At 42.6% G+C, this 57,671-nt stretch carries 47 protein-coding genes (1 of these 47 running past the window's edge); 20 read left to right on the forward strand and 27 right to left on the reverse strand.

What is annotated here, in order from left to right; all coding sequences use genetic code 11:
* Positions 1 to 85: 85 nt before the first annotated feature.
* From OSCI_RS20185 to OSCI_RS20210, 6 genes are all read right to left on the reverse strand, one after another.
* The gene (locus OSCI_RS20185; protein ID WP_007356973.1) at positions 86 to 517 is read right to left on the reverse strand and encodes a hypothetical protein; all 432 of its coding nucleotides are present in this window, start codon (positions 515 to 517) and stop codon (positions 86 to 88) included.
* Positions 518 to 704: 187 nt separating this feature from the next.
* Positions 705 to 1,346, reverse strand: a complete 642-nt coding sequence (locus tag OSCI_RS20190) for an LON peptidase substrate-binding domain-containing protein (protein WP_007356974.1) — start codon at positions 1,344 to 1,346, stop codon at positions 705 to 707.
* Positions 1,347 to 1,446: 100 nt separating this feature from the next.
* Positions 1,447 to 1,917, reverse strand: a complete 471-nt coding sequence (locus OSCI_RS20195) for a response regulator (RefSeq protein WP_007356975.1) — start codon at positions 1,915 to 1,917, stop codon at positions 1,447 to 1,449.
* A gap of 26 nt (positions 1,918 to 1,943) precedes the next feature.
* Positions 1,944 to 5,252: a response regulator gene (locus OSCI_RS20200; RefSeq protein WP_007356976.1), complete on the reverse strand. Its 3,309-nt coding sequence runs from the start codon at positions 5,250 to 5,252 to the stop codon at positions 1,944 to 1,946.
* Between the two features lie 147 nt (positions 5,253 to 5,399).
* On the reverse strand, positions 5,400 to 7,190 hold the full coding sequence (locus tag OSCI_RS20205) for a two-component system response regulator (protein WP_007356977.1): 1,791 nt from the start codon (positions 7,188 to 7,190) through the stop codon (positions 5,400 to 5,402).
* A gap of 500 nt (positions 7,191 to 7,690) precedes the next feature.
* A complete protein-coding gene (locus OSCI_RS20210) occupies positions 7,691 to 11,344 on the reverse strand; it encodes an NB-ARC domain-containing protein (protein ID WP_007356978.1) in 3,654 nt (1,217 codons plus the stop codon).
* Positions 11,345 to 12,073: 729 nt separating this feature from the next.
* Between OSCI_RS20210 and OSCI_RS20215 the strand changes: the two genes are divergently transcribed.
* On the forward strand, positions 12,074 to 12,859 hold the full coding sequence (locus OSCI_RS20215) for an SPFH domain-containing protein (protein WP_007356979.1): 786 nt from the start codon (positions 12,074 to 12,076) through the stop codon (positions 12,857 to 12,859).
* 110 nt (positions 12,860 to 12,969) lie between these two features.
* Here OSCI_RS20215 and folP read toward each other — a convergent pair whose 3' ends face one another.
* Positions 12,970 to 13,827, reverse strand: coding sequence for a dihydropteroate synthase (gene folP / locus OSCI_RS20220; protein WP_026103785.1), 858 nt, complete (start codon positions 13,825 to 13,827; stop codon positions 12,970 to 12,972).
* Between the two features lie 178 nt (positions 13,828 to 14,005).
* Between folP and OSCI_RS30225 the strand changes: the two genes are divergently transcribed.
* Positions 14,006 to 14,170 carry a hypothetical protein gene (locus OSCI_RS30225; protein ID WP_155523410.1) on the forward strand — a complete coding sequence of 55 codons (165 nt, stop codon included), beginning with the start codon at positions 14,006 to 14,008 and terminating at the stop codon, positions 14,168 to 14,170.
* Positions 14,171 to 14,191: 21 nt separating this feature from the next.
* Here OSCI_RS30225 and OSCI_RS20230 read toward each other — a convergent pair whose 3' ends face one another.
* A complete protein-coding gene (locus OSCI_RS20230; protein WP_007356981.1) occupies positions 14,192 to 14,425 on the reverse strand; it encodes a DNA-formamidopyrimidine glycosylase family protein in 234 nt (77 codons plus the stop codon).
* A 3-nt stretch (positions 14,426 to 14,428) separates the two neighbouring features.
* Positions 14,429 to 14,803 carry a photosystem I reaction center subunit IV gene (locus tag OSCI_RS20235; protein WP_007356982.1) on the reverse strand — a complete coding sequence of 125 codons (375 nt, stop codon included), beginning with the start codon at positions 14,801 to 14,803 and terminating at the stop codon, positions 14,429 to 14,431.
* A gap of 42 nt (positions 14,804 to 14,845) precedes the next feature.
* Here OSCI_RS20235 and OSCI_RS30230 point away from each other — a divergent pair, with 42 nt between their 5' ends.
* Entirely contained in the window at positions 14,846 to 15,010 is a 165-nt protein-coding gene (locus OSCI_RS30230; RefSeq protein ID WP_155523383.1) for a hypothetical protein, read from the forward strand.
* A 124-nt stretch (positions 15,011 to 15,134) separates the two neighbouring features.
* On the opposite strand, the gene clpB is transcribed toward OSCI_RS30230, so the two are convergent.
* From clpB to ftsH3, 6 genes are all read right to left on the reverse strand, one after another.
* Positions 15,135 to 17,747: an ATP-dependent chaperone ClpB gene (gene clpB, locus OSCI_RS20240; RefSeq protein WP_007356983.1), complete on the reverse strand. Its 2,613-nt coding sequence runs from the start codon at positions 17,745 to 17,747 to the stop codon at positions 15,135 to 15,137.
* A gap of 113 nt (positions 17,748 to 17,860) precedes the next feature.
* Positions 17,861 to 19,570 (reverse strand): sensor histidine kinase, encoded by a 1,710-nt coding sequence (locus tag OSCI_RS20245; RefSeq protein WP_019487044.1) that lies wholly within the window; start codon positions 19,568 to 19,570, stop codon positions 17,861 to 17,863.
* Between the two features lie 325 nt (positions 19,571 to 19,895).
* Positions 19,896 to 21,683: a hypothetical protein gene (locus tag OSCI_RS20250; protein WP_007356985.1), complete on the reverse strand. Its 1,788-nt coding sequence runs from the start codon at positions 21,681 to 21,683 to the stop codon at positions 19,896 to 19,898.
* 66 nt (positions 21,684 to 21,749) lie between these two features.
* On the reverse strand, positions 21,750 to 22,271 hold the full coding sequence (locus tag OSCI_RS20255) for a hypothetical protein (RefSeq protein ID WP_007356986.1): 522 nt from the start codon (positions 22,269 to 22,271) through the stop codon (positions 21,750 to 21,752).
* A 99-nt stretch (positions 22,272 to 22,370) separates the two neighbouring features.
* On the reverse strand, positions 22,371 to 22,943 hold the full coding sequence (locus OSCI_RS20260) for a thermonuclease family protein (protein WP_007356987.1): 573 nt from the start codon (positions 22,941 to 22,943) through the stop codon (positions 22,371 to 22,373).
* A 228-nt stretch (positions 22,944 to 23,171) separates the two neighbouring features.
* Positions 23,172 to 25,010 (reverse strand): ATP-dependent zinc metalloprotease FtsH3, encoded by a 1,839-nt coding sequence (gene ftsH3, locus OSCI_RS20265; RefSeq protein ID WP_007356988.1) that lies wholly within the window; start codon positions 25,008 to 25,010, stop codon positions 23,172 to 23,174.
* 53 nt (positions 25,011 to 25,063) lie between these two features.
* On the opposite strand from ftsH3, the gene OSCI_RS30235 reads away from it, so the two are divergent.
* The 7 genes from OSCI_RS30235 to OSCI_RS20290 all read left to right on the forward strand — a co-directional run bounded on the left by OSCI_RS30235 (position 25,064) and on the right by OSCI_RS20290 (position 38,718).
* Positions 25,064 to 25,219: a hypothetical protein gene (locus OSCI_RS30235; protein ID WP_007356989.1), complete on the forward strand. Its 156-nt coding sequence runs from the start codon at positions 25,064 to 25,066 to the stop codon at positions 25,217 to 25,219.
* A gap of 77 nt (positions 25,220 to 25,296) precedes the next feature.
* Positions 25,297 to 25,443 carry a hypothetical protein gene (locus OSCI_RS30870; RefSeq protein ID WP_007356990.1) on the forward strand — a complete coding sequence of 49 codons (147 nt, stop codon included), beginning with the start codon at positions 25,297 to 25,299 and terminating at the stop codon, positions 25,441 to 25,443.
* A 377-nt stretch (positions 25,444 to 25,820) separates the two neighbouring features.
* On the forward strand, positions 25,821 to 26,285 hold the full coding sequence (locus tag OSCI_RS20270; protein WP_007356991.1) for a hypothetical protein: 465 nt from the start codon (positions 25,821 to 25,823) through the stop codon (positions 26,283 to 26,285).
* A 106-nt stretch (positions 26,286 to 26,391) separates the two neighbouring features.
* Positions 26,392 to 27,651: a class I SAM-dependent methyltransferase gene (locus tag OSCI_RS20275; RefSeq protein ID WP_007356992.1), complete on the forward strand. Its 1,260-nt coding sequence runs from the start codon at positions 26,392 to 26,394 to the stop codon at positions 27,649 to 27,651.
* 106 nt (positions 27,652 to 27,757) lie between these two features.
* Positions 27,758 to 31,255: a methyltransferase domain-containing protein gene (locus tag OSCI_RS20280; RefSeq protein WP_007356993.1), complete on the forward strand. Its 3,498-nt coding sequence runs from the start codon at positions 27,758 to 27,760 to the stop codon at positions 31,253 to 31,255.
* A complete protein-coding gene (locus tag OSCI_RS20285) occupies positions 31,252 to 32,124 on the forward strand; it encodes a GDP-mannose 4,6-dehydratase (protein ID WP_007356994.1) in 873 nt (290 codons plus the stop codon). The genes OSCI_RS20280 and OSCI_RS20285 overlap by 4 nt, the downstream gene beginning before the upstream one ends.
* A gap of 30 nt (positions 32,125 to 32,154) precedes the next feature.
* A complete protein-coding gene (locus OSCI_RS20290; RefSeq protein WP_007356995.1) occupies positions 32,155 to 38,718 on the forward strand; it encodes a glycosyltransferase in 6,564 nt (2,187 codons plus the stop codon).
* A 56-nt stretch (positions 38,719 to 38,774) separates the two neighbouring features.
* Here the strand turns inward: OSCI_RS20290 and OSCI_RS20295 are convergent, their stop codons facing one another.
* Positions 38,775 to 39,071 (reverse strand): DUF3288 family protein, encoded by a 297-nt coding sequence (locus tag OSCI_RS20295; protein ID WP_007356996.1) that lies wholly within the window; start codon positions 39,069 to 39,071, stop codon positions 38,775 to 38,777.
* A 54-nt stretch (positions 39,072 to 39,125) separates the two neighbouring features.
* Here OSCI_RS20295 and OSCI_RS20300 point away from each other — a divergent pair, with 54 nt between their 5' ends.
* A complete protein-coding gene (locus tag OSCI_RS20300; protein ID WP_007356997.1) occupies positions 39,126 to 39,308 on the forward strand; it encodes a hypothetical protein in 183 nt (60 codons plus the stop codon).
* A gap of 66 nt (positions 39,309 to 39,374) precedes the next feature.
* Complete coding sequence (locus OSCI_RS20305) at positions 39,375 to 40,583, forward strand: AI-2E family transporter (protein ID WP_007356999.1); 1,209 nt, start codon at positions 39,375 to 39,377, stop codon at positions 40,581 to 40,583.
* A 406-nt stretch (positions 40,584 to 40,989) separates the two neighbouring features.
* Here the strand turns inward: OSCI_RS20305 and OSCI_RS20310 are convergent, their stop codons facing one another.
* Positions 40,990 to 41,250 (reverse strand): hypothetical protein, encoded by a 261-nt coding sequence (locus OSCI_RS20310; protein WP_007357000.1) that lies wholly within the window; start codon positions 41,248 to 41,250, stop codon positions 40,990 to 40,992.
* A 246-nt stretch (positions 41,251 to 41,496) separates the two neighbouring features.
* Positions 41,497 to 41,985 carry a hypothetical protein gene (locus OSCI_RS20315; protein WP_007357002.1) on the reverse strand — a complete coding sequence of 163 codons (489 nt, stop codon included), beginning with the start codon at positions 41,983 to 41,985 and terminating at the stop codon, positions 41,497 to 41,499.
* A gap of 694 nt (positions 41,986 to 42,679) precedes the next feature.
* On the opposite strand from OSCI_RS20315, the gene serS reads away from it, so the two are divergent.
* Positions 42,680 to 43,954 (forward strand): serine--tRNA ligase, encoded by a 1,275-nt coding sequence (gene serS / locus OSCI_RS20320; RefSeq protein WP_007357003.1) that lies wholly within the window; start codon positions 42,680 to 42,682, stop codon positions 43,952 to 43,954.
* Between the two features lie 152 nt (positions 43,955 to 44,106).
* On the opposite strand, the gene OSCI_RS20325 is transcribed toward serS, so the two are convergent.
* Positions 44,107 to 44,559: a retroviral-like aspartic protease family protein gene (locus OSCI_RS20325; RefSeq protein WP_007357004.1), complete on the reverse strand. Its 453-nt coding sequence runs from the start codon at positions 44,557 to 44,559 to the stop codon at positions 44,107 to 44,109.
* 175 nt (positions 44,560 to 44,734) lie between these two features.
* Between OSCI_RS20325 and rseP the strand changes: the two genes are divergently transcribed.
* From rseP to OSCI_RS20345, 4 genes are all read left to right on the forward strand, one after another.
* Entirely contained in the window at positions 44,735 to 46,096 is a 1,362-nt protein-coding gene (gene rseP, locus OSCI_RS20330) for an RIP metalloprotease RseP (protein ID WP_007357005.1), read from the forward strand.
* A gap of 59 nt (positions 46,097 to 46,155) precedes the next feature.
* A complete protein-coding gene (gene nth / locus OSCI_RS20335; protein WP_007357006.1) occupies positions 46,156 to 46,815 on the forward strand; it encodes an endonuclease III in 660 nt (219 codons plus the stop codon).
* Between the two features lie 307 nt (positions 46,816 to 47,122).
* Positions 47,123 to 48,814, forward strand: a complete 1,692-nt coding sequence (locus OSCI_RS20340) for a CHAT domain-containing protein (protein WP_007357007.1) — start codon at positions 47,123 to 47,125, stop codon at positions 48,812 to 48,814.
* 117 nt (positions 48,815 to 48,931) lie between these two features.
* On the forward strand, positions 48,932 to 49,501 hold the full coding sequence (locus OSCI_RS20345; RefSeq protein ID WP_019487046.1) for a hypothetical protein: 570 nt from the start codon (positions 48,932 to 48,934) through the stop codon (positions 49,499 to 49,501).
* A gap of 272 nt (positions 49,502 to 49,773) precedes the next feature.
* Here the strand turns inward: OSCI_RS20345 and OSCI_RS20350 are convergent, their stop codons facing one another.
* The 4 genes from OSCI_RS20350 to def form a co-directional block, all read right to left on the reverse strand.
* Positions 49,774 to 50,610, reverse strand: coding sequence for a Uma2 family endonuclease (locus OSCI_RS20350; RefSeq protein WP_007357009.1), 837 nt, complete (start codon positions 50,608 to 50,610; stop codon positions 49,774 to 49,776).
* A gap of 89 nt (positions 50,611 to 50,699) precedes the next feature.
* The gene (locus tag OSCI_RS20355) at positions 50,700 to 52,019 is read right to left on the reverse strand and encodes a PrsW family glutamic-type intramembrane protease (RefSeq protein ID WP_007357010.1); all 1,320 of its coding nucleotides are present in this window, start codon (positions 52,017 to 52,019) and stop codon (positions 50,700 to 50,702) included.
* A gap of 183 nt (positions 52,020 to 52,202) precedes the next feature.
* Entirely contained in the window at positions 52,203 to 52,406 is a 204-nt protein-coding gene (locus OSCI_RS20360; RefSeq protein WP_267879545.1) for a hypothetical protein, read from the reverse strand.
* On the reverse strand, positions 52,406 to 52,966 hold the full coding sequence (gene def / locus OSCI_RS20365; protein ID WP_007357012.1) for a peptide deformylase: 561 nt from the start codon (positions 52,964 to 52,966) through the stop codon (positions 52,406 to 52,408). The genes OSCI_RS20360 and def overlap by 1 nt, the downstream gene beginning before the upstream one ends.
* 86 nt (positions 52,967 to 53,052) lie before the next feature.
* Here def and OSCI_RS20370 point away from each other — a divergent pair, with 86 nt between their 5' ends.
* On the forward strand, positions 53,053 to 53,571 hold the full coding sequence (locus OSCI_RS20370; protein WP_007357013.1) for a DUF1648 domain-containing protein: 519 nt from the start codon (positions 53,053 to 53,055) through the stop codon (positions 53,569 to 53,571).
* A 200-nt stretch (positions 53,572 to 53,771) separates the two neighbouring features.
* Positions 53,772 to 55,535 (forward strand): ABC-ATPase domain-containing protein, encoded by a 1,764-nt coding sequence (locus OSCI_RS20375; RefSeq protein WP_007357014.1) that lies wholly within the window; start codon positions 53,772 to 53,774, stop codon positions 55,533 to 55,535.
* 211 nt (positions 55,536 to 55,746) lie between these two features.
* Here the strand turns inward: OSCI_RS20375 and OSCI_RS20380 are convergent, their stop codons facing one another.
* The 4 genes from OSCI_RS20380 to OSCI_RS20395 all read right to left on the reverse strand — a co-directional run bounded on the left by OSCI_RS20380 (position 55,747) and on the right by OSCI_RS20395 (position 57,351).
* On the reverse strand, positions 55,747 to 56,115 hold the full coding sequence (locus OSCI_RS20380; RefSeq protein WP_007357016.1) for a hypothetical protein: 369 nt from the start codon (positions 56,113 to 56,115) through the stop codon (positions 55,747 to 55,749).
* Positions 56,112 to 56,429 (reverse strand): hypothetical protein, encoded by a 318-nt coding sequence (locus tag OSCI_RS20385; RefSeq protein WP_007357017.1) that lies wholly within the window; start codon positions 56,427 to 56,429, stop codon positions 56,112 to 56,114. The genes OSCI_RS20380 and OSCI_RS20385 overlap by 4 nt, the downstream gene beginning before the upstream one ends.
* 26 nt (positions 56,430 to 56,455) lie before the next feature.
* Entirely contained in the window at positions 56,456 to 56,773 is a 318-nt protein-coding gene (locus tag OSCI_RS20390) for a hypothetical protein (protein ID WP_007357018.1), read from the reverse strand.
* Between the two features lie 242 nt (positions 56,774 to 57,015).
* Positions 57,016 to 57,351, reverse strand: a complete 336-nt coding sequence (locus OSCI_RS20395; RefSeq protein WP_007357019.1) for a hypothetical protein — start codon at positions 57,349 to 57,351, stop codon at positions 57,016 to 57,018.
* Between the two features lie 93 nt (positions 57,352 to 57,444).
* On the opposite strand from OSCI_RS20395, the gene OSCI_RS30240 reads away from it, so the two are divergent.
* A protein-coding gene (locus tag OSCI_RS30240; protein ID WP_007357020.1) for a hypothetical protein crosses the window boundary here: on the forward strand, positions 57,445 to 57,671 show its 5' portion. The gene runs 1 nt beyond the window's last position; only the first 227 of its 228 coding nucleotides appear in the window; its start codon is at positions 57,445 to 57,447; the stop codon is cut by the window's right edge — 2 of its three bases fall inside, at positions 57,670 to 57,671.

Raw genomic sequence — 57,671 nt, forward strand, 5'->3', positions numbered from 1 at the left:
TTTAGTTATCTAGGAGAGAAGGAAGAATGTTTATACAGTCAGCTTTTTAGCCATCCTTATCTTATGTTTAATTAGGTGGATTCACTTAGCGCCGCACTTTACCTGTAAAACCAGTTGCTTTAAATTGCTTGAGTTCTAAAGGAGTTGGTTGATTGGCAGCAACAGAGATACGGATTTCAAAATCGCTAACTCCTGGGGGAACTTCTTCAATAGAACCTATTCTAGTACGGTTTTGCATGACGGAATTACCTTGAGCATCGTAGATGCGGCCGAAAATGTCGGCATCAAATACTGTTTTGCCAGAGGTGTTTGAGGCTTTGCCTGTTACTAGAAAGCAGTTAGCGGCCATGCTAGAACCGCTGGTGACTGTTCCTTCTGCCATTTCTGGGGGACAGTCGTGATAAGAAATGTCGGATAGCTTAATTTGTGTCAACGCTAAAGCGGGGGGAACCCACAGCCAAGTTAAAATTCCTATTAGGCAAGAAATGACAACATTAGTAAAAGTTTTAAAGCGCATAATTTTTATCTGTTTTGATAATTCTACAGTATAGCAGAAGGAAGAAGGAAGAAGGAAGAAGGAAGAAGGAAGAAGGAAGATTGGGAGAGGGGGAAATTTTTTCCCCAATTAGCAATTAGCAATTAGCAATTAGCAATTAGCAATTAGCAATTAGCAATTAGCAATTAGTAATTAGCATTTAACAATGTCATTTCAATGTATCTTTAAGGACTGTTCGAGCTGCTAATTGATTGCGAGTAGAAGTCAAAATTTCCGCCTCGCGTTCGAGTCTAGCTGCGGTATCTTGCATTTCTAATAAACCTTGTTGCTCTGTTGCTACGCCGTAAAGATTGCTAGCAACCCAGTGGGATAATTCAGTAGGTAGACTAGGAATATCTTCTGGTAATTCAATAGCTTGATCCATCAATTTGCCAGATAGTCGAACTACATCCCGTAGCAATTGTTCAACTTCCCTGGCTAGGGGTCTAAGGTCTTTTTCTGGGGGATAATCTTCTATCCATTCGACTAAACCCACTAAATAGGGTTTTTCTCGGACTGCTTCGATCACTCGGAAGCGCTGCTGGCCTAAAGTCATGATTTTCATGCGATCGTCAGGGAGACGCTGACAGTGAATTACTTCAGCGCAGCAACCAACGGCAGCTACTTTGTTTTGGTTGGGGTCCCACATGAGTACCCCAAAACGGCGATCGCTCTCCAGAATCGTATTCATCATAATTCGGTAGCGAAACTCGAAAATTTGCAGTGGGAGTGGTCTACTGGGGAATAGAACCACCTCCGGTAGCGGAAATAGGGGGAGTTCGCGAACTGCTACAGAGGAAGAGGATGCCATTGTCCCTTTAAATAACGATGTTTGCGGTTATTTTCTTAACTTTAACCGATTTGGGCGATCGCGGGGTAGTCAGACTTCGATCCGTTCGCAGTTTACCCAGTTAATTGACAAAGGCACTGAATAAATTCAGAGTTCTCAGCCTTTGTGTTGCAGCTAAAGCGTCGTACTGTAGCTTGATCCGCAACATTGAGCGAACGCGAGCTCTTAGTTCTATACTGTTAATCGGTTTCGACAAAAAATCATCGGCACCAGCTTCAAGAGAGCGAGCTAAATCTTCTTTGGAACTCAGTGCTGTCACCATAATAATCGGAATGTGACACCACCGGTGATTAGATTTAATTAGCTGGCAAGTTTCGATCCCGTCTATCTCTGGCATCATCACATCCAACAACATGACATCGGGTTGAATCTCATCTATACGATTTAAGGCTTCTTTGCCGCTACCTACATAGGTGAAATTATATCCCTCGCGATAGAGCAATCCTTCGATGACTTCAAATATGCTTTCTTCGTCGTCGATCACTAATAAGTTCAGTTTGCGATCGCTATTCAAAGTTTGTTTATCTTGCATATATATACAATACTCCAGAATTAATTTTAGAGGATTAAAGTCTGACATCGATCGAGCTGAAAGGCGATCGCCTCTACAAGCTTTTTCAAGCTTACGGGTTTTGCTAGATACTCATTTACTCCCACTTCTAAACATTTTTCCCTATCTCCAGGCATGGCGAGGGAAGTCAGAGCAATAATTGGCAATTGAACAAATTCTACATCGGCTCGCAGTTGACGGGTTGCTTCTAAACCATCCATTGCTGGCATCTGGATATCCATTAGCACTAAATTCGGTTTTAACTCTCTTGCCATCTGTATTGCTTCTACTCCGTTAAGGGCAGTTGCTACTCGGTAGCCGACAGCTTCCAAATATTCCACTATTGTAGAGATATTTGCCTCATTGTCCTCTGCCAGTAAAATCAAAGGTAATGACTTTGATTCTGACATCATAGCCGTTTTTTCAAGCTGTTGGGGAGCAGGAGCTAACTTGCGTAAAGCCAACTGAAACTGATGCCGGGAAAAAGGTTTGACTAAATACTCATATACACTTGCTGCTGGCGATCGTACAGGTTCGTCAGCCACAGAAACAATCAAAATAGGAATATTCTGGGTACGCGGTTCCGCTTTGAGTTGTGCTAACACATCCCAACCAGAGCGATCTGGTAGTTGCAAATCTAAAATAATCGCATCTGGGTTAATTTGGATCGCTTCTTGTACTATCCCTGTTCCCAAGGAATAAATCGCAGAATTGTTAATACCTAGTTCTGCTAAGTAATGGGCAATTTGTTCGGCAGCAGGCGCAGAATCTTCTACAATCAAAACTTGATTAATATTCAAAGATTTATGAGCGGCAATCGTCATCGGAGCCGCACTTTTTTTAACTTCTTGCTTCCAGGGGAGAGAAACTGTAAAACGGCTGCCGCTACCTAATTCGCTTTCTAGGGAAACGCTACCTCCGTGCAATTCTATCACTTGGCGGACTAAAGCTAATCCTAAACCTGTACCTGCATAGCGGCGAGTAAAAGAACTATCTACTTGCACAAAAGGTTGAAAGAGTTTACCGATGTTTTCTGGCGCAATTCCAATGCCTGTATCAGCGACGATAAACTGCAAAGTTTCATGTTCTAAATCTCCTTTAACTTCTATCCAAACTGCACCGCTTTCTGGGGTAAATTTGACGGCATTGCTGAGTAAATTAATCAGGAGTTGTCGCATCCGCCGTTCATCAATTTTGACTTTACCAATTCTGGGAGGAACGTGAGCGCTGAGTTTAATTTGTTTTTGGTGAGCTTGTTGTCGGACAAAGGCTAGGCTGGCATCGCATAATCCTTGAATGTCAGTATTACTTAAGTGCAATTCCATCTTGCCCGATTCAATTTTTGATAAATCGAGAACATCATTAATCAGTTCTAGCAAATGTTGACCGCTCTGCTCAATAGTTGCTAGTTTTTGGTGTTGTTTGGCAGTTAAAGGGCCGAAAACTTCATCTCGTAAGGCTTCAGAAAGACCAAGAATGGCGGTGAGGGGAGTGCGGAGTTCGTGACTCATATTAGCGAGAAATTCGCTTTTCGATTTGCTAGCAGCAAAGGCAGCTTTTGCCGCTTTTTCCTGGGCAACTTCGGCTTCATGACGAGCCAGACTAATAGCAACAATTTCTCCTACTATTTTTAGAAGACCGATCTCTTCCGAACTCCAATTTCGGGAAGATTTCACGGTATTTAAACCAATGAATCCTACTAAGTTGCCTGATTCCATTAAAGCAACATTAACGGTTGATTGGACGCATTGGCGTTCAAGTGCTGCTTTCTCTGCGTTAGCTTCAGGGGGTAAGTCTGAAAGCCGAGGGATTTTAACTACTTTGGCACTGATTAGCTGTTGATAAAACCAAGTAAAACTCTGGGTTGAAACTGCCTGCAAATCGCCAATCAGTGGTACAATACCTTCAGCACACCACTCATAGGTATTGTTCATTTGATTTTGGCTTTCAGAGTAGCGGATGATGTAACTGCGATCGCTAGCTGTATATTCCCCCATTACTCTTAAGGTAAAATTAATCGCCGTATCGATATCCTGGTCTAGAAAAGTACGAGAAATATTACTAAGTAGGCTATCAATTTTAGCTCGGCGTTGCAGAGTTTCTTCCTGCTGTTTGCGATCGCTGATATCAAATATTGCCCCATCTATCCATAATAAACTCCCGTCTTGGGCAAAACAGCCTTGACCTTTGTCATAAACCCAGCGGATACTACCATTGGCATTAATTACTCTATATTCTAGTACGAAAGGGTGTCTAATTTCCAGAGATTTTTGGATGGTTAATTTAACCATTTCTCGATCTTGAGGATGGACAATACTTGTCCAACTCCGCACTCGATCGTGAATAAATTCGCTCGCTTGATAGCCAACTATTTCCTCAACAGCATCGCTGAAAAATTCCACTCTGACATCAGAGTTAAAAATGCAGCGGTAGATAGCACCGGGAATATTATCTACTAAACTCCTAAATCTTTCTTCACTTTGGCGCAGCGCTGCTTCTACCTGTTTGCGATCGCTAATATCTCGACCCACCCAAGCTACTGTATTTTCTGATGTGGGGGTAATACTGGCAATAAACCAAACTTCGCCCTGGCTTGTTAGTAAACTATACTCAAAGTTAACAATTTGTTGTGTATCTAAAGCCAACCGGATTTGACTCTGAAAAATCTCGGCATTTTCTCCAAAAAATTGTTCTATAGTTTGACCGAGAATGTCGGTATCATCTGGGTAAAATCTAGTAGAATTTGTAGGGGCAACTTTGATACTAAAATCCTCAGCGTCAATCAGTAATACGATGTCATTCATCGCTTCAAAAAACACCCGAATTGCCGCCTCTGAAGAGCGAAGTTTATCTTCTAATAATTGACGATCCCAAATTTCCTTCTCCAGGCGCTCATTTTGCTGTGCCAGTTTTTTTTGCAACTCGCGCAGTCGCAAATGGTTCTTAACTCTGGCAAGAATTTCTTCTATGCGAAAGGGTTTTGTGATATAATCTACGCCTCCCACAGCAAAAGCTTTGAGTTGATCTGCCGCATCGTTCAAAGCACTGATAAAAATAATCGGGATATCGCAAGTATTTTCCGCAGCTTTCAGGTGTTGGCAAACCTCATAGCCATCCATCTCTGGCATCATAATATCCAGCAAAATTAAGTCAGGGGAAAATGACTTCGCTGCCTTGAGAGCCATTGTACCTTTGGATACGCCTCGAACTTTATAGCCTTGTTCTGTCAGCAAATCAGAAAGCAGCCGGAGGTTATCCACCATGTCGTCTACAATCAAGATAGAGGCTGTGACACAATCGTTAGGTAAGCTGTTCATGGTGGCTATTCATTGCTTCATAGAACTTATCTAAACCTATTTGACGAGCACCTCAACTTCGCTATATGTACAAGTTTATAAGACTTTGGTAGGTTATTCAAGGAAAAATCTTTCGTTAGTTCCCCATCATAGAAATACCTCGATCTTTCACCACTGAGGAGCAGAAGCAATCAACTCTACTACTTTTTGCGCCTCCAAAGGTCTAGAAAATAAATATCCTTGGCTGAAGTGGCAGTTTAAATTTCTGAGTTGGTCTAGTTGTTGAGTCGTTTCTATGCCTTCAGCGATTACGTTCATTCCCATTGTCCTGGCAATACACATAATTGCTGGAACCAGTCCTAAATTTTCTGAATTACCGTCTAAGCGTTGCACAAAGGATTTGTCAACTTTCAGAGTATTGACAGGAAATGAGTTGAGATAACTCAGAGAAGAATATCCCATGCCAAAATCATCGAGGCTTAACTGAATTTGCCTTGCTCTTAATTGTTGGATAATGAGTGCAGCCGATTGGGTGTTTTCTATGATGGCACTTTCAGTAATTTCGAGTTTTAAGCACTGAGGGTTAAGTTGTGTTTCGGCGAGAATTGCATCAATTTGCTCAATTAAGTCTGCTTGGGCAAATTGGTGTGCTGAAAAATTGACGCTGACGCTGAAGGACTCTCCGGCAATTCCTGCTATTTGCCATAGGCGTAACTGACGACAAGATTCTCCTAATACCCAATTGCCAATCGGAGTAATTAAACCTGTTTCTTCTGCTATGGGAATGAAGTCTGCTGGATAAATTAAACCTCTGGTGGGATGCTGCCAACGCAGCAGTGCTTCTACTCCCGCAATTTTTCCAGTTTTAAGGTCAATAATTGGTTGGTAGTGTACGCAAAATTCTTTTTTGATGATGGCTTTTCGCAGGTCTGTTTCTAACTGTAAAAATTGGGAAGCTTTCTCGCGCATAGTGCTATCAAAAATTTGATAGCGGGCTTTTCCCTTTTCTTTGGCGCGGTTTAAGGCGCTATCGGCATCTCGCAGGATATGTTCTGGCTGACTATATTCTCTGCTGCCTGAAGCAATGCCAATGCTGGCGCTGACAAATACTTCATATCCTTGCAAGTGAAAGGGAAAAGTAAGTTTTTTTATGATTTCGCTAGCAACTTTTGTGGCAGTGCTGATATCTTGTCTATCGGGGAGTAAAATAGCGAATTCGTCATCTCCTAACCGTGCAAAAATGTCATCGGGACTTAAATCAGCTTCTAAGCGGCGGGCAACGGCGGTTAGCAGTTCGTCTCCGATGTGATAGCCGAGAGAATTATTGATGATTTTAAAGCGATCGCAGTCGAGAGATAGCACGAAAAATCGATAGTCTGAATCTATTTTTGCACGATTTATAGCTGTTTCTAGAGACTCAATAAATGATGCTCGGTTTGGCAAGTTGGTGAGCCGATCGCGCAATGCCATTTTTAGTTTGGCATTGGCAACTTCTAGCTGGATTTGATATTCTTTTGCTTCTTGTTTAAATTCAGCATTCATTTGCATAATTTCCTCTCTTGCTGCCTTCAAATTTAGTTGTTTTTCAATTTTTATCAGGATTTCATCTAAACTGAAGGGTTTATTAATATAATCACAACATCCAAATTTAAATGCTTTTACTCTTTCTTCATTTTCAGTCAAAAAACTCAAGAATATCACAGGTATTTGTGCTGTTTTTGGATTTGACTTCAATCGCTGACAAACCTCATATCCATCCATGTGTGGCATGATAGCATCTAATAAGATTAAATCGGGAATTACTACTTCTGCGGCTCTTAATGCTGCTTGTCCGCTAATAGCTTTGCGAACGTTGTAACCCTGCTGTATTAGTAATGAAGAAAGTAAGCGCAAGTTGGCTGGCGAGTCATCAACGATCAGGATTTCTACCGATTTGAGGTAATTTTTATTCTCGTTCATGGCTGCTTATGCCTTCTGCGTAGATGATTTCACTGTTCACTAATTTGGTCAGTTCATTTGTTATGACCGCTAGATCGATAACTATATTTTTGAATGGCACAAAGAATTTTGGGGAGAAGATAGTGATTTTAAGGAGAAGTTAAGGGAAATGGGGGGAGGGGGGGAGGGGGAGAGGGGTACAGGGGGAGAGAGACAGAGGGGGGATGATTAAATTAACTTCAGGACTTATCCCAATTCTTTAAATGCTAACTACATATAAAATCTCATATTATACGATCGTGCAAAATTTAAATAGTGATTATCTGTAGTTCTAGTTTCAAGAATTGAGATTATACGCGATCGCAGTACGATCGCCCTCTGTGTGGTAAAGTCACCGCCTTTCTGGGCGGTGTAACGTGAATCCTGCGTAAGTTCTATAGCAACCTTCTTGGCAGCTAAGACGTTCTGAGTTTCACTAAACTCGCTAATTCTATTCCCATCTTCCCCCTCTTCCCTAGCCCCTAGCCCCTAGCCCCTTCTTCCCTAGCCCCCAAGGCTTTCAACGTCGCCTTTTGAGCTTCTGTCAGTCCCGTAACTCCGGTAATATTCATCCCTTCATAAATCCTTTCGGGCCTCAGCGTATCCAAGCATTCTCCCGTTTCCACATCCCAAACCTTTACAGTTTCATCATTGCTACCACTGGCGAGAGTTTTACTGTTTTTGGCGAAGGCCACAGACCAAAGGTTGCTACCGTGACTCTCTAATACCTTGACGCATTGACCCGTAAGGCTGTCCCAAATTCTTACTGTTTGGTCAGCGCTAGTGCTTGCGAGTAGTTTACCGTCAGGACTAGAGGCGATCGACCACACTAAACTCTTATGTCCTTCTAAGGTTTGCTGGCATTCCCCAGTTTCGATATCCCAAACTTTGATGGTGGTATCTTCGCTAGCGCTGGCTAGGGTTTTCCCATCGCGATCGAAGGTGACTGACCAAATTAAACCTTGATGTCCGAACAGGGTTTTTAGACATTCACCAGTGTTGATATCCCAAAGTCGAATTGTTTGGTCGGCGCTGCTACTGGCCAAAAACTTGCCATTGGGGTCAAAGGTTACGGATAAAACCCAACTTTCATGGTCTGAGAGAATTTTTAGAGTGCGGCTGGTGTTGATATCCCACAGCCGAATTGTGCGATCGCTACTTCCGCTAGCTAAAATCCTACCATCGGGACTAAAGGCTACTGACCAAACGCAACCTGTATGTCCCAAAAGGGGCGTTTTTACCCGACCAGTATTTACTTCCCAAAGCCAAATTGTTTTGTCTTCCCCTGCGCTAGCTAGGGTTTCGCCGTTGGGACTAAATGCTACGCTGCGAACTGATTTCTGGTGGCGGTGGAGGGTTTTGAGACATTGGTGGGTTTCTATGTCCCACAGAGTTACTGTTCCGCTTGCGCCGCCACAGGCGATCGCTAGGCTGGCATTAGGGATCGCGCCTGGTGCTAAATTCTGGCTAATGGCAACCGACCAAACTGAATTTGTATAACTTTGGATAGTGTGAAACTCAGCGACATCATCTTTTTCACCTACTTGCCATAAACGCAAGCTTTGCTTGTCGCTGGCGGCAATAATTTGCCCATCGGTACTGAACGCTACTGACCAAACTTGACTGCTAAATCCTGAGAGAGTTTGCCAACATTCTCCAGTTTCAATATGCCAAAATTTGATAACTTTGCCATCACCTCCGATGAAGGTTTGACCATCGGGACTAAAGACGATAGACCAAACAAAAGTTAGGTTGTTGGCAATGGTGTGACGACATTCTCCAGTTTTGACATCCCAGAGTTTGATGGTTTGAGTGTCGCAGGTGGCAAGGATATCGCCATCAGGACTAAAGGCGATCGCGGAAATTTGACTATCGCTACCTTGGAGAATTTGGTGACACTCAAATGTATCAACTCGCCAAATTCTGATAGTTCGATCGTTACTACCTGTGGCGAAGGTTTTGCCGTCGGGGTTGAAGGCAATGGCATTGATGCTATCGGTGTGTCCCTCTAGAGTTTTGATGCAGTTTCCGTTGATATCCCAGAGTTTGATCGTGCGATCGCTACTACAACTAGCCAACAATTGACCGTCTGGGTTAAATGCGATCGCCCATACCCAATCTCCATGACCTTGCAAAGTTTGGCGCAATTCTCCATTTGGCAGGGCCCACAGTCGAATTGTCCAGTCAAAGCTACCGGAAGCCAAGGTTTCGCCATCGGGGGAAAAGCTTAAAGACCAAACTGCACCGGTATGGCCTAGCGATCGAAACAACAGTTTCCCATCTTCAACTTGCCACAAACGCACCTCTCCATCTGCGTGTCCCGTCGCAATCTTTCCTCCATCTGGACTGAAAGCAACGCTGTAAATATTAGCAAAAGTTTCGCTAAAAACTGACTTCCCTAAATTTGCTTTTTCAAAGTTAACTCGGCGCAAATTCACCCCTTGCAGGTAAGCTTGCCAAATCGTCAAGCCAGAAAAATCAATCGCACTTAAATCCGCTTGTAAATTCACAAGTAAATTGAGTAAATTACCAGCGGTATAGCCGGGAGTTGATAAAGAATCAGAATGCAAATAGGAAAGAATAATTGTCAGAGCAGAAATCAAATTTTCCCGCGTGCCAAAACTCGTTAATAATTCGTCAATTATCGGCTGGAGAATCGAATTCACTTGGGAAGAACGGATAAACTCTTGAGATTCAGCTTTGATTAAAGCATGATGCTTAAACAAGTTAAGATTGCAGAGTTTTCCTGACTCAGCAACGGCACGAATTTCTGTACAAACTTGCTCAGAGAAGCGGTTGCTTACATATTCCATCACCGCAGGTTGTAAAGTCAAAAGTTGACCCGATCTAGCTGTCTGAGTTTCGATTAGAGAACGCCAACCGATAAATTCTAAAGTTTCTAAAAGTCTTCCCACCGATACCAGGGGGACAATATCAGCGCGAAGTTTGGCAAAATTCACAGGTTCTCGGTTAATTGCTAACCAGTAAAGAATTTGCTGTTCTAAAGGAGACAAACGTTCAAACTGCTGTTCTAAAAGACTGCGAATGCCGTTAAAAACTGTCGTACCTTGAGTCAGAAATTCGGCAATATTACCGACAAATAATTCCTGAATAGAAGTAGCGACAATTTTTAAGGCTAATGGATTTCCCTGATATAATTCAGTCAATATGCTGACTTGAATCGTGTTACTCTGTACGCCTTTAGCTATAAAAATTTTTTCGGCTTCCGAGTCGGATAAACCTTTTAAATGCCAAGAGCGAACTGGCAAAGATTCGCCTTCTATAGAAGCAATGCCCTGGGGTTTTTCTCGACTGGTTAATACTAGGCAACTTTGGTGAGAAATTTCTGCTATCTGTCTAAATAATTCGCCATAATCTTGATAGCCTTCGCGATATCTCCCGGCTGGAGAACCTGATTTTAAAAGTGTTTCTAAATTATCAATAATTAGCAAGCAACGCTGTTCGCGCAGATAATGGCATAGCCGGGAAATTTGACCGCTAATTGTTTTGGGTAAATTTGCTGCTGTTTCTTGCTGTTGAGAAAGGAATTGGATGATTTGGGGGAGGAGTTCTTCTAAAGGTGGAGCATTATGGAGCGAGCGCCAGATTAAAAAGTCAAAATGATCTTGAAGTTTTTCTCCTAATTTTACTGAGAGTGCTGTTTTGCCAATCCCTCCCATTCCTAATAGCATCACTAATCGGCAATTATCATTTTTTATCCACTGTATAAGGCTTTCTAGTTCTGATTCTCTACCATAAAATAGGGAAACATCAATTGCTTCTCCCCAATCATCTTGGCATTGTCTACTGTTACCATCACCCACAAAAGCAACTACCTCTTCAATTCCCGGCTGCGTGTAATCCTGTGCTGCCATTTCAATCCCTAACACCTGGAAAACGAGGCGTAGAGAACTTTCATCTGTGCCGCTTGTCCCTCGCAAAATTTTTCTGACTGTCGTTAAATGCAAACCTTGAGCGCTAATTAATTGCGACTGTTCCGAAATTTTTGAGGGGTTATAGGTGACACCAGTTTTAGCCTCTAATTCGCTAATCCGGTTTTGTAGCTTCTTCGCTCCCGCAGGAGTGAGAATATAACCGCGATGGCGCTTAGATTTAGAAGTTTGTGTTGATTTCACAGCTCTTAGTAGATGTTAGATTTGGGATAGCCAAATTTTCCCCGCTTCCTGATACAACCTTTGTGAGATTCGCTCAATTTTTGGATTTCTTTACTTTGTAGCCAAAGTTTGAAACTCTGACAAAACTACATCCCAAAATATTGTTGGAGTAAAACTATGATTATAGGACTAATGCTTCGAGTTTGCGCGTGCCTGCAATTGTTCTGTGCTTGGCTCGCAATCACACAATTGCGTAGATAAATGCGTAAGTCCTAGAGTATGAATAGAAATAGGTGCTGGTATTTGTTGCACTCACGTAAGAGTATGACTATGAATGCGTTTAAGTACATTATATGACGAGTTTTTTTGATTCCCAACCCTATAGTCAAAAATCAAATTATTTGGGAAATAAACTGGAGTAGACTGACTGAAGACTACCCCAGTGCTGCCACGGAATTCTAATTCTGTATCTAAAATATCATTATTATGGCTAAAAGCTGAGTTTTAACCAAACTTTACAAACCTTAATATCTTAGGTATTACCTCAGAGCTTCGCAAAACTTCTAATTTTGTGAGGACGGGCGCAGATATTGTTTGTAAAGGCGTAGTCTCAGAGGTAACTTTACTGCCGAGACTGCGACCTACAAAGCGATCTCCGTTAGTCCTAATTATGAATGATGTGACAAAGCTGAGCTAAAGTTAAATAGTAATCTTTATCAATTCCTAATAAAGCTGAGCAGGAAACTAAAAATGAGTCAGTATATCCTGGCTATTCTCACCGCGATTATCATCGGCTACGCTGTAAATTCGTCTGTGAGAGTGATCAGCGGAGGTGAGGAAGGTTTAGTCGAACGTTTGGGCCAATACAAGCGAACAATCAAATCTGGACTCAATTTTATCATTCCGTTGATAGAAAAGGTCGTTTACGTAGATACAACGCGGGAACGGGTTTTAGATGTAGAACCTCAACCGACTATTACTAAAGATAATGTAGCTCTAGAAGTAGATGCCGTACTATATTGGCGGATTTTGACTTTGAGGAAAGCTTATTATGAAGTCCAAGATATTGAGGCGGCAATTGGGAATATGGTTTTAACTACCCTTCGCTCTGAAATTGGGCAATGGGAAATGAAGCAGACTCTTTCTCGAACTGATATCATTAGTAAAAACTTGCTAAGTAAATTGGATCAGGCTACGGCGAATTGGGGTGTAAAGATTATCCGCGTTGAAATTCAAAGTATTACTCCTCCTAAAGTTGTCCGGGAATCGATGGAGTTGGAACGGGCTGCGGAGAGCGAAAAACAAGCTATGATTACTAAAGCTGAGGGTAAAGCGGCATCTATTGAACGTCTTGCTACAGCTTTAAATTTAGAGCCGAATAGTGAAGAGTTTAGAAAATTTTTGATTGCTCAAACGTATGTAGAAGCCAATAGCAAATTGAGTGAAAGTGCCAATTCAAAAATAATTTTTATGGACCCCAAAGCGTTATCAGAGGCTATTAGTGGGTTGATGGGAGAGTCAGAGAATAATACTTAAAAATAAGAAGAAGGAAGAAGGAAGAAGGAAGAAGGATTTACTTACTTAAATAATCATCTTTAAGGAGGGCGATGCCTACGGCTGGCGTAGCTGCGGCGCTTTTTTAATTTTTACCTTCTAAATATAGCATCAGCAACTTGACAAACGTCGCGCATTTCTTTAACGTCATGAACTCTGAGAATATCAGCGCCACGCGCGATCGCACTTGTACAAGCCGCCGCTGTCCCCCAGATTCTCTGTTGAGGGTCAGGTTGGTTTAAAATATGACCGATAAAGCTTTTGCGAGATACACCAACTAAAATCGGACAACCTAAATACTGAAACGTTGGTAACTCCCGTAATATTTTTAAGTTTTGGTTATAACTCTTGGCAAAACCAATTCCAGGGTCTATAATGATATTAAGTTTATTAATTCCGGCGGCAATTGCTGCTGCAACTCGACCCTCTAAAAACTGATAAATTTCCCCAATTAAATCTTGATAATCTATTAATTGTTGCATTGTCTGCGGCGTACCTCGAATGTGCATTAATATAATTGGAACTCCCAATTTTGCAGCCGTTGGCAACATTTCTAAGTCAAAAGTAGCAGCGGAAATATCATTAATTATATCAGCGCCGGCCTCGATCGCAGCTTTGGCAACAGCGGCGCGTGTTGTATCAACAGAAATCGGCACTGTAGCGCAAATATTTTCCCTAGAGCGCAAGATTTCTACTAAGGGAATAACTCGATTTAGTTCTTCTTCTAGGGTAATTTCAGAAGCCCCCGGCCGAGTTGATTGGCCGCCAATGTCGATAATATCAACACCATTTTCTACCATTTTCTGAGCTTGTGCTGTGGCAGATTCTAGGGTGTTAAATTGACCGCCATCGCTAAAACTATCAGGGGTGACATTCAGCACTCCCATGATATAAGTGCGTTTATACCACTCAAAAGATTTACTTCTAATTGTCAATTTTGGGTTAGTCATTAGTTATAAAAAGAAGGGGCGCGGAAGAAGGGGCTACGATGCTCCGATGCTCAGGGCTAGGGTAAGAAGGGGAAAAGAGGGGCTAGGATGCTACGATGCTCTAGGGAATAAGGGAAAGAAGGGAATAGCATTTGATGGTCTTTGAGGGCGATCGCGTAATCGTTAGCGATCGTTATACTTGCTACAATCAGCTCTTCGGGGGGCGCGAAAATCTGGGACTTGGGGCCAGGTTTCTCTGGGACAGGCGGTCATTGTTTTGACTGTGGTTTGTAAGGATGTGTTTTGGCGATCGCCATTAAGCCCCCTCCGCAGTGCGATCGCATCCTCGATCGCATTACCCTAACCTTTCTCTAGAGACAATGAATTAGCCCTGCCCCATCTCCCCCTCTCCCCCGCTCCCCAACTCAGCCAGGAGATATTTACCCCGTCTATGCCAGCGAGCGATCGCTTTCCCCTGCAACCCTGCTAAAAAATCCCTAGCAAAAAATGGGCTGGCGATCGTGTTCTCTAGCAACACATCGCCACCCAATATTTCTAAACCCAGGGTCAGTTGATTTAGACCCCGGCAAATGGTTTCAACTTCAGGCAGTTCTGGCACAACTTAACGCTGTTCAGTTCCTTGGTTGGGTGCCCCTTCGACACTGGTGGGAACTTCAGCTCCCGGAGCGCTTTTATCTGTAGTTTTTGGCTGCTGGGGTGCGCCGCCACTCCCTGTCTTGCGAGTACCGGGTTCGATGGTGGTTTGCTTGCCACCGGAAGCTGCCGTCGATTTTCCCTTAGCCTTGGGCCCTGAAACTTCGACCACTTCGCCTGTTGCGAAGTTGTTGGTATTGACACCGGCATAATTTACGGTGTTAAAGCGAACGATAACGGGGTATTTAATGCCACTTTGGTCTATAGAGGCAACAGTACCTAGTTCCTGAAACCAGTAGGACTCTTTGCGAAGAATACGAACTTGAGAACCACGTTGAACCATGAGCTTTTTTTCCTTATGTAACGAATAAACGGATAAAGCTATTTGTTTTTCATTTTAGGATTGCGCGGTTCACTTTCAAACGGACGCTGCGGCGTTTGTATATATAAGTTTACATTTGAGAGTCATGACTGGTGGCTGGGTACAATGCCTTCGGCTGACTTCGCCTACGCCACTTGTCAGCAGTCCCAAGTCGGACTCAGCCTCTAGAGCCGCGATCGGGCTTAAAACATTGCGATCGACAGCCTATATGACTTTATGTATTACTTTTTTTGACCCAGATTCGGCATCCTCAAGCGATCGCCCTCCCAAAAAAAGAGCGATCGCCATCAAATTACTTAGTTGCCAACAAATCGGCCGCCAACCGCTTAAACGCCAACCTTTCATTCTCGATATCGACAAAAATCGTATCGCCATCGCTGAAATCTCCCCGCAAAATGCTCTTCGCAATTTGCGTTTCCAACTCGCGCTGAATTGCTCGTTTTAAAGGACGCGCACCGTAAACAGGATCGTAACCTACTTCTGCCAAGAAATCGAGAGCAGAATCAGACAATTTGATCGACATCTTGCGATCTGCTAACCGTTTATCTAAACGACCAATTTGCAACTTCACAATCTGCCGCAATTCCTGCTTACTCAATCCCTGAAAAATGATCGTCTCATCAATCCGGTTGAGAAATTCTGGGCGGAAAGTACCGCGCATCGCCTCCATCACCCGACTACGCATTTCTTCATCATCTCCTCCCACATCTAAAATGTATTGAGAGCCAACATTAGAGGTCATAATAATCACAGCATTCTTAAAGTCTACCGTGTGACCTTGCGCGTCAGTAACGCGGCCATCATCCAGAATTTGCAGCATGATATTAAACACATCCGGGTGAGCTTTTTCGATTTCATCGAATAGAATCACCGCGTAAGGACGGCGGCGGATTGCCTCAGTTAATTGTCCACCTTCATCATAGCCAACATAGCCCGGAGGCGCACCAATCAACCGAGAAACCGCGTGTTTCTCCATGTACTCAGACATATCAATTCGCACCATTGCATCTTCGGTATCGAACAGATAAGCTGCCAAAGCTTTCGCTAATTCTGTCTTACCAACACCCGTCGGGCCGAGGAAAATAAAACTAGCAACAGGACGATTCGGATCGGCTAAACCGGCGCGCGATCGCTGAATTGCATCTGCAACAGCAGTCACCGCTTCATCTTGTCCGATTACCCGCTTGTGCAGTTCATCTTCCAAGTGCAAAAGTTTCTGCATTTCCGACTCTACCAACTTGCTGATCGGAATTCCCGTCCACTTAGAAATAATCTCCGCAATGTCGGATTCCGTAACTTCTTCCCGCAGCAAAGTTTGACCCGTAGTTTGAGTCGCCGTCAGTTTAGTTTCTGCCTCTTCTAATTGCTTTTGCAACTCAGTTAAAGTGCCATATTTCAACTCAGCAGCACGGTTAAGATTATATTCTCGTTCTGCTTGCTGAATTTCAATATTTACCTTATCAATCTGTTCTTTGATCTTCTGAATATTGCCTAGAACGCCTTTTTCAGCTTGCCATTGTCCATTCAGCGCACTTTGTTGTTCTTTAAAATTAGCTAGGTCTTTTTCTAGCCTTTCTAAGCGTTCGATCGAAGCGGGAGCACTTTCTTTTTGCAATGACAGTCTCTCCATTTCTAGCTGCAAAATCTTACGATCGATTTCGTCTAGTTCTTCCGGCTTAGAAGTAATCTCCATTTTCAATTTAGCGGCTGCTTCATCCACTAAGTCAATGGCTTTATCTGGCAGAAAGCGATCGCTAATATATCGAGTAGATAAAGTGGCTGCTGCTACTAAAGCACTGTCGGAAATTTTCACGCCATGATGTACTTCATAACGCTCCTTCAAACCCCGCAGAATCGAAATAGTATCTTCCACTGTAGGTTGATCTACGTAAACCTGTTGGAAGCGACGCTCTAAAGCAGCATCTTTTTCAATATACTTGCGGTATTCATCCAGCGTAGTTGCACCGATACAGCGCAATTCACCTCTCGCTAACATCGGTTTCAGCAAGTTGCCAGCATCCATCGCCCCTTGAGTTGCACCTGCACCGACAACGGTATGAATTTCATCAATAAATAGAATAATTAAACCCTTGGAATCGGTGACTTCTTTGAGTACAGCTTTTAAGCGTTCTTCAAATTCTCCTCTGAATTTGGCACCAGCAATTAAAGCCCCCATATCTAAAGCAATTAATCGCCGATCTTTAAGAGATTGAGGCACATCTCCGGCAATAATTCGCTGAGCCAAGCCTTCTGCGATCGCAGTTTTACCTACCCCTGGTTCGCCAATTAAAACGGGATTATTTTTCGTGCGGCGGCTCAAAATCTGAATCGTGCGACGAATCTCGTCATCTCTACCAATCACCGGATCGAGTTTACCTTCCCGCGCAAATTCAGTTAAGTCTCTGCCATATTTTTCCAAGGATTCATATTTAACTTCTGGATTTTGATCGGTCACTTTTTGGTTCCCCCGGACTTGGGCAATTATTTCTTTTAGCTTGGCTTCATCTAGTTTAAATTCTTGAAATAAACTTTTGCCAAAGCGGTCATCTTGAGGATAAGCTAGCACCAAATGCTCAATCGAAATGAATTCATCTTCATACTCTTTTCGATGGGCTTCAGCTCGGTCTAGTAAAGTGTCCAAGCTGCGGCCGAGATAGACAGAAGCTCCACTTCCCGATATTTTAGGCTGGCGGTTAATGAATTCTTCAGTCCGATCTTGTAGCTGGCGCACGTTAATACCAGCTTTAGTGAAGAGGCTGTTAGCTAATCCGTCTTGTTCTAGCAAAGCTTTCATTAAGTGTTCGCTTTCGAGCTGCTGTTGTTGGCTTTGCTTAACAATATCTGGGGTGCGGGCGATCGCTTCCCAGGCTTTTTCTGTAAATTGATTTGGGTTACTCGGCTGCATTTTTCGCTACCTCGCCTTGATATTACTTTATAATTTTAAAATTATTGTAGACAGCCACTAGCGATCGCCTAGATCGGTGTTCACCCCTGACTATTGGCGTATATCCGTCCTTCTCACATACTTACCCGTTCCGGGAGGCGAACCGTAAAAGTCGAACCGCGTTCCACTTCACTTTCTACTGCGATCTCGCCGCCTAAAATTTGGCACAAACGCTGGCTAATTGTCAGCCCTAAACCAGTCCCGCCGTACTTGCGCGTAGTCGATGCGTCTGCTTGAGTAAAAGGTTTAAAAATATGTTGCAACTGCTCCTCAGTCATGCCAATTCCAGTATCGCTCACGCGAAAAATTAAGACTTGAGAGTTAGAATTTAAAGCTGGGGGATATTCCTGTTTATATTTCTTATTTTTACTCTTAAATTTATCATTTTTAATTCTTTCGATGCTAAGAGTAATCACACCTTTTTCTGTGAATTTAGCCGCGTTACTGAGCAAATTAAGTAGTATCTGCCGCACCTTCGGCTGGTCAGCATACATAGTACCAACATCACCGTTAATTTGCATTGCCAAAGTATTACCTTTTTTCTCTACTAGCGGTTGAGCCGTAGTCACAACTTCTTCAATCATATTAGCAATATCAAAATTTTCTAAATAAAGAGTGACATGACCTGCTTCTATCTTAGAAATATCGAGAATATCACTGATCATGTCCAGCAAATGCTTGCCCGCAGTTTGAATTCTTTCCAAATCCGGTAGAAAATCTTCATAACCCTCATCTTGGGCATCTTCTTGCAGCATTTCACTGTAGTTAATAATCGCATTTAAAGGCGTGCGAAGTTCGTGACTCATGTTAGCCAAAAATGCACTTTTAGAGCGGTTCGCTGCTTCGGCAGCAATTTTTGCTTCTTGCAATTCTTCTGTATACTCCCCTACCCGCAAAATTAATTCGTTGAGCGCTATTGCTAACTGCCCAACTTCATCGGAAGTCGTGATCGGTACTTGCAAGTCAAAATTTGATTCTTCACTCACTTGCTGAGCGATTTTTGTGGTAGCTTCCAAGGGACGAGCAATCGCTTTGCTAGTATAGATTGCTAACATCGCTGCGATCGCAGCAGATAATGTTAAACTACTAATAAGAATTATCGTTCCTAGCGTCTCGGCTCGCTCATAAGATTTCAATGCCCGATCTGCCTTAACACGAAAGTTCTTCGCAAGGTTAGCTGACTGTTGCAAAAAGTCATTCAATTTTAAAGTAGATTCGTTGCTAGCAAAACTATTCAAACTCTGCTTAGCGCTTTGCAGTTCTTTGGGTTTTAAATTAGATGATTTTAGCTTTACTAATAACTTCTCTACCTGCTGCGAATAAGCTTTAACTTTCTGTACATATATCTCTGTCAAATCCTTAAACTGATTGTACTCTTTTTGAATCTGTGGATCTGAAGGATCTGGTAAAGACTGAACTTGCTCTAGCAGTTGAGTCATCTCAGCAGCGCGAGACAGAAATTCAGAGCTTTCCTGCACAAAAAGTTGAGGCGTTGCCAGTAAGCTAGGCAGCTCTTTTTTATAAATTCTTAACTCCCAGAGCGTACTACTGAGGCTGGTTAGAATTTCAGCTTTTTCTCTGTCTGTAGCTAATTGTTCCCTAACTTGCTGTTTGTAATATCCTTCAATACCCCTTCCCGTCAAAGTACCGAGAATGGCAATACCAATGACTAGGGCATACCCGCAGCCAATTTTTTGCCTGATACCTAAGCGGTTGAACAGACGGTTTAACCCATTTTGAGCAGGGTTTTGAGGTGAGTTTTGCGAGTTTGAGGTTAAAGGCATCGGCAAGGTACTCATCAACCAGAAAGGTAATATATAGCTAGGATGCTCAGGGCTAGGATGCTCAGGGCTAGGGGAAGAAAGGAAGAAGGGAATATAATCAGCGGGCTTCAGCAATAAGAGAGTGTCTTAAACGCCTTGGCGATTGCTATATATATTGTAAATGATGACAGCGTAACGGTAAAGATAATCTATAATTTAACCTCTGTTCTACATAGCTATGGGGTCTTTGCAAAGTTCCACTTCCGGCTCTGCTTGACTGCTTGCAATTCTACCCTCTTTAACTTAAGATTCTCTCTAGTATCTCTAATATTTTCTGCATAGCTGATTAGTCGATGTGAATTGGCTTGTTTGAGGTTTCATTCTTGAGCTGTTCCCAGTTAGCGGTTAAAAAATCCAGAGCTTTTTTGAAATAAATCTTGCTTTTTGAGCTAAAAATTGTACTGTTTAAATCTACTCGATCGAGTTTTTCTTGTATTTGCAAACGATAGTCGTCATCATGTATCAGCTTTAATATCAAGTAAATATACTCTTCTGAAGTTTGAGCAATTAACTCTGATAAACCAACAGTTTGGAGCATTTGAGAACCAATTCGGTTGTACCATTTGTCTCCCTCCAAGGTGACAGTAGGTTGTCTCAAGTATAAGCTGTCAGCAACAGTATTACAACCGCCAAAATGACAGGCTTCAATACAAATATCTCCCTCTTCCATGAGGGCCATATATTCGCCGTAGGGTTTAGCTGGAATCAGTTCCACACAATCTTTACCTAAGATAGATTCTAAATCTGTAGCGAAGGGGAGGAAATCATTTTTTCTGGTCAATGCACCCCCAGAAAAAAATCTAAAACCAATCTTTTTATCAGACTTTGCTATTATTTCTTTTAAAGAACAGACTAAGTTATAATTTACTTTCTGGGCATACCAAGGACAATTAACGATCAATTCCTGGCGATTTTTCTTGATGTTTTTAATTTGATAGTGAGGTTGATTGTGGATAGCTCCAAATCCTGGTAATAGCACTAATCTCTCTGAATAGTTTGCTTCTGCACCTTGGGGAATTTCTACATCCGCTCCGCTAATATAATAATCTATTTCCGAGCCGAAGGTGCTCACAGAATGACCGAGGCCGCAAATCTGAATGGGAGCAATCCTTAAATTAGATAAAAAAATGCTTTCTACAGTCATACCGATATCGGGATAAAAAACTGCGGCAAAATCATTTTCTCGGATAGCATCTATATTTAAATAACCGTCTTTAGCATAAACATATCTAATTTCTTTGAAGAATCCAATATCGAGATTATTTCTAATCTCGCCCAGATGGACTAAAGTTAATTCATAGTCATTTTTTAAAGACTCAATAAACTCAGAGAGAATGCGGTAGACTGAATGCTGAGAAAACCACAGAGAAGTGATTACAGCTATTTTTTTAGGCTTGGGATTATTGTTAATCTGTGCAGTGGTTGCAAAGGGGCTATTTTTAATAGATTGGTTGATTCTATTTTTGATTTCGCGGTCGCGATCGCCATCTATATAACTGGCTCCAAAGTAGATATCATCTATATTATAAAAATCAGTTAATTTGTCATCTGTATATGTGATGTGTTCCCTAAGATTTTGGTAAGCTTCCTTGTTAATAACCCCAGAGCGGTAACTCTCACAAAAGCAAGAATACCAAAGACAAGCTAATTGAGGATTGGCATTAAACAACGCTTGCTTGTCAAAGTTGACTGTATTTCTAGCTGAGTACAAGCTTAATAACTTAGCAAAATTGCGGGGTTGATCGTTTAAAATTTGTAAGTACGCATCTGTTGTTTTAAAGCTAGAAATGGCTACCAAATTAGAAATCGTGAGATTATGTTTAATAAATAGATTGACGTGGCGATCGCTGAGAATATATTCCGGTTGAGTAAATAAGTACAAAAAGTTTTTGACAAAAACATTGATAAAATAGCGCAAACTAAGATCTAAACTATAGTAAGTTTTATTATGAAAATGTTCTAGAACTCGCAGGAATATTTCTGAAAGCTGGTCATATTCTTGATGGCGATAGAGTTCCAGCAGCTCTCTAGGATTAATTTGGGGATTATTTATAAATTCGGAATAATTCATCATTCTCGTTTTCAAACTAGCGACTACTTTTTTAACCCCCCAATTAAGGGGGGTCAGTAATTCCGAGTTTTATTGACACATTTGAAATTGTGCCAATTCCGCAGGAATCTTAGAAGCATTAGGTACATTAGCACTGCTAGGAGCAAAAATTCCCATCCCAAAGTTACAGCCTTTAGTAGTAGTACATTCCCCCGGTTTTGCCCCGATTTGATATTCGCTTTCAGATGGGGGAGTAAAAGTGATAACCGGGAGGCTATCTACAGTTTCACTGGTAGCGATTACCTGGCCGCTCATATCTTTAAGAGCCAAGTTTAAACCCTTGCAATTTTCATCGCAAGTGCCGACAAAAGTATACTGAATATCAGGATAGAGAGTTGCTCTAAAAGGGGTTTCAACTTGCTGGCGAACTTTCCCTAAGAGTGGCAAAAAGACCAGCTTATTGCCCTTTCCTTTTTGCTGAGCCACCTCATTTTTTAGCCGACAGATAACAGTATTTTGCTCTTTGGTTAGTTGTTGAGCAACGGCAGTTCCTACTACTGTTGCACCGAGTAGAAGAGCGATTCCCGAAAGAACTAGATGTTTGATCTTCATTGATGTTACCTTGATTGCATCGAGTTACCAGGAGCGTACCACATCTTTTGACTGCTATTGCTCTGTGGAGAGAAACTTTTTTAGCTTCTAGTAGTTTAATCATTTGCTGTTGCGTCGAAACTCCCAGGCTGGCACAAACTTGGAATCTCCCCAAAGGCCGCGTCGGCTTTTCTTGGCTTCGGCTTCGGCTTTTTGAACAATATCTGCACTGGGACAGTTTTTCAGATAGGGACGGTAGACCATTGCTAATCCTTCGCGCAGTAAAACTTCCTGAGTAAAGGTGCCATCAGGTAAGCGAACTTCGCTTACTTTGCGACCGTAGCGGTCAGTATCGGTTACAGTTAAAACAACGCGATCGCCTCCTTTTTTAACTAACTGCTGCATTCTTTGCTGTGCTTTTAATCCCCACATAAATTGATTTTTATCGATGGCTTTTGTACTCTGTCTTTCCCTTTGAGAATGGGGAATTTCTGGTGCGTCTACGCAGGCAAAGCGTACTGTTATATCTTTATCTTTAGCACCAATTACGGTAATAGTATCGCCATCACTGACGCGCTTTACGGGATAATTGTTGGGGCCTACAGTTGGTTGGCAGCCCATTAATAAGAAGATGGCGGTAAGTATACTTAAGCCTGCGATTGCTGGGCGATTTCCAATTTTAATTTTGCTCATTTTTATGGTAATTTTTCCTGCTTGTTAATCTGTGGTGATGGCATCTAGCACTTGTTCAATATTACTCTGTAACGCCGCCTTCTAGGCGGTATCTTCACCGCCTAGAAGGCGGCGTTACGGATATATCGCATCCTGACGATTCTTACCGTCCCAAAAAATTAGGGTAATCCCGGAACCCGGAATTACCCTAATTTAAGATTCTAGATGCGATCGCGAATCTAAAATTGATTATGCGATCGCAGCCATCTTGACATCATTATTAGCCAGCAACTCTTGCAACTCGTCAGCGTCCACAGTTTCCTTGTCCACCAAGATATCTGCTAATTTATCAAGGACGTGACGATTACCAACCAACACCTCTTTAGCGCGGCGGTAAGCTTGATCTACCAAAGTGCGGACTTCATCATCGATCGTGGCGGCTGTCTCTTCCGAGAAATCGCGCTCCGCCATGATATCGCGGCCCATGAACATATTCCCTTGCTGACGACCGAGCGCAACTGGGCCGAGGCGATCGCTCATCCCGAACCGAGTCACCATTTGTCTGGCCACACGCGCCACCTGTTGCAAATCATTCGACGCGCCAGTAGTCACTTCTTCCTCGCCGAAGACAATCTCTTCAGCAATCCGACCACCTAAAGCTACCGCCATCTGATTTTGCAAATAAGAGCGGGAATAAAGACCAGAATCCATCCGATCTTCGCTTGGCGTGAACCAAGTCAAACCGCCAGCGCGACCGCGAGGGATAATGCTAATCTTCTGCACTGGGTCATAATCAGGCATCAAAGCACCAACCAAAGCGTGACCAGCTTCGTGATAAGCTACCAGCGTTTTGCGCTTCTCGCTCATTACCCGGTCTTTCTTCTCAGGGCCAGCCAGCACCCGATCGATCGCATCATTAACTTCATCCATCGAGATTTCTGTCAAATTGCGACGAGCAGCCAAAATAGCCGCTTCATTCAGCAAATTAGACAAATCTGCACCCGTGAACCCAGGAGTCCGGCGAGCAATTTTCTCCAAATCCACATCCTTAGACAAAGTTTTGCCGCGAGCGTGGACGTTGAGAATTTCCAAACGGCCCGCGTAATCAGGGCGATCGACCACAACTTGGCGGTCAAAACGACCCGGACGCAGCAGCGCTGAATCGAGCACGTCAGGGCGGTTGGTAGCAGCAATAATAATGATGCCAGTATTGCCCTCAAAGCCATCCATCTCAGTTAATAACTGGTTGAGGGTTTGTTCGCGCTCATCGTTTCCGCCGCCTAAACCAGCACCCCGCTGGCGACCAACGGCATCAATTTCATCGATAAATACGATGCAAGGTGCGTTAGATTTGGCTTGTTCAAATAAGTCGCGGACGCGAGACGCGCCGACACCCACGAACATTTCCACAAATTCAGAACCGGAAATCGAGAAGAAAGGAACGCCAGCTTCACCAGCGACAGCCTTAGCTAGCAAGGTTTTACCAGTTCCGGGAGGGCCGACTAAGAGCACGCCTTTGGGAATTTTTGCGCCAACTGCGGTGAAGCGATCGGCATTTTTCAGGAAGTCCACAACTTCCGATAGTTCTAACTTGGCTTGTTCAATGCCTGCGACATCCCCGAATGTCACCTGGGTTTGCGGTTCCATTTGCACTCTGGCTTTAGATTTACCAAAGTTCATCGCTTGAGAACCAGGGCCGTTTTGGGCTCGCCGCAACAGGAAGAACAATCCCACTAAGAGTAGGATGGGGAAGAATAGGCTGCTCATGGCTTTGAGCCAGAAGCCTTCGTCGTTCGTGGGTAAAACTGAAATGTCCACGCCGTTAGTGGTGAGGATATTGATCAGCTCAGGGTCATTAGGCAAGTTGACCAGTACCTTAGTGCCATCCTGGGAAGTGACTAGGGCTCTAGTCCGGTCAGCATTTATACTTACTTTGTCTACTCTCTTGCTCTGGACTTGCTCAATGAATTCGCTGTACTTCCACAGTTGTCGGCTGGGGGGCTGTTTGTCAAAAAATGCAGTTGCTAAGGCAATGACGACAATAGCTAGCAGCGCGTACAGGCCTGCGTTTCTCCACCGTTTATTCACCGGGGCTTTTCCTCCTATTTTTTTAAGTCACACAGACTTGGGAATTTTTAATTATGTTAATCAATCTTAACGTAATTGTAACTTATTGTCGCTATGGGGAGAGATCGGTAGTGGCGATCGCGCAGCCACAGAGGGGAAACCGAACTAATCATCAGCCCGCAAGTAAGCTGTTATCTTTACAATATCAAATGATTTTTGTCAAGAGTTAGGAGTTGCAGCCACAGGTTTTGCGGTGGGCGGGGGGTGATTTTCGGTTAAGCTAGTAGAAACCAATAAGTAAGTGGCAATGGGAATTATCTACACTACCTTAAAAATTAGAAATCCTTTGACTAACAGCGAGATTGTCGAACTGGAAGCGAAAGTAGATACAGGAGCAACATTATTAGTTTTGCCTGAATCAACTGCTTTACACTTTTACCTATGGTGGAGATAGGGTAGAGCGTTGAATTTGTCAATGCTATTTCCGAGAGGCTTTTAGCCAGTTCCATTTTAAAACAATCCTGTGTTCGCCGAGAAACGTTGTATAAAATAGTATGGACTATTCTGGGAACACTCGAAATCAGTTTTCGTCTGATATTGAGCACTCTATTTAGTACCTTAGCGGCATCAACTAGGATATAGCAGTTTTTAATCTGGGTGGATGTACAAAAACTTGTTTTAGACAAGACAAAATAAATACGCGAACATAATTAAACGTAAAATGCCGATTTCTCTAAAGTTCCCTAGCAATAATCTTTTTTCTTAGCCTTCGCCTTCTAGTTATCCCTAAGCATCCTGAGTTAGATTCTTTCACACCAATCACATTTTACTATGGCGGAAACACTTGGCTCTCTCTGCGACAAATTGACAATTATTAAATTGAAACAGTGGCATTCCGAAGATGAAACTAGACTCCAAAGCCTTGCTGTTCAAGAAAAGCAACTTCAGGAAGAAATTAACGAATTTATTAGCAATGCTGTCTCTGGAGAAATTCCCAGCGAACGCCTAACTTTTGCCTCAAATAAAGTTTATAAAAAAGAAGGCAATTATGTGCCTGATGTACTAGGTAGCATCGGTGAAATCTTCTCACAGCTTGCTCATGTTAACTGTAACTTGTGGCACGAACAAGAAAAGGTATATGAGTTTGAAAAAGTGGAGGCATCAGAAAAAGATAAAGTTGTCAAACAACTTGCCATATTGAACTTAGAACGGAATAAGTGCATAGATGGAATAGACAAAAATTTACAATCACTGGTAGAAAAACTCAGCTATCATCAACAATCAGGACTTACGTAAAACCATCCGTAATGCCGCCATCTTGGTGGTGAGTTTAACGCGCCTGTTGGCGGCGCTACGTCAAGGGTGCGATAAATCTAAACAATAATTTTTTAAAGGCAAAACCATGCACTTAGGCCATCGTAAAACTTGTCGAGTCTGCGGTTCTTCAGCACTCACTCCAGTTATTAATTTAGGGGAACAACATTTGCAAGGTTCTTTTTTTAAGCCAGGAAAAGAAGAACCACCAATGAGAAAAATAGCCCTTTCTCTATTGCGTTGCGATCCTACAAAAGATGAGAACGCCTGCGGTTTATTACAGATGGAACATACAGTTCCACCAGAGGTTTTGTATTCTGCATATTGGTATCGTTCCGGTACTAATCAGACAATGCGAAATCACTTACAGGGAATTACTCAAGAAGCAACAGCACTGATTAACAAAAGTAATGCGCGTGTTTTGGATATTGGCTGTAATGACGGCACTTTACTCAAGTCTTATCCCCCAAATTTTATCAAATTTGGAGTCGATCCTTCTGACGTAGCGCAAGAAATTACCGGAGATATTACAGCTATTCAAGATATTTTTCCTTCTGAAGAATTGACCAAAGTATTACAAGGCGAAAAATTTGACATTATTACGTCAATCGCCATGTTTTATGACTTAGAAGACCCAGTGAATTTCTGTAAAGAAATCAAAAAAGCCCTTGCTCCTGATGGTTTATGGGTGTTTGAAATGTCCTATATGCCATCTATGCTTAAGATGAATTCCTATGACACAATTTGTCACGAGCATTTGGAATATTATAGTTTAGCGGTGTTGGAATATATTCTCAAACAAGCTGACTTAAAAATAGTAGATGCTGTTCTTAATGACATCAACGGTGGTAGCATTCGCTGTTATGCAACAAATGTTGATAATTTTTCATTCAAGAGACAAGAAGCGGTGACACGCATCAAGCTTTTACGTCAGGCTGAGTTTGACATGGAGCTTGATACCGATAAACCGTACAAAAATTTTCAAGATCGGATTAATGTGCATAAAGATGAGCTAATTTCAATGTTGAAAAAGCTCAAAAAGGAAGGCAAAAGTATTCATATTTACGGTGCATCAACTAAAGGCAATACCATTTTGCAATGGTGTGGAATTGACAATCGAATTGTGGACGTAGCAGCGGAAAGAAACCCTGATAAATATGGTGCTTATACCCTTGGTACAGATATTCCAATTGTCAGTGAAGCAGATTCAAGAGCCATGAAGCCGGATTATTATTTAGTTTTACCTTGGCACTTCAAAGAAGAATTTTTGAAACGCGAAGAAGCAACTTTGAAAAGCGGTGTTGGCTTAATTTTTCCTTTGCCAAACCTCGAAATCATTAAATTTTAAAGGGACTTATGCTCGCGGTAGAGCTGCCAAGATGGTGGCATTATATAAAGAATGCTTAAGTTTTAACTAAGTCCAAAAAACAAACAGCGCACAACAGGATAAAAACATGACACATTTCTTCATTCACAACAGTTTTCACAGCGGCGATGTGATTTTGACAAAAGCCGTAATTCAGGCAGCTAGAATAAGTTTTCCCAGAGTGAAAATCACCTTAGAATGTGTTGAAAAATCTGCCTATCTGTGGCAAGATTTAAAACTGCCTATTTCTCTATATCAAGGGAAGGAATATCAAGGAACAGAACGAACACCAAATTGCCCTAATGATGCCATATTTATCAATATGTGGTTTGGCGTTTTTAATGATATTTTCAACCTCTATGGTATGACATACCAAAATAATGTTCATACCTTTAATCGTCAGATGTATCAGCAGAATCTAAATCATAAGTATCTGCTAACAATACCGATTTATACGCCTACGATTGCCTTCTTTGGTCAGTTAGAGAAGGAAATAGAAGTTAGAGAAAATAGCATTTTGGTGGAAAACGGAGAAGTTTTTTCTAATCAAAATTATTTTTATTTAAACGAGCATCTAAAGCAAATAGCAGCGGATTTTCCCACACTAAATTTTTACTGTTCAGGTCAACCTAAATTTGCTGCTGCCAATATTTTTGATTGCAGTGGAATGAACCTTAAAGAATTATCCCAAGTTGGGGATAGATGTATTGCTTTTTTGATGAAAGGAAGTGCTGTAAATGCAGCATCTCAAACGGAGATTAATCGTTATAAACCTCGCTGTATTGTTGGCTGGGATTTGCCAGTCCAGCTTTGGGAAAACTTGGAAAATCCGGTAGTTTATGCTAAGAATTATGCCGAAGTTAAGGCATTTATTTCTAGTTTAGTCGCATCTGAACAGACAGCATTTGTATTAGCATTGCCTCAACCAGCAACAGTGGTAGAGGGGACAAAAAAACCGCGAGGTTTATTTCTCAATACTGAGAAAGCTAATTGCAGCATCTACGAGTCTGGCAAAATGGCTTATCAATGTTTATTACTTTCGGGAAAATACGACCTTCATTATTTAGAAATCAGCGAAAATGCGGCTGAGATTCCGAATAATTATGAATTTTACATTTTTAACTATCATCATGTAACAATGAGTTGGCTCAATACAAAAAGAGTCAGCTTATTGCCGGGATTAAAAGTAACATTGGTGCTGGAAACACTTACGAATAACCCCTTCGGTTTCTGTCCTGCTGATGATTTTGATGCCTATTTAGCGCTCGATCCGACGATGAATGTGGAAGATAAAAGAGTATATGCTTTCCCCCGTCCCTTAGAAGTTTATACTCCAGTCAACCCGTACCGAGAATCATCAATTCCTGTAATTGGTACTTTTGGATTTGCCACGATAGGTAAAGGATTTGAATTAGTTGTAGATGCTGTTAATAAAGAGTTTGAAAAAGCCATTGTTAAAATTAATATTCCGGCATCGACTTATAGCGAAGATAGACATTGGACATTGCATAAAAAACATTATGCCGATTACCTGAGCGAGTTGTGTAAGAAAGTAGCTAAGAAAGGAGTTGAAGTAGTTATTACCAATGAGTTTATGACTAAAGACCAACTCATTGAATGGTGCAGTCAAAACACACTGAATTGTTTTCTTTACAACAGGAATCAAGCGGGAATTTCCGCAACTACCGATCAAGCTATATCAAGTGGAAGACCATTAGCCATTTCAACTAATGAAACATTTCGGCATATTCATCACTATATTAAGCCGTACCCCTTCCAGAGTTTAAAAGATGCGATCGCTTCATCAGAACCCCAAGTGAAGCAAATGCAAACAGATTGGCATCCACAGAATTTTGCGACCAAGTTTGAAGAAGTTTTAGAAGATTTTGGGATGCTGCCTAAAACCGAACGGAAAACCGTTCAGATACAAGTTGCAGAATCCTCTAAACCGACTATACTCATTGTTTCTCATAAGCAAAAACAATGCGGTATTTACCAGTATGGTCTCAATATTACAGAAGCGCTACAAAAATCTTCGCGCTATTCCTTTGCTTATGCGGAGTGTTCTAATTACGCAGAACTAAAGAATGTAGTATCTCAGATAAATCCGGCTGCGATTATTTATAATTACTATCTAGCAACAATGCCTTGGCTGCGACAAGAGGTGACTAGACAGTACAAAATTCCACAGCTAGGAATAATGCACGAAGTCACTCAGGACGAAGCAGATAAAGCTACGCTAGAAATGTTTGATTATCATTTATGTCCAGATCCAACTTTAATAGAAAATAATCCGATTGTTTTCAAGACAAAACGCTTGATTTCCCCTTACATTAACAGCCAAGATATTCCCGATATCGTCACCGTAGGAAGCTTTGGTTTTGGATTTAGTGACAAAGGTTTTGAACGTTTGGTTATGCTTGTACAGGAAGAATTTGATAGAGCGAAAATAGTGCTGCATTTGCCTTTTAATAATGTTGTCGAACAGCAAGGACAATTTGCTAAAGCAACAGCGGAAAACTGTCGCAAACTTATTTCTAAACCCGGCATACAACTTGCGATTAACCATGAGTTTCTAAGCAAACAGCAACTCCTCCATTTTCTAGCAAGTAATACACTCAATGCTTTCTTCTATGACTCCCATAAAGACCGAGGGATTTCAAGTGTACTGGAACACGCTTTAGCAGTGCAGCGACCTCTGGCGATTAATAAATGTGGGATGTACCGTCATGTTTTTTCGGCGAATCCTTCAATTTGTATCGAAGATTCCAGTTTGAAGCAAATTATTGATAATGGCATCGCGCCGCTTGTACCCTTTTATAATGAGTGGAGCGAAGCCAATTTTATTTTGGATTATGAGCAAATTCTCGATCGAGTGCTAGGTCAAGAGCGGAGCGATCGGAGCAATTTACCTCAACTATCTTTTACGGTTGGTCTTCCTAATGTAACATCATTAAATCGCATCTTGGACGATGCCGCACGCAGCCAGTACGAACCTGTCATTAATCAATTATTTGCCTTGGTTCCTGAGATGATGGCGCGGAAAATACCGGAAGCTAATATTCAGCAAGCCTTTATCTTAGACACCGCTCACAAATTTGCCTCCCAATTAGTAAAACCTAAAATTTTATGCGTTGGTAGTCATGAAGATAGTGCTGCTGCTGCCTTAAAGCAACTCGGCTATCACTTAGAAGAAATCGATCCTGCGATCAATTGCGATCTCAATGTTTATTTCCATAAGCCGTCTACAATCAAGGGCAGCTATGATATTATCTTTTCAACATCTGTGGTGGAGCACGTTCAAGATGATGAACTATTTATGACGCAAATCGCTGAACTTCTGGCACCTGGAGGTACTGCCATTTTAACTTGTGATTATAACGATCAGTATAAAGTAGGCGATCGCATTCCAGTAGTGGACTTCCGCCTTTACACTCAGAAAGATTTGCGGCATCGAATTCTTCCTTTACTGAAAAATTGTCGGCTTCCTGACGTTCCCCAGTGGGATTGTCCGAACCCAGATTTTATCTATGAAGGATGTCGCTACACATTTGCAACCTTTGTTTTTCAGAAAAATAAACTGTGAACGCTATTATTTTTGGTGCCAACGGACAAGACGGATTTTATCTCAATGAATTGTGCAAAGCTAAAGGAATTAACCCTATCGGTTTATCACGTTCTGGAGATTGGATGCGCGGCGATATATCGAATTACGAACAAGTTGAGCATTTTATCAAAGAATACAAGCCAACTTATGTATTTCATTTAGCTGCTAAATCAACAACGCGGCACGACGCGCTGTTTGAAAATCATGCCGCAATTTCCACTGGTACGCTGAATATTTTAGAAGCAGTGTACAAATACAGTTCTAACTCGAAAGTTTTCATTACAGGGAGCGGCGTTCAATTCTATAATGATGGGAATCCTATTTCTGAGGATACTCCTTTTGAAGCAAGTAGCACTTATGCGATCGCGCGCATTCAATCAGTTTATGCTGCTCGATATTATAGAAGTCTAGGTATCAAAGCCTATGTAGGCTATTTATTTCATCACGAAAGTCCTCTGAGAAAGCCAACTCATGTCAGCCAAAAAGTTGTTCTTGCCGCTAAGCGCATTGTCGAGGGAGCTGATGAAAAACTGCAAATGGGTGATATCTCTGTAGAAAAAGAATGGACTTTTGCAGGTGATGTAGCACAGGGAATTATAACGCTGGTAGAGCAGGAAAATGTTTTTGAAGCTGTCATTGGTTCCGGCAAAATTCATACAATCAAAGATTGGATAGAAGTCTGCTTTTCTATCCTTGGTTTGGATTGGAGGCGCTATGTAGAACAGACTGAGAATTTTCAGACTGAATATAAGCGATTAGTATCTAATCCCGCACTCATGCACAGCCTTCACTGGCGACCAAATATAGACTTGCAGCAACTTGCAGCTATGATGATCGAAGCCAGATGAGATCGCGCTTTATCTTTAGGTATTTGAAGGATGAAAAATTTATCTCAGCCAGCGATTTATTCTTATTCTTCTAGTAAGCGGATTTTGCTAGGACAACTTGGAGCAAATGGCGATTGCCTTCATGCAACTACATTAGCTCGGCAAATAAAATATGATTATCCCAATTGCCATTTAACTTGGGCAATTTCATCAATGTGTCGTAGTGTAATTGAAGAAAATCCATTTGTTGATGAAATCTGGGAAATACCCGCCAATAATTGGCAAGAAATAGTAACAGCTTGGTATGGGTTAGAAAAAGAATTACAATCTCGTCTTAATCGAGGTAACTTTGATGAAATATTTTTGACGCAGGTTAGCCCAAATAACTATCAAAATTATGATGGAACTACTAAAGCATCTCTTTTTCGCGGCTATCCAAAACCGATTACTGTGCCGATTCAAAATATCTTACGCCTACGAAATGATGAGATTGAAAGAGTCCGTAATTTTGCTGAAGAGCACAATTTACTGAAACGCAGTCATGTTATTTTATTTGAGTTCACTGGCAGTAGTAGCCAATCTTTTGTTAAGCCAGAATATGCTTTATCTGTCGCTCAATCCCTGCTGTCTCGTTTACCAGATTGCAGCATTATTCTTTCATCGAGCACGAAAGTTATCGTAACAGATGAACGAATTATTGATGGTAGCGTGTTAACACTACGAGAAAATGCGGAATTAACAAAATATTGCAGCCTTTTAATTGGGTGTTCTAGCGGCGTAACCCAAACAGTATTAACCGATTGGGCTAAACCGTTACCCATGATTCAGTTGTTGCTGGCATCCACATCAGTTTATGCTTCTATTGCCCACGATCTTGAATATTGGAAACAGTCTTCAGAGCAAGTTTTAGAAATGACTGATTGCTCGGTAGAACACGCAGTTGAATGTGCTTATACTGCTCTTGTAGAAGGATTTTCCGAGGCTCGTCGCCGATTTCACCACCAAATCCCCCTAAATTTTAACTTTTATTTCACCTTGGTTTGTCAGGCTCTCCTGCGAAATGGTCAGTATCTGAAAGCGGCGCAATCTATTTTGTATACTACAGAACGATACGGTTGGCATCCAGAGCTAAAAACCTTTGTACAGACTGAGTTGCTTCCCAAAATAGGCCTGCATCAAACTATGCGAACGGCTGATGAAGGTTATACTAATTTATTACAAGATTTTGTTTCAGTTCACTCAGAATCAAACAAAGTAGCTTACTCACATAAAAAAACGATCGTGAAATTACCTGATATTGAATTTCCTACAATTCTACCTCTTTCAGCCAGCAATCGCAGACCTTTTTGGTCAGTGATGATCCCGACCTATAACTTGAAGGAAAATTATCTCGAACAAACGCTAAAAAGCGTTATCGAACAAGCTTTAAGTGTCGAAGAAATGCAGATTGAAGTTGTTAACGATCATCCGAATCAGTTGATTCAAGACGAGATCGAAGCAATTATCAGAAAAGTGGCTGGCAATCGGATCGAATTTTATCGTCATTCCGAACTTAATGTTGGTCAAACTGCAATTTTTAACATCTGTCTTCAGCGAGCTCGCGGTCAATGGGTTCACATTCTGCACGATGACGATTTGGTTAAGCCTGGATTTTATAGCAGCCTTCAGGGAGCTATAGAACAACAATTAACAATTGGTGCTGCTTTCTGTCGCTGTCTCCATATTAATGAAGAAAATGCACCTTTATGGTTATCACCTCTGGAAAGAGAAACGCCTGGTATTTTAACTGATTGGATCAAAAAAATTGCTGTGTATTCTTGGATTGCAGCGGCTTCTATGGTAGTCAAACGAAGTGTATATGAGGAGTTGGGGGGATTTTGCCCCCAGGCTGGCGCTGCTGCTGATTGGGAAATGTGGAAGCGAATTGCGGTGAATTATCCAATGTGGTATGAACCTCAAGTTTTTGCCTGTACGCGGATGAATTCTTCATCATGGACATCTAGATTGTTTCAATCGGGAGAGAATATTGCAGAGGCTCACAAAGCTATTAAAATTTCCCAAGCTTACCTTCCTCAAAATATGGCTGAGGAATTATCAAATCAGGCAAAAGAACACTATGCAATCGAAGCTATGAAAATGGCACATTCAATGATTGCGAGAGGCGATATAAATTCAGCGATTGCCCAAATTAGAGAAGGATTGAAATGCAGTAATTCTGCCAAAGTAACTAAGTTGATTCCGGCTGGTTTTCAGCCGAAGAAAGGGGAGCAAGAACAACAAAATAACGTTCCAAGTTTATCACCCAAGATCGTAATTGACGGCGTAATGTTTCAGATTCACAATTCTGGAATTACCCGTGTTTGGCTTTCCTTAATTACAGAATGGGCAAATCAGGATTTTGCTCAACATATTCTCTTACTCGATCGCAATGGAACTCTCCCCCAAATTCCTGGCATTAAGTATCGGCAAATATCAGCTTATGACTACAACAATACTGAAGCAGACCGCGAAATGTTGCAGAAAATCTGCGATGAAGAACAAGCCGATCTTTTCATTTCTACTTACTACACTACACCGCGCTCGACACCCTCTGTGTTCATGGCTTATGATATGATTCCAGAAGTCATGGGAGCCAATTTAGCTAACCCGATGTGGATCGAAAAACATCAAGGTATCCGCCATGCTTCTGCCTATATTGCCATTTCCGAAAGCACAGCTCGCGATTTAGTAAAATACTTTCCTGATATTTCTCCAGAATTAATAACAGTAGCTCATTGCGGAATAGATAGGAAATTTTCACCATCAACATTCGTAGAAATTAATCAATTTAAGGTAAAATATAATATTTCAAGACCTTATTTTATCTGGGTGGGCGATCGCGTTGGATTTAACGGCTATAAAAATGCTGTTTTATTCTTCCAAGCCTGCTCTCAATTAGAAAATAAACATCAATTTGAAATTGTTTGTGTAGGGGGCAACTCGGAATTAGAAACAGAGTTAAAAACATATAGTTCCGATATTAAGATTCATCTTTTAAGACTAAGTGATGATGAATTACGAAGTGCTTATTCTGGGGCTTTAGCATTAGTCCAAACATCAAAATATGAAGGCTTTGGGTTGCCATTATTAGAAGCGATTGCTTGTGGCTGTCCAGTAATCGCCTCTCAAAATAGCTCAATTCCTGAAGTTGCAGGTCAAGCAGCTTTATATGTGAACGGCGATCGAATTGAAGAACTAAAAAAAGCACTTATTGAGGTGCAAAATTTTCAGATTCGTCAAAATTTAATTGCTGCTGGTTTGGAACAAGCTAAAAAGTTTTCCTGGTCAGAAATGGCAGCAAAAGTTAGCTCAGCTTTAATAGCTGCTACTAAGCTTTCCCCTAAAACATCTATTACTATACCGCCTTCTATGACTTCCCTAATCAGCATTGTTGAAAAATATCAAAGTAACCAGTCAGATTCATCAGCATTAGCAAATATCCGCCAGTTGAGAAAAAAAATTGCCGATCGATGGCTGAATTCATCTACACTCGAACAACTTGCAAATGCTTATGCAGGAGAGACAGGTCAAATCCATCAAGCACTGCTGAATAGTGGCATTAAAGATGAAACACTAACTGATGAAGAACAAACTTTTGTCAATCAACTAGGAGTACAAATTGCCAAAGGATTTGAGGAACATAAAACTATCAATCATCTCCTGGCTGCAATGCTTTACCGCCGTGCAGATCGACTACCGATAAAATACGAACGCGCCGCTATTCCCAATTGGTTTGTTAATGACTATCTGAAATTTATGTTTGTCTGTCCTAACCTTTTCCAAGAAATAGGAGAAGCAGACAATTACTATCGCTATCTGCAAGGATGGCTAGGTTACGTTCATACCAACATCTTTAACAACAAAGATTCTCAAATTTGGCAAAATATTGCTTTATTTTTCAGTCAAGTTGCTAACTTTATCCCCCTGTACTTTACAACTGCAAACCTGCGGGATGTTTACACAAAGCGGGCGGATATTATGGAGTTAGTTCTTAAAAATCGCGGTTTTCAGGTTGATTATGTTTTCCCAGCGCGACCAGCAACGCGCTCAAAAATTCGCTTAGGAGTGCTCAACGATCATTTTGCTCCCCAGACAGAAACCTTCGCAACTCTTCCTGTCTTTGAACATTTAGACCGCAGCCAATTTGAAATTTTTCTATATGCTCTCAATGTCAGCGGTCATCAATTAGAACAATATTGTCAAAGTCGCGTTGATAAACTGGTTCCACTTCCTAAAGATTTTGCCTTGCAGGTGCAAACTATCCGCGATGATGACTTAGATATCCTGTTTATTGGCACTAACCTAACAGCTATTAATAAACCCACTACTTCCCTGGCACTTCACCGTTTAGCACGGGTACAGACGACCTCTTTCTGTTCGCCGACAACTACGGGAATACGCCACTTAGATTACTATATTGCCGGCAAGTGGACAATCCCCGATAGCAGTTATCAAGAACAATATCGAGAGCAGTTAGCTATTTTGGATGGCAGCGGATTTTGCTTTAATTATGCTACTCAGTCGGAAACATCAACTCTGCAACCAACAAGAAATAGCCTCGGTATTTCTGAGCAAACAAATGTGTTTATATCAGGAGCGAACTTCTACAAAATTCTGCCAGAATTGCGAGAAATTTGGGCAAAGATTTTGGCTGCTGTTCCCAATTCTATGCTAATTTTATATCCCTTTGGCCCAGCTTGGACTCGTTCTTATCCGGCCACGCCTTTTGTAAATAATTTGTATGCTGTATTAGCTAAATACGGCGTTGAGAGCAACCGTCTATTAATTGTAAAACAGTTACCGAGTCGCGGCGATGTTAAAGAATTTTTGGGGTTAGCAGATGTTTATCTTGATTCCTATCCCTACGCTGGCGCAACTTCTTTGATTGACCCTCTACAAGTAGGGTTGCCAACGGTAGTGATGGAAGGAAATGCTTTGCGCTTCCGCCAAGGGTCAGCAATGCTGCGGGAAATTGAAATACCAGAATTAATTGCTGATAGCCAACAATCCTACATTCGGTTAGCAGTTGCTCTAGGTAGCAACCCTAAATTGCGACAGCTTCATCGGCAAAAAATTCAGCAAAAGATGCAAAGCAATCCTAGATTTTTAGATAGTCGTGCTTACTCGCTTTCTATTGGTAAATTATTCCAAGAACTCTTCCAAAAATGGCAAAATAGCCAGTCACCTCTTGGCAGTTCAGTGTTAGCACCCAGCACTGAATTCATCAATAAACTTGAGGATTATGTAAATCTCTACCGCACAAATTACTCAGCAGAATCCGCGATCGCATCTTTACGCCAAATCCGTAAACAGTTGGCTGATTATTGGTTGAGCGTCACTCCTGAGCAACTGGAAACTATCTATCAAAGCGATGTCGGTAAGGGCTATAAAATGCTGCTTGGCTGTGGTTTTCAAAATCAACCGCTGACTGAAGAAGAACAGATATTTTTGCAACAATTGACTCAGATTAGTAAAGGACTCGTGCATCCTAAAGCTATCAATTCTCTGCTGGCTGCAATGCTTTACTTTATTCCGGGAACGATGCGGATACCGAATGCTCAGGCTCGTCTACCTCGCTGGTTAATAGAAGATTACGAGCAGGTTTTTGAGAGTGAATTAGCACTGAATTTTGACTCGGTTAACCAACCACCATCATCTCAGTTACTAGCTCATTATATTAGTTCGCCACAATTTTTAAATCAACTGTTAGGCTGCGTGAATCTATACCGCATCGATCCGACTGATGAATCTGTGGTAATGGAAATCCGCCAGCTCAGAAAGCAAATAGCTGATTTTTGGCTCAGCGTGCCAACTGAGCAACTGGAAACTATCTACGTTAGTGATGTTGGTAAGGGTTATCAAGCAATCCTTTACTCCGGTTTTCAAAATGAGCCAATACTTGAAACTGAACAGGTATTTTTGCAGGAATTGACGGAAATTGGCAAAGGGTTAGTGCATCCTCAAGCGATTAATTCTCTGCTGGGTGCAATGCTCTACTTGCCTCCGGGTAAGATGCGTGTCCCTGATGCTCAAACCCGTTTGCCTAAGTGGTTAATTAATGACTATGCAAAAGTGTTTGAAAGTGTATTTGCCGCCGCTGAAATAGATAATACTCTTTCCGAACCAGTCACGCAACCGCAAAATTTGCTGCCGCAGTTTCTCAGTCAATTATTTAGCTCTGTAAAGCTTTATGAAATAGATTCAACGAGTGAATCGGTAATAGCAGACTTGCGAGAAGTTCGCAAAAAATTAGCAAATTTCTGGCTAAAAGTTCCAGTAGATAAATTGCAAACTGTCTACGAAAGTGATTTAGGTAAGGGTTATAAAGCTTTACTTGGCAGTGGTCTTGCTAATCAACCACTGCTAGAAGCTGAAAGGGCTTTTTTGAACTCATTAGTTACTGAATTAAGCAAAGGAATGGCAGAACAAAAAGCGATCAATCATCTATTAGCCGCAATGTTGTACTGTCGTCCAGGGCAATTGCAAGTTCAGGATGCAAATAATTGTTTGCCTCGGTGGTTATTGGAGGATTATGAGAAATTCGTTAAGGCTGGGATAAAGATGGCAGTTAAGTAATACAAATCAGGTTGGTGTTTGTAAGAGAGTTAACCCGAACTGTTACGATCGCGCTCTTAAATCCAATCTTCCTCCTCTGTTTTTTGGCGCTTATAAACCTGACCAGCAGCATGAATCTGGCGGGTTTTTTCGTAAAGAGCTTCCTCATCGGGATAACCCCAGTTCTGCATTACTTTATCTAAATCTCTTTGGATATCCCTAGCACCGGGAAAGCCGCGATAGCGAATTTTTAGCCGCCCTAATTCCGCTAGATTGTAGTCAGTTGCTTCCCCTGCTAATAGATTAGTGACAATGACGCGATCGCTCTTATATTGAGGATGCTGCTGTTCCTGATTTGTCTGTGCTGATTTCATGTTGATTCTATCCGTGCTAGAGATCCGCGAACATTTGAGCTAAGGAGCGCAAGCGTGGGCCCTGGTAGTTCCAAACTGGCGATCGCTCTTAAGAAATTTCGGGGTGAAATTCGGGGTAAACTGCTGAAGTTGACACCTATGCGCTGCCATTTATACGCTTTGAGCGAAAAATGTGGCGATCGCACAGCGCCTACCCTACAAGATTCACCGCGATCGCATAAAAATCATACCTATTGAAGGCACAGGTCTAGCCAAAGCTGAGGATAATAACCAATATGAGTCTCAAAATTTTGACAGGATTTCATGGTTAATTCTTGGCCAAAAGCACCCAAAAGTCGCCTGCTGAGCTGGTGGGAATCGCTGACTCCCATGACTCGCCTGCTAGCGATCGCCCTAGCAGCACCACTCACCGTACTCAACGCTTGGGCATTCTCTCAAATTTTTGGTTATTTTCAATCGCTCTTTGTCATCCTCTTAGTCGCCTCCCTGTTGTCCTTCCTGCTCAACTATCCCGTCAGATTGTTCGAGCAACACGGAGTACAACGAGAGCAAGCTGCAATTCTAGTCTTTTTAACAGCACTATTGATCCTGCTGGCCCTAGCACTGACACTATTTCCCCTCGCCTTCACTCAAGCGCAGCAGCTCGTCGCTCGCTTACCAGAATGGATCGATTCTGGACAGCGCCAGCTCCTGATATTTGACGATCGAATCAATGCTCTCGGCTTACCCATTAATCTCGACGGCTTCATTGCTCAAATTAACACCCGACTTAAAGGCGAACTACAACTCGTCGCAGGGCGAGCTTTAAATATCACCTTAAACCTGACTGTTTTAACAGTTGTCAGATTGCTGGATTTACTGCTAACAGTAGTTTTAACCTTTTATTTACTCCTGCACAGCAGTGATATCTGGGAAAGCTTAATCGAGTGGTTGCCACCTCGATTTCAAAAGCCATTTTCTGAGACACTAAGGCTAAGTTTTCAAAACTACTTTACAGGTCAGCTCATAATTGCAACTTGTATGGCTTTTGGGCTAACTTCAGCCTTTATTTTCCTAAAGGTTCCCTTTGGTTTGCTATTTGGCTTAACAATTGGTCTGATGGCATTAGTACCTTTTGGCGGCTCTGTGGGAATTGGACTGGTAACTATACTCGTGGCCCTGCAAAACATTGGATTAGGGCTGCAAGTCCTAGCCGTTGAATTAATTGTGCAGCAAATTGTAGAAAATTTAATTGCTCCCAGAGTGCTAGGTTCCGTGACCGGTTTAAATCCATTTTGGGTGTTTGTTTCTATCTTGACAGGAGCGCGAGTCGGAGGATTTTTAGGAGTTGTAATCGCCGTACCAGCAGCAGTTGTTATTAAGGAGGCACTAGCTGCGGTACGATCGGAAAAAGTTACTGATGAATCAGCCCATACTCCCTCAACCAATGAATCTTCAGAAGCGAGCCGTGTTAACCCCGATCGAGAAACACAATTGAAACTTCCACCCTTAAAAGGAGATGGATTTCTCTAAGAGTTAATAGCTAAAAGGCATCTCTGAAATGAAAATTGCCCAGCAATTACTCTGCTCGGTTAATCAGTTAATGTAAAATCAAACAATCAAAAAAATGAATTATAAAGTGGATTAAATAAGCTAGTTAACGTAGGGTGGGCGCTCGCCGCAAAAAACCTGTAACTCATAGAAGAAGATGGTCGCGGCGAGCGCCCACCTTACAATTTATAGCGTTTATTTATGTCCACCTACTTAACAACGAAGTCTTTTGGTAAAAAAAACCGGTTTCTTTAGTTGGGTGTGTAAGTCCTGGTTTTGTTTATGGCTGTTTGAAACTCAGAGTCAAACAGCCACAACCACCTCACGTCTTCTTTATGGATTTTCGGAGATGTTTCTTTACTAGAACTGTTTTACTTGCTCCAAACCATTACCGATCCGCAGGATCGCCGTAGGGATCTTCGCTGGCTGGGCGAACATTGCCGAATTGTGGATAATCGGCGGGATCGCCATAGGGATCTTCGCTGGCTGGGCGAACGTTGTCGTATTGTGGATAATCGGCGGGATCGCCGTAGGGATCTTCACTAGCAGGGCGGACGTTGCGATCGTCATAGTTGCCGTTAGGATCTATTCGCCCGCTGCTAGGCCCCAAGATTGCCTCTTTCAACTGTCTTAATAACCCGTCGAACACGATCGATCTCCTTTTTTTATAGCTGAAGAAACGGCTGTATCAAAAATATTTGCCGATTCCATGCTGTTGTTATCTTTGTGCTTAATTGGTGGCACAATTGCATCTGAAACTCTTACCAATTACCCAAATATTCACCCAAGTCTTCTTAAAAAAGAGCTTATTGTCTCTCCCCCTTTTTAATGAGGTTAGGAAGGATAAGAGTTTCAGCTTTTAATTCCTAAGTCCTGACTCTTCTAGAATTAGCATTTACTGTACCGGCGCTGCGGTTCTGGCTTCTGCAACGCTAGTGAGGTCTCTGCCGGTGGGACTATTGTTGTAACCCTGGAATTCGCGATATTTCTGTGCTTCGGACTCTGGAACTTTAATTCCTTCGGGAGGCGGTGTTACCCAGTGAGCGCGGTGTTCGGCATCCCGATAGTAAACGCGACCATTTTTGGAAAGGTAGTATTGCCCTTGTGGCCCCTGTTCTTGTTTGTTTTTATGCTGGTTGTAGATATAGTAAAGTGCCGCTGCTCCGGCTAAAATTGCTACTTTCTGAGTATTTGACAATCCCTTTTTCACTTCCGGGGAACGGTTGGGAGCTGAGACTGTCTGTCCAGCACGAGTATCGTCAACTGGCGGCGGTACTGAAGCTTGTTTTGAGCCGCAGGCTGTCATTAAGGGAAATGTTAGCAGCACTGTTAGCAGCAGAGATATCCAGTAGGATTTTCTTCGATATCGATTGATTTTATCCATCACGCACCTCTTCTTTGTTTCTTTCAATCTTGATATGTTCTGTAAATAAATACGTCAGTATTTAGATATAAAAACATTTTTTCTTTCATAGAGCAGGAGACAGGAGGCAGAAGCTAGGAGGCAGGAGGAAAATGCAATACTAGAAATGGTTTGGGGGATTGAGAATGTCAAGACCGTTGTGGCGGTTGCTATACTTATGGCATATACAAATAGATTGATGTTAATAAATTAAAAATGGAAAGAAGCGGTAATCAATAGTTACTTCAACTCTCAATAACATTGAGAGGATAAATCTGGCGTTTTCCTGGGAAAATATTAATGTTTTAATTCAGAATTTTAGCAGAGCTAAACTTTGAAAATGAAACAGCCCTGCCCCCGTCTCCCTCTCCTGGGGAAAATTACCAATAAAAAGCCCTCGGTCACAAGTGACTGAGGGTAGAAAAATTATCAGGGTGCATCTACTATGTTTCACAGTATAACACCCCTGAAGGGTCTTACCCCTCACTACAACATCAAAAAGTAAGAAAAATAGATGACAATAAGTTATTTATCACTAACAAATCATTGATAAAGCTTATATAAGCACCAGCTTTGTGCCTATCCTGCATCAAGGGGGAGCGATCGCGGGGTAAAATTAGGGGTTCGAGCTGTCCAAAAGCTGTACCCTTAAAAATCTCAACCTTAAAATCGACCTGTGCTAGATCTTAAACTCATCCGCGAAAACCCACAAGCTGTACAGGAAAGCCTCAACCGCCGAGGTGGGGACTATGACATCGAGCCCATTTTACAATTAGATCGACAGCAGCGGGATTTAGAAGGGAAGCGATCGCAACTCCAGGCCCGCAGCAACGAAATCGGCAAACTCGTCGGTCAAAAGATTAAATCAGACCCCAAAGGCGCAGAAATTGAAGCCTTAAAAGCAGAAGGGAACCAAATTAAAGCTGAATTAAGCGAATTGGAACCCCAAGAAAAGGACTTGAAAGCTCAAATCGAAGCCTTATTATTGCCTCTTCCCAACTTACCCAGCGACTCCACACCCATCGGCAAAAGTGAAGAAGAAAACGTCGAAGTGCGACGCTGGGGAGACGAATATATCCCCCAAACTACTGATATTTTACCACACTTTGAAATCGGCGAAAAACTAGGAATTATTAACTTTATCCGCGCAGTTAAAGTTGCTCAACCGCGCTTTGTTACCTTAATAGGAGCAGGTGCAGCCTTAGAAAGAGCGATTATTCAATTGATGCTCGACCGCCATACAACAGCAGGTTATGTGGAAGTAATTCCCCCATTTTTAGTTAACAGCGCCTCCCTCACTGCTACAGGTCAATTACCCAAATTTGCTGAGGAAAGCTTCAAGTGCGACCAAGATGATTTATGGCTGATTCCTACCTCAGAAGTGCCAGTTGTCAACCTTTACCGCGATGAAATTTTAGCCGCAGAACAATTACCGATTTATCACTGTTCTTATACGCCTTGTTTTCGCCGGGAAGCTGGCAGTTATGGCAAAGATACAAGGGGATTAATTCGACTGCACCAATTTAATAAAGTAGAATTGGTAAAACTCGTACATCCCAGTACATCAGCAGCAGAACATCAGAAATTAGTGCAGGATGCTGAAGGAGTTTTGCAAGCATTAAAATTACCCTATCGAGTGATAGAATTGTGTACGGGTGACATCGGATTTAGTGCAGCTAAAACTTATGATTTAGAAGTATGGCTGCCTTCGGCTGGTAAATACCGCGAGATTTCTAGCTGTTCTAATGTCGGTGATTTTCAGGCGCGGCGGGCGAATATTCGCTTTAAAGAAGCGGGTAAGAAAGGTACTCAATTCGTTCATGCTTTGAACGGTTCTGGTTTAGCAGTTGGCCGCACGATGGCCGCAATTTTGGAGAATTATCAGCAACCTGATGGGACTGTGAAAATACCAGAAGCGCTGCAAGTTTATATGGGACGCGAAGTATTGTAAAGCAAAAATATCCCGCAAAAATATCCCGGCGATTGAAATCGCGCAGCAACGCGGGCACACAAACAAAGTCCGCCTACATTGTAAAAAATATCCCGGCGATTGAAATCGCGGCTACACAAACAAAGTCCGCCTACGCGGACTAATGAGGTTTACTAAATTCTGAATACTGGATAATTAGGATGTTCAGGATTGGGGACTAAACGCTGATTCTTGCAGTCTACTAATAAATCTAACGTCTCCAATGCTGTCTGACCAATCAGCACAGTATTGCCTAATACGAGAGTAGCTTCTGTGGTTTCGCGACCTTCTATTTCGAGGATTACAGGTTCCGTCAATCCTACTGATTCTTCTCTACCATCAGCATATTGAGCTATTTCATGAGTCCGAATTCTTAAACCCAGAAATTCTACTATCTCCGCAGGTATGGCAGTCCGTACTGCACCTGTATCTATGAGTGCTTCTGCTTCATAGACACGCAACAAATTGGGATTAAGCAGTCCTCGATGGACTAAAGCTTCATCAATTGCATTAGTTAATTTAACTTTGACTCGAACTGCACCCATATTTTGATTGTTATTCCTGGTCGAATTGCTGAGATTTACCATAGTTTTTCCCTCCTATCTTTTTATATTACATATTTTTGTATATGTACTATCGGCTTCAGAGTACCTATTCAATAGGTAATATCCCTCTGTTAATTGATTCTGGCTGCAAATTGCCGATCGCTCCCCACAGATATTAAAATAAGAACAGTTCAGCAAAGTTTCACAGTAATCATTCATGTCAGTATTGGCCGCGATCGCAGTTCTAGCTCTCCTCATCGTCGTACACGAGCTCGGCCACTTCCTGGCCGCGAGATTTCAGAACATCCACGTCAACCGCTTCTCCATCGGCTTTGGCCCCGTGCTCTGGAAATACCAAGGGCCAGAGACCGAATATGCTCTCAGAGGCATCCCTTTGGGCGGTTACGTGGGTTTCCCTGACGAAGACCCCGAAAGTAACATTCCCCTAGATGACCCCAATTTACTCCGAAATCGCCCCGTACTCGATCGCGCGATCGTTATCAGTGCCGGCGTGATCGCTAACCTGATCTTTGCCTACTTCCTGTTAGTGACACAATTTGCCACCGTAGGTATACAGGAATTGCAGCCGGGAGTTGCCATTTCCCAAGTCAGTTCCCAATTGAGCCTCGCTTCACAGGCAGGCATTAAGTCGGGAGACATTGTTTTAGCAGTCAATGAGGAGCAATTAGCGACTGACGTGCCCGCTGTCCAGTCCTTAAAAGACATCATTCAAAGCCATCCCAACCAAAGTATTAAATTTTTAATTCAGCGAGGGAATGAAAAACTGGCGATCGCACTTAAACCAGAAGCCGGCCCCGACGCTAAGGGTCGCATCGGCGTTCAACTAGCTCCCAACGGCGACAAACCGGGAGTTGCGATCGAACCTTTGCCAGAATTGAGTTTAGCAGCATCCGCAGGTATCAAACCCGGAGATGTTATCCTCGCAGTAAACGGTCAGGAATTGGGAACTAAAACGTCACCCATAAAAGCTTTAATGGCAGTCGTTCAAAGCCATCCCAATGAAAGCATTAAAATGCTAATTCAGCGCGATGGTGAAAAATTGGATATTCAGGTAAAACCCCAACCAGACCAAAGCCAAGAACTGATTGCTCTCAAATTAGATGCCAATATTGTCAGGCGCAGAGCTAGCAATATTATCGAAGCATTGAACACTGGAGCCACTGAATTTCAGCGAATTGTCACTCTGACAGTTCAAGGTTTCATCAAACTAATTAGCAATTTCAGCCAAACTGCTGACCAACTTTCCGGGCCAGTCGCTATTGTTGCTATCGGTGCAGATATCGCGCGATCGGATGCAGGAAATCTGTTTCAGTTCGCCGCCCTAATTAGCATCAACCTTGCTATTATCAACATCTTGCCTTTACCCGCCCTCGATGGCGGTCAGCTAGCCTTTTTATTAATAGAAGGACTACGCGGGAAACCCTTACCTGCAAAAATTCAAGATGGCGTTATGCAGACAGGTTTAATCCTGTTGCTAGGTTTGGGAATTTTCTTGATTCTTCGCGATACAGCTAACTTGGCTGGCGTAGAATGGATGAAGAAACTTCTACAACAATAATTAGTTAACTGTTAACGGTTAACTGTTAACCGTTAACAGTTAACCATTAACAATTAGCAATGAGCAAAAAATTGAGTCTGCGGCAGCGATCGCTCGAAATTCTGATCCGACTTAAACGCCTTTATCCCGATGCTCCCTGCACCCTCAACTATGAAACCCCAGTGCAGTTGCTTGTGGCTACAATACTCTCAGCTCAGTGTACTGACGAGCGAGTAAATAAAGTCACGCCAGCCTTATTTCAACGCTTCCCCGATACTGCGGCGATGGCGATCGCAGACATAGAAGAACTAGAAAACCTCGTGCGTTCCACCGGCTTCTACCGCAACAAAGCCAAAAACATCAAAGCCGCCTGTCATCTAATCGTAGAGAAATTCAACGGGGAAGTCCCAAAACGGATGGAATTACTGTTAGAATTACCCGGAGTTGCCCGCAAAACAGCTAACGTTGTTCTCGCCCACGCTTACGGCATTAATATGGGCGTAACAGTCGATACTCACGTCAAACGCCTCAGCAACCGCTTAGGTTTAACAGAACACGCAGACCCAATTCGGATTGAGCGAGATTTGATGAAACTACTACCTCAACCAGATTGGGAAAACTGGTCAATTCGCCTAGTTTATCATGGTAGAGCCATTTGCAATGCTAGAAATCCAGCTTGTGGGGTGTGCGAACTTGCAGATTTGTGTCCCTCTGCTACAGTTACAGGACTTGCAGAATAACGAATTTATTGCCATTCAGGGGCGTAAATAAACAACTAAATCCACGTAATTAAACATAAGATAAGGATGGCTAAAAAGCTGACTGTATAAACATTCTTCCTTCTCTCCTAGATAACTAAATTTTTCTTCCTTCTACTTATCATCTAGCGATGTGAAGCAAAAGTTGCTACAATTTACAGCAACCGCCAAGGTGGTTAGGACATTCTAGTTTCCTCAAACCCTTAATTCTATTCTCTTTTTCCCTAGTCCTGAGCATCCTAGCCCCTAGCCCCTAGCTATACATCCAAAGTCGGTAATGTTGTAATGAATGCCGCGCCCTGAAATTCCTTGCCTGAGTATTGCGATCGCACGCCTGAAAACCCCTGCGGAAAACCATTTTGCCGCTTGGGTTCTACAATCCCCTTATCCCGGCGGATACGTCCACCACGACTGCATTTGGCCAGAAACTCTGTCTCAGGCGTGGCAAGCTTGGCAGGAGATGTTTTCGCCCCACAGTTTGCCCCAGATCGCCCCCGTGCCGGCACCCCAGCTAGCATTAGCGCTGACTTCTAGTAGCGATGTCTCCAATGGCAGCAAAACCCTCAGCTATAGCAGCCGCCTGATGCAGCAATTGGGGATGAGTCTGTGGCAATGGCTGATCGCCGGGCCAATTCAAGGTAGCCTCCACGAAAGTAAAGGGATTGCGATCGGGCAAAATCTACCCCTGCGAGTGCGCCTTGACCTTCGGGAACCCGATCTCATTGCTTTACCTTGGGAAATTATGCAGCCACAGGCGGGTCAACCGGCGATTTCTCTGGGTCAGCAATTGCTATTTAGTCGCACGACTAGCGATGTGGAACCTTTGCCGGTGCTACGTTTGGGCCAATCTTTAAATATTTTGTTGGTTTTGGGAACAGGAGGAGGAAATTCGCCGCTAACGAGTTTGGAATTGGAAGCAGAGGCGGCGGCGTTAGCGAATGTTTTGGAGATTTCTAGTAAAACTGAGGCGAATGGCAATTATCCAGAGGCGATCGCGCCTACTTGTGTGGAAACTCTGATCCAACCGACGGCGGCGGAATTGATCGATCGCTTAGAAGCGGGGACGACACTGGGACAGGGGCCTTACAATATTTTATTTTACGCGGGTCACGGGATGCCAGGCCCAGATGGAGGGTTACTATTTTTAGGGCCCGATACTACCCTCAATGGTACGGAATTAGCTCAAGTTTTGGTGCGCTGTCGGGTAAATTTGGCGGTGTTTAATGCTTGTTGGGGGGCGCAACCCGCTATGGAAGTGTTGACAAATTCCAGTCACCAAGCGTTATCCCGTAGCAGTTTGGCGGAGGTGTTGATCCATCACGGCGTACCGGCGGTATTGGGGATGCGGGATGCGATCGCAGACAGAGAAGCCCTCAGTTTTATCCAAGCTTTTGCCCAAGCAATGGCCGCGCGAATGCCCGTAGATCAAGCGGTTGCAGTTGCTAGACAGCAACTTTTGACGCTTTACAAATTCAATCAACCGGCTTGGACATTACCTGTATTGTATATGCACCCAGAGTTTGATGGGCAACTGCTGACCTCTATTTTAGAAATTAGAACTGAATTACCCGCAAATTCACCAACTTGGATGGGGCGATCGCTACCGATTGCTTATTTGCGATCGCCCACAGAAACTACCCGCATTTGGCCAATTGGGGCCGGAATCGTGCGAGTTGGGCGCGGGGAAGAAAACGACGTAGCCATTCCCGAATCCTGGGTTTCCCAAAAACACGCTGAGATTTTTTGCCGCAACAGCGTTAACACCGGCAAGACTGAACAGACATACTTTCTCCGAGATTTCTCCCGCTACGGTACGCTGATTTTGGGCCCCGATGGCTGGCAGAGAGTTCATCACCAAGAAGTTGCTTTACAGTCAGGAATACAGATAAAATTTGGCAGTTCTCAAGGTCAGAGTCTAGAATTTATCATCGAATTCACAAAAACTTCTCCTCATACTGGAGTTGATTGCGGAACCAGCTAAAGTGGTGCTGTAGTTAAGCAGGTAATAGGTGATTAGACCGGATAAATTAGCACTCCATGCTCTACAATTACCAGTTACCTCTTTTTCATATCCCCTAACCGATTTTGGAATTGCATGATGGCAGAGCAAACTACTAACTCTCAATATTTTCAAGAGTCGCAAACTCAGGCTGAGTTAGAATTATTAGAAGTAATTGTCCAGACTGATATTCCTTACCCTTGGAACCCAGCCCAGTCTGATGCTGAAGCTTATTTTACAGATTTAGAAAAGGAATTTTCAGTTTCAGATTTGCTTTCCGATGCCGACTTAACCGAGAATTCTCAAATATTATTTGCCCAATTAGATCGAATTTGGTCAGCAAGAGAACTGCAAAAGTCTTTGTTTGATAAATTTGCTCTAGTACCTAAAGATTTACTCAATAGAATTGCTGAAAGCGTTCAAAAGGTAATAGTTAACTATCAATCTTTGGCTGAGCAAATGGTTCAGTGTACCTTAGAGATTTTACCTCAGTGGCCAGAGGAAGATTTACAGGTGTTAGCCCGCCCTTTGGCCTATGCAATGCGAAATGCTGAACAGGAGTCTGATCTTCCTCTGCTGAAGTCTTGGGAAGAGTTATCCGAGATTGAACAAGCTAGGATGAGTTTAGCTATTGCCCGTTATGCTATCTCAATTAGCAGTGATTCTTGATGGTATAGCTAGGGACTAGGGGCTAGGGAAGAAGGGATAGAATTAAGGGTGGAATAAAACTAGAATGTCTTAACCACCTTGGCGGTTGCTAAGTAGGTGGACATAAATAAACGCTATAAAATGCACAGGTGGGCGCTCGCCGAAACCATCTTCTTCTATGAGTTACAGGTTTTTTGCGGCGAGCGCCCACCCTACGTTTAATTATGTCTGACTACTTATAATAGGTAAGGGATAAATCGCAACTTAGCTAATTATCCCTTACCTATTTTACCTTAAACTAAACTGTCAGGATCGACACCCAGAGAACGCAGTTGTTGAGCTAATATTTCTGCTCTATTACGCTCTATTTCTGCTTGTTGTTGGGCCGCCTCTGCTTGTTGTTGGGCCGCCTCTGCTTGCTGTTGGGCCGCCTCTGCTTGTTGTTGAGCCGCTTGCAACTGTTCTTTGGTTAACAAATCTTTCTCCATTGACCAAAGTAACATATTTCCTTCACCATCCCACCAGCGAAGCCAAAAGGCGTTAAGATCGAATCTTGTTCCTTGCCAAACTCCCAGAAATAATCCCAAATCAGCAAACCAATAACGATTTTCCTCATTAGGATTTTGCTGTTCGTAGATTCCTGAAGTTAAATGATAAACTTCTAAATCTCCTGTTTCTGGATCGAAAATTACATAAACTGGGACTTCTAAAATTCGTTCGTAGAACCACCACTTACCATAGGGATAAGTGCGTTTTACCGAATATTCACCCCCATCAGTATGTGATAGAAATTCCATCACAATTGCGACCTTTTGTCCCTCAGCATTAGGTGTATAACTTCTGCGAATTTTTCCAGAAGTTAGGGGTGGAACATTGGGAACGTAAACCCAATCAGGGGCCTTTACTACGGTTTTACCATTGACAGTAGCACAAATGCCGAAGTTAGTAGCAATCAACATTGACTCAGTAATAAGTCCTGCTACTCCTAAGCTTTCTTTTAATGCAATTGCTAATTCTGGCTGAATAATGTTGTCCACAGGATCGTCTGGTAAGGGAAAATCTGGGGGTAATTTTTCCCAAGTAATAATGTACTCGGTTTTTGATGCTGGTTTCGTTGGTGTGACAGTCATGGTTTATTCCTCGTTATTTTTTCATTGGTTATTTTTCATTTGTTTAATTAAGTGGATTTACTTATTATCCCATTCTCCCTTATTTTCTCCTATTTAGCAAGCCGAGTTGCAAAGTTTTGATCGCGGTTGGGAGAAAGCGCTCGTGCTTTCAAAATTGCTGCGGCTAAAAACATATAAGAAACAACACCTACTAATGCCAATAATAACACGCTTACTGTTCCTGAAGCATTCCATAAAGCGTGAAGTGCTGACGCACTGAAGTAGCCAACACCTAAAATTTGCCAGCGCTTTCTAGGTTTTAAAACGCTCAATCCGATAAAATATCCTAGATAGCCGCTGTAGGCCATGTGTCCGGCTACGGAGCCTAAAATCCGGGGAATTAGCAATTGTAAACCTACTAATTGACCTGCATCTGCTCCCCCTTGCAGGGTAGCGTTTTGAATAATATTAGGAACGTATTGCCCCAGTGTTTCTAGTAGGGTAAATCCCACTGCTGAGGCAGATCCCAATAAAATTCCGTCTAAAGGTTCCCAGATACCTATTCGTTCTCGCCAAGGCGATCGCAGACAATTTCCTAACAGCAATACTCCCAATACTGGCAGAGCTTTCAGCAATTCTTCCATCAATCCTGCCCCGAAAAACATTCGGATTAGGAGGCTAAAAAATCCTATTTCTTCGCCCTCGATTGGCAATTGACCAGGTAATATGGCACGGAATACTACTAAGAAACCTATTAGTAGAGGACTTACCAAAATCAGGACTGTAGCTAAGGCCGAACCAAATAACACCCACCAAGGTTTACGTTTACCGCAGAGTTGATATACAAAGTAGTAAGCTGCACTGGCAAGATAAGCAGCTAGTAGCAGGTTAAATGCGGCTGAATTACCGACGGCCCCAAACATTAAGACTACAAAAACTACCGTGGCAGCACCGGGATATAAATAAGCTTTTTGAGTTAAATGTTTTCCCGTTGAGGCAATAGGAAATAGTTGGGTTAATGTGATATAATCTTTTTCGGGAACAGGGGAAAGGCTGGTAGTTCCTGATGCTGCTACTACCTGCTTTTCTGGGGGTACTGGAGGAGATTCAAAGATAAATTCAGGGCCATCTTCACCAAGGGTAATAGTATCGCCTAGTTCTAAAATTCTACACCCTTGCAATTTTCTACCATTTACATAAGTGCCATTAGCACTATTAAGATCGCAAACTTCCCATCGGGGAAAACTACTGTTAGCCAAGGGGCGGACTATTGCGTGGCGGCGGGAAACCATACCATAAATATTTGAATCTAAGGCGATTTGACAGTTAGGTTCTCGTCCGATCGCAACTTCCTGAGTTTCAGAAAGCTGATGTTTTTGCCATTGGGGATTAGCACTACCTTTAGTGGGTGATTGTAATAGAATACTCATAACGTAGTAGCGACTTTAGTCGCTTAATTGAAGGGGAAAGCGACTAAAGTCGCTACTACAAGCTGGAAGGAAAAAGCGACTGAAGTCGCTACTACAAGTTTGAGAAAGGGACATTATTATTTGATTTATTTTCGCTAAGTAATAGTTAACTGTTAACAGTTAACTGTTAACAGTTAACTATTTCTACTGATTTGAGTTGTTAGCATCCTGAACGGCTGCATAAAATAACAACCCTGTCAGTGGTATGCTGAGAGCTAAGATAATGCCAGTTACTAAACTACCAAGTTGGGGAGTTCCTGAAGATAACTCAAAAATTGAGCCGACAGCGGCGATCGCAGTTATACAGGAACCAGCCAACAACAAAGAACTTTTGGGTGTTCCTGCCATCATATAGATTTAACCGCCTTTGGTGAAAACTTGTGCTTGACTAATTCATCGGTAAGTGCGAGTTTATTTTCGACGCGATCGACAAATAACACGCCGTTAAGATGATCCATTTCGTGTTGAATGGCGCGGGATAATAGTTCTGTAGCTTTCAATGTTTGAGGTCTGCCGTATTCGTCCCGGTAGAATACTTCTATGGCTTCTGGGCGTTTGACTTCTAGGTACACGCCGGGAATGCTGAGACACCCTTCTTGGAAAACGCAGACTTCGCCGCTATATTTCTTGATGCTGGGGTTGATCAATACTAAGGGTGGGTTAGCAGCGTTGTCGGGTTCGCAGTCAACGACAATTACTTGTTTTTGGACTGCGACTTGGGGGGCGGCTAAACCGATCCCTTCGGCGCTGTACATAGTTTGCAGCATTTCGCGGACTAGCTGCCGAATTTCTGCATCAACGCTAGCAACCCGCTTTGCTGGCTGCCGCAGGGCGCGATCGCCCAAGGTATGTATTGTTAGAGGCGGCTTTTCTAACTTTTTCTTTTCAACTAAAACCTCGGAAGTCATCGCATCTTCTCTCGCAATTAGGGTTAAATTTTAAACAATAGCCTGATCTTCAATCTTAATGGATCTTAATGGATATCTGACGACTTATGACTAAGCGCTCTCGAAACTCCCAACCTGTTCTCAGCATTCCGCGATCGCCTCTGGAATTAGGCCTTGAGGTGGTGGCGGTTGCGGGTATTCTATGGGGTTGCTGGATTATTTTTCAGTCTTGGGATGGGTTAGGCGATCGCATTCCCGTACATTTTGGCTTTTCTGGGCAGCCTGATGCTTGGGGCAACAAAGCAGCGATCTGGATTTTACCCGCTGTAGCTGTTGTTTTTGATGTGATGTGGGCAGTGATGGCAAATTATCCCCATACTTTCAATTATCCTGTGGCAATTACGGAGGAGAATGCGCGGGTGCAATATCACTTAGCGCGATTGCTTTTGGGGTGGTTGAAAATAGAAATGATCTGGCTATTGATGTGGATTTTGTGGCAGCAAATTCAAGTTAGTTTAGGTAAAGAGGAAACCGTGAGTGTGGGATTCGTGTTAGCGACGATAATAGTTATTTTGGGAACAGTTGCAGTATATTTTCGTAAGGCTTTAGCCATGACTAGGGGCTAGGGGCTAGGGGCTAGGGGCTAGGGTAATAAGGGGCTAGGGGCTAGGGGCTAGGGAAAGAAGGGGAAGAAGGGAAAAAACGGGAGAAAGGAAGGAAGGGAAGGAAGGGAAAAAAGGGAATAGAATCAGCGAGTTTGGTAGAACTCAGAACGTCTTAACTGCCAAGATATGGCTCTAACAACCAATAATTAATAACAAAAAAAATGAAAAACAAAGACGACCTAAAGCGGTATTTATTACAACTTGATAATCGTAGTTACAAAGCCTATAAAGACATTCAAGGTAACTATGATTTTTCTGACTTTACTCTAATTATTGACTACGTTCAAGGCGACCCCTTCGCATCTCCCAGTAAATTTCGAGTTCAAATACCCCAAAACATTGCTAAATTCCCTCCCGAACTCTACATTACACCCAGCAGAGAAATCGCATTTAGAGATTATTTAACCCGCCAATTTGATAAGATTGCTGGTACTGTTAGCGGTCGTCGCGGTACTGGCAAAAGCGGATTAATTGCTATTACTAAATTTGGACAAGAAGTTTTAGAAAGAACTTCAGTTTTTATTGACAATCAAATAGTAGAATTGCGCTTTGTTGTCGGATTACCAGCCGGAGGCAGGAGCATTTTAGGTCGTCAAGCTGCTGAAATGATCTGTGAAGATATCCCCTACATTGTTAGCAAATCTCTCAAATATTCGGCTCTGAATCCCGCTGAATGTCTTCGTCACGTTGAAACTGTAGAAGATGCTGAATGGCTGCGTCAACAATTACCTGAAAAAGGATTAGTTGCTTTTGTTGCTGATGGTGCAATTTTGCCTCGTCGCACTGGTGTTGATGACCGTCCTCTATTAGATAATGCTATCGCTTTTAAGTCGCCCCCCTCCTTAGCAGTTGAGTTTAATTGTCCAAATCGTGGTAAAATTACAGGCATGGGTATCCCTGCTGGTGTAACTTTAATTGTCGGCGGTGGCTATCACGGCAAATCTACTTTACTGCAGGCCATTGAGTTAGGTGTTTACAATCATATCCCTGGAGATGGACGCGAATTTGTCGTTACCAATCCGGCGGCGGTGAAAATTAGAGCTGAAGATGGTAGAAGTGTAATCGGTGTCGATATTTCGCCTTTTATTAACCAGTTACCCCAAGGTCGATCTACTACTCAATTTTCTACAGAAAATGCTAGCGGTAGTACCTCACAAGCTGCTAATATTATCGAAGCTTTGGAGGCGGGAATTGTTAGGAAAAAGCCAGAGGAAAACTTAGTAGCGAGTCTCGCATCAGTGCCAGTTTTATTGGTAGATGAAGATACAGCGGCGACTAACTTTATGATTCGCGATCGCAGAATGCAGGAACTAATCGCCAAAGACAAGGAACCGATTACACCATTTATCGATAAAGTCAAGCAATTATACCAGGATTATGCGGTTTCCACAATCTTAGTGATGGGGGGAAGTGGCGATTATTTCGATGTGGCGGATACTGCGATCGCGATGGATAACTTTCAAGCCTATAATGTTACAGAAAAGGCCAAGGAAATCGCGATCGCTTACTCCACAAGTCGCACCGCTGAAGGTGGCGCACATTTTGGCAAAATTACTCAGCGAGTACCAATTCCCGCTAGTCTCGATCCTAGTCGCGGTAGGCGAGACGTGCGAGTTAAGGTTCGGGATGTGGATGAGGTGGCTTTTGGAACTGAGGATATTGATTTAGCTGCTGTTGAACAAATCGTCGATAGCGGACAATTGAGAGCGATCGCAGCGGCGATGGTTTATGCTAAGCAGGAATATATGGATGGAAAGCGGACTTTATCAGAAATACTCGATCGCGTCATGACCGATATTCAATCTCAGGGTATGGACATTTTATCACCTTTCCCCCAAGGAGATTTTGCCATGTTTCGGCGGCATGAATTAGCAGCAGCAATTAATCGACTTCGGAGTTTATCAGTTGTTGCTCGAACGGGGTAAAATAGGTACCTCATTTATAATGCGGCGGTTGAAACCGCTACTACACAAACTAAGTCCGCCTACGCGGACTAAAGGTATTTACAGTTAATAGTTACAGGACTTACGCATAGAGTCCCAGAAACCGGGTTTTTGAGAGTATATGTGGGTAAAAACGAAGTATTTTCGTCTAAAAACCCGGTTTCTTTGGTTGGGTGTGTAAGTCCTGAGTTAATTAACCTAGCGTCAGTAATTGGGAGGGAAAATCTACCTCTAACCGCATAGTTTGAAGCCATTGCAAACCCATCAAAATCTCCGGCAATTCGTCCCCAACGTGAACAGGAATTGTAAACTCTTGTCCGTCAAATATGACAGTACCCACATAAATATCGAAAAATTGCTCTCCTCTCGCCGTTTCCATAATTCGCCTAGCTTCAAGAATAGGCCAAGCCAATGCTTCTACGTCTTGGAGATTAATCGCTAACCAGCCACTCGTGAAGCCTGTATCTAGTAGCGCATCAACTTGGAATCCTTCTCCATCAGCAGCAATCAAATTTATTTCAAAAAATAGCTCTCCAATCTCCCCAAACTTACCTGAAATCATATTTTACCACAGGCTCCAGTTTCATTTAGACGAAGAATGCCAAGCCAGCCAGTGGGGTATTTTTGACGAGCTTTTTGGATTGCTACCTCTTCATCTGGGTCGATGAAATAGTCACCACTGTTTCCCTCAATAATAATAAACCAGTTGTAATGGTCAGCTATCAATCCCGGCTTAACTCGGTCAAAAATTTCACGATATTGCCGATCGATTACTTCTCTTTCAGCTTTACGTTGAGCAATTTTTTCTGGCGACCACTGAATTTCTGGAAATATGCGACCGCGACGTATAGGGCGAGTATTAGATGTTTGAGTCATAATCTAGATTTACCCGTTTAACTAAATCATATTTTACCACAGGTTCCAGTTTCATTTAGACGAAAAATACCAAGCCAGCCAGTGGGGTACTTTTGACGAGCTTTTTGGATTGCTACCTCTTCATCTGGGTCGATGAAATAGTCGCCGCTGTTTCCCTCAATAATAATAAACCAGTTGTAATGGTCAGCTATCAATCCCGGCTTAACTCGGTCAAGAATTTCACGATGCTGCCGATAGAGGACTTCTCTTTCAGCTTTACGTTGAGCAATTTTTTCTGGCGGCCACTGAATTTCTGGAAATATACGACCACGACGTATAGGGCGAGTATTAGATGTTTGAGTCATAATCTAGATTTACCCGTTTAACTAAATCATATTTTACCACAGGTTCCAGTTTCATTTAGACGAAAAACACTAACTCTACTACTAGGGTTTTTCTGACGAGCTTTTGAGATTGCTTCACTGCGTTCGCAATGACTAATAGGACTTAGGAATCAATAATAAAATTTGTCATTTGTTTACTATCAATATTCTGGCTCGTTCCTAGAGTGAAATCTAGGAACGAGAACACAAAAGAATACAAAAACTTAGCCGGCCAAACTTCCCATACTCAGCGGTACCATTTCTCCGTGTGCCGTCAGGCCTAATAACATGGGTTCATTCGGTCGAATAATCTCTCCAGTGAGTACGCAACGCTGCTCCTGCTCTGCTGTCGCATTAAAGCTGGCTCGAATATCCGATCGCGAAAACTGGGGTCGAAAATCTCCAGATTTTTGTTGTACGAAATTCCAGAGGAGATCTCGAATCAATGCTTGATAGCCTTGATTGCCCGCAATCTCCTTTAGCCTCTCCTTGAGCTCTCTTTCTAGGCGGATGCTGGTGACTTCCATTTCGGTGGTAGAGGTTCTAGGAAGGGTGTACATATTTTTTTCCTCAAATGGGTGGACATATCTGTAATATCAGTGTAGTATGTTTACAGCCAGATTTAAAGCCCTCTTTTAACTTTTTGCCTTCCTGTGAACCTACCTACTTCCTCAACCTATCGACCTAACACCAATCGCCTCAGCGGTGGTGCTGGTGGCTCGTGGTGCGTCTCGCACGCGAGTTTTGCAGGCAAACGCCTGTTTAGAGGAGGTTATAGTGAGTTAGGAGTGGCCGAAGAGATTAATACAGATTTGGAGCGTGGCGATTCGCCAGTCGCAGGGACGCATAGGGCTCGACAAGCGGGAGGTATAGCAAGATA

This window comes from Kamptonema sp. PCC 6506, from assembly GCF_000180455.1.
Taxonomy (GTDB): Bacteria; Cyanobacteriota; Cyanobacteriia; order Cyanobacteriales; family Microcoleaceae; genus Kamptonema; species Kamptonema formosum.

Coding starts and splice junctions, on each gene's coding strand:
- OSCI_RS20185 (WP_007356973.1), bottom strand. CDS start 517: ATGCGCTTTAAAACTTTTACTAATGTTGTCATTTCTTGCCTAATAGGA.
- OSCI_RS20190 (WP_007356974.1), bottom strand. CDS start 1,346: ATGGCATCCTCTTCCTCTGTAGCAGTTCGCGAACTCCCCCTATTTCCG.
- OSCI_RS20195 (WP_007356975.1), bottom strand. CDS start 1,917: ATGCAAGATAAACAAACTTTGAATAGCGATCGCAAACTGAACTTATTA.
- OSCI_RS20200 (WP_007356976.1), bottom strand. CDS start 5,252: ATGAACAGCTTACCTAACGATTGTGTCACAGCCTCTATCTTGATTGTA.
- OSCI_RS20205 (WP_007356977.1), bottom strand. CDS start 7,190: ATGAACGAGAATAAAAATTACCTCAAATCGGTAGAAATCCTGATCGTT.
- OSCI_RS20215 (WP_007356979.1), top strand. CDS start 12,074: ATGAGTCAGTATATCCTGGCTATTCTCACCGCGATTATCATCGGCTAC.
- folP (WP_026103785.1), bottom strand. CDS start 13,827: ATGACTAACCCAAAATTGACAATTAGAAGTAAATCTTTTGAGTGGTAT.
- OSCI_RS20235 (WP_007356982.1), bottom strand. CDS start 14,803: ATGGTTCAACGTGGTTCTCAAGTTCGTATTCTTCGCAAAGAGTCCTAC.
- clpB (WP_007356983.1), bottom strand. CDS start 17,747: ATGCAGCCGAGTAACCCAAATCAATTTACAGAAAAAGCCTGGGAAGCG.
- OSCI_RS20245 (WP_019487044.1), bottom strand. CDS start 19,570: ATGCCTTTAACCTCAAACTCGCAAAACTCACCTCAAAACCCTGCTCAA.
- OSCI_RS20250 (WP_007356985.1), bottom strand. CDS start 21,683: ATGATGAATTATTCCGAATTTATAAATAATCCCCAAATTAATCCTAGA.
- OSCI_RS20255 (WP_007356986.1), bottom strand. CDS start 22,271: ATGAAGATCAAACATCTAGTTCTTTCGGGAATCGCTCTTCTACTCGGT.
- OSCI_RS20260 (WP_007356987.1), bottom strand. CDS start 22,943: ATGAGCAAAATTAAAATTGGAAATCGCCCAGCAATCGCAGGCTTAAGT.
- OSCI_RS30235 (WP_007356989.1), top strand. CDS start 25,064: ATGTTAATCAATCTTAACGTAATTGTAACTTATTGTCGCTATGGGGAG.
- OSCI_RS30870 (WP_007356990.1), top strand. CDS start 25,297: ATGGGAATTATCTACACTACCTTAAAAATTAGAAATCCTTTGACTAAC.
- OSCI_RS20270 (WP_007356991.1), top strand. CDS start 25,821: ATGGCGGAAACACTTGGCTCTCTCTGCGACAAATTGACAATTATTAAA.
- OSCI_RS20275 (WP_007356992.1), top strand. CDS start 26,392: ATGCACTTAGGCCATCGTAAAACTTGTCGAGTCTGCGGTTCTTCAGCA.
- OSCI_RS20280 (WP_007356993.1), top strand. CDS start 27,758: ATGACACATTTCTTCATTCACAACAGTTTTCACAGCGGCGATGTGATT.
- OSCI_RS20290 (WP_007356995.1), top strand. CDS start 32,155: ATGAAAAATTTATCTCAGCCAGCGATTTATTCTTATTCTTCTAGTAAG.
- OSCI_RS20295 (WP_007356996.1), bottom strand. CDS start 39,071: ATGAAATCAGCACAGACAAATCAGGAACAGCAGCATCCTCAATATAAG.
- OSCI_RS20305 (WP_007356999.1), top strand. CDS start 39,375: ATGGTTAATTCTTGGCCAAAAGCACCCAAAAGTCGCCTGCTGAGCTGG.
- OSCI_RS20315 (WP_007357002.1), bottom strand. CDS start 41,985: ATGGATAAAATCAATCGATATCGAAGAAAATCCTACTGGATATCTCTG.
- OSCI_RS20325 (WP_007357004.1), bottom strand. CDS start 44,559: ATGGTAAATCTCAGCAATTCGACCAGGAATAACAATCAAAATATGGGT.
- rseP (WP_007357005.1), top strand. CDS start 44,735: ATGTCAGTATTGGCCGCGATCGCAGTTCTAGCTCTCCTCATCGTCGTA.
- nth (WP_007357006.1), top strand. CDS start 46,156: ATGAGCAAAAAATTGAGTCTGCGGCAGCGATCGCTCGAAATTCTGATC.
- OSCI_RS20340 (WP_007357007.1), top strand. CDS start 47,123: ATGCCGCGCCCTGAAATTCCTTGCCTGAGTATTGCGATCGCACGCCTG.
- OSCI_RS20345 (WP_019487046.1), top strand. CDS start 48,932: ATGGCAGAGCAAACTACTAACTCTCAATATTTTCAAGAGTCGCAAACT.
- OSCI_RS20350 (WP_007357009.1), bottom strand. CDS start 50,610: ATGACTGTCACACCAACGAAACCAGCATCAAAAACCGAGTACATTATT.
- OSCI_RS20355 (WP_007357010.1), bottom strand. CDS start 52,019: ATGAGTATTCTATTACAATCACCCACTAAAGGTAGTGCTAATCCCCAA.
- OSCI_RS20360 (WP_267879545.1), bottom strand. CDS start 52,406: ATGGCAGGAACACCCAAAAGTTCTTTGTTGTTGGCTGGTTCCTGTATA.
- def (WP_007357012.1), bottom strand. CDS start 52,966: ATGACTTCCGAGGTTTTAGTTGAAAAGAAAAAGTTAGAAAAGCCGCCT.
- OSCI_RS20370 (WP_007357013.1), top strand. CDS start 53,053: ATGACTAAGCGCTCTCGAAACTCCCAACCTGTTCTCAGCATTCCGCGA.
- OSCI_RS20375 (WP_007357014.1), top strand. CDS start 53,772: ATGAAAAACAAAGACGACCTAAAGCGGTATTTATTACAACTTGATAAT.
- OSCI_RS20380 (WP_007357016.1), bottom strand. CDS start 56,115: ATGATTTCAGGTAAGTTTGGGGAGATTGGAGAGCTATTTTTTGAAATA.
- OSCI_RS20385 (WP_007357017.1), bottom strand. CDS start 56,429: ATGACTCAAACATCTAATACTCGCCCTATACGTCGCGGTCGCATATTT.
- OSCI_RS20390 (WP_007357018.1), bottom strand. CDS start 56,773: ATGACTCAAACATCTAATACTCGCCCTATACGTCGTGGTCGTATATTT.
- OSCI_RS20395 (WP_007357019.1), bottom strand. CDS start 57,351: ATGTACACCCTTCCTAGAACCTCTACCACCGAAATGGAAGTCACCAGC.